Origin of the sequence: Rhizobium jaguaris, from assembly GCF_003627755.1 — a bacterium.
In the GTDB taxonomy this organism is placed as follows: Bacteria; Pseudomonadota; Alphaproteobacteria; order Rhizobiales; family Rhizobiaceae; genus Rhizobium; species Rhizobium jaguaris.
In genome coordinates this window covers 346030-403700 of the sequence record NZ_CP032696.1, presented here as the reverse complement: position 1 = coordinate 403700, position 57671 = coordinate 346030, and the positions used below count along the sequence as shown (strand labels likewise).

At 57.2% G+C, this 57671-nt stretch carries 45 protein-coding genes and 13 pseudogenes (2 of these 58 only partly in view); 23 read left to right on the top strand and 35 right to left on the bottom strand.

Going from position 1 to position 57671, the window contains the following annotated elements:
- On the top strand, positions 1-85 hold the 3' end of the coding sequence (locus tag CCGE525_RS40000) for a hypothetical protein (protein WP_120709067.1). The gene continues 212 nt to the left of window position 1, outside the view; only the last 85 of its 297 coding nucleotides appear in the window; its start codon lies off the left edge, out of view; its stop codon occupies positions 83-85.
- Between the two features lie 70 nt (positions 86-155).
- On the opposite strand, the gene CCGE525_RS36070 is transcribed toward CCGE525_RS40000, so the two are convergent.
- Positions 156-1856 (bottom strand): DNA recombination protein RmuC, encoded by a 1701-nt coding sequence (locus CCGE525_RS36070; RefSeq protein ID WP_425375935.1) that lies wholly within the window; start codon positions 1854-1856, stop codon positions 156-158.
- A 468-nt stretch (positions 1857-2324) separates the two neighbouring features.
- Here CCGE525_RS36070 and CCGE525_RS36065 point away from each other — a divergent pair, with 468 nt between their 5' ends.
- Positions 2325-3062, top strand: a complete 738-nt coding sequence (locus tag CCGE525_RS36065) for a hypothetical protein (RefSeq protein ID WP_120709066.1) — start codon at positions 2325-2327, stop codon at positions 3060-3062.
- A gap of 6 nt (positions 3063-3068) precedes the next feature.
- On the opposite strand, the pseudogene CCGE525_RS36060 reads toward CCGE525_RS36065, so the two are convergent.
- The 3 genes and pseudogenes from CCGE525_RS36060 to CCGE525_RS36050 form a co-directional block, all read right to left on the bottom strand.
- Positions 3069-3479: pseudogene (locus CCGE525_RS36060) on the bottom strand (ISNCY family transposase); the annotation flags it as partial.
- A gap of 65 nt (positions 3480-3544) precedes the next feature.
- Positions 3545-4099 (bottom strand): hypothetical protein, encoded by a 555-nt coding sequence (locus CCGE525_RS36055; protein WP_120709065.1) that lies wholly within the window; start codon positions 4097-4099, stop codon positions 3545-3547.
- A complete protein-coding gene (locus CCGE525_RS36050) occupies positions 4096-4725 on the bottom strand; it encodes a recombinase family protein (protein WP_120709064.1) in 630 nt (209 codons plus the stop codon). The genes CCGE525_RS36055 and CCGE525_RS36050 overlap by 4 nt, the downstream gene beginning before the upstream one ends.
- A gap of 93 nt (positions 4726-4818) precedes the next feature.
- Here CCGE525_RS36050 and CCGE525_RS36045 point away from each other — a divergent pair.
- A pseudogene (locus CCGE525_RS36045) lies at positions 4819-7547 on the top strand (Tn3 family transposase).
- Between the two features lie 473 nt (positions 7548-8020).
- Complete coding sequence (locus CCGE525_RS36035; protein ID WP_120709063.1) at positions 8021-8224, top strand: cold-shock protein; 204 nt, start codon at positions 8021-8023, stop codon at positions 8222-8224.
- 195 nt (positions 8225-8419) lie between these two features.
- On the opposite strand, the gene CCGE525_RS36030 is transcribed toward CCGE525_RS36035, so the two are convergent.
- The 12 genes from CCGE525_RS36030 to CCGE525_RS35975 all read right to left on the bottom strand — a co-directional run bounded on the left by CCGE525_RS36030 (position 8420) and on the right by CCGE525_RS35975 (position 21126).
- Positions 8420-8857: a RidA family protein gene (locus tag CCGE525_RS36030; RefSeq protein ID WP_120709062.1), complete on the bottom strand. Its 438-nt coding sequence runs from the start codon at positions 8855-8857 to the stop codon at positions 8420-8422.
- Between the two features lie 114 nt (positions 8858-8971).
- A complete protein-coding gene (locus CCGE525_RS36025) occupies positions 8972-9907 on the bottom strand; it encodes a bifunctional methylenetetrahydrofolate dehydrogenase/methenyltetrahydrofolate cyclohydrolase (RefSeq protein ID WP_120709061.1) in 936 nt (311 codons plus the stop codon).
- Positions 9904-10788, bottom strand: a complete 885-nt coding sequence (gene purU, locus CCGE525_RS36020) for a formyltetrahydrofolate deformylase (protein WP_120709060.1) — start codon at positions 10786-10788, stop codon at positions 9904-9906. The genes CCGE525_RS36025 and purU overlap by 4 nt, the downstream gene beginning before the upstream one ends.
- 131 nt (positions 10789-10919) lie before the next feature.
- Positions 10920-11885, bottom strand: coding sequence for a threonine/serine dehydratase family protein (locus CCGE525_RS36015; RefSeq protein ID WP_120709059.1), 966 nt, complete (start codon positions 11883-11885; stop codon positions 10920-10922).
- A gap of 58 nt (positions 11886-11943) precedes the next feature.
- Positions 11944-13077 carry a threonine aldolase family protein gene (locus tag CCGE525_RS36010; RefSeq protein ID WP_162950433.1) on the bottom strand — a complete coding sequence of 378 codons (1134 nt, stop codon included), beginning with the start codon at positions 13075-13077 and terminating at the stop codon, positions 11944-11946.
- Positions 13028-13651: an aminomethyltransferase family protein gene (locus tag CCGE525_RS36005; protein ID WP_120709057.1), complete on the bottom strand. Its 624-nt coding sequence runs from the start codon at positions 13649-13651 to the stop codon at positions 13028-13030. Before CCGE525_RS36005 ends, CCGE525_RS36010 begins: the two co-directional genes overlap by 50 nt.
- 2 nt (positions 13652-13653) lie before the next feature.
- Positions 13654-16539, bottom strand: coding sequence for a 2Fe-2S iron-sulfur cluster-binding protein (locus CCGE525_RS36000; protein ID WP_120709056.1), 2886 nt, complete (start codon positions 16537-16539; stop codon positions 13654-13656).
- Complete coding sequence (locus CCGE525_RS35995; protein ID WP_120709055.1) at positions 16536-16811, bottom strand: sarcosine oxidase subunit delta; 276 nt, start codon at positions 16809-16811, stop codon at positions 16536-16538. Before CCGE525_RS35995 ends, CCGE525_RS36000 begins: the two co-directional genes overlap by 4 nt.
- 11 nt (positions 16812-16822) lie before the next feature.
- Positions 16823-18061 (bottom strand): FAD-dependent oxidoreductase, encoded by a 1239-nt coding sequence (locus tag CCGE525_RS35990; protein ID WP_120709054.1) that lies wholly within the window; start codon positions 18059-18061, stop codon positions 16823-16825.
- A 225-nt stretch (positions 18062-18286) separates the two neighbouring features.
- Positions 18287-19648: an amidase gene (locus CCGE525_RS35985; protein WP_245472408.1), complete on the bottom strand. Its 1362-nt coding sequence runs from the start codon at positions 19646-19648 to the stop codon at positions 18287-18289.
- Positions 19649-19685: 37 nt separating this feature from the next.
- Complete coding sequence (locus CCGE525_RS35980) at positions 19686-19904, bottom strand: hypothetical protein (protein ID WP_245472407.1); 219 nt, start codon at positions 19902-19904, stop codon at positions 19686-19688.
- A gap of 64 nt (positions 19905-19968) precedes the next feature.
- Positions 19969-21126, bottom strand: coding sequence for a M24 family metallopeptidase (locus CCGE525_RS35975; protein ID WP_120709052.1), 1158 nt, complete (start codon positions 21124-21126; stop codon positions 19969-19971).
- 223 nt (positions 21127-21349) lie between these two features.
- On the opposite strand from CCGE525_RS35975, the gene ehuB reads away from it, so the two are divergent.
- From ehuB to CCGE525_RS35940, 7 genes are all read left to right on the top strand, one after another.
- Positions 21350-22189, top strand: a complete 840-nt coding sequence (gene ehuB / locus CCGE525_RS35970) for an ectoine/hydroxyectoine ABC transporter substrate-binding protein EhuB (RefSeq protein WP_120709051.1) — start codon at positions 21350-21352, stop codon at positions 22187-22189.
- Positions 22190-22251: 62 nt separating this feature from the next.
- Positions 22252-22917 carry an ectoine/hydroxyectoine ABC transporter permease subunit EhuC gene (gene ehuC / locus CCGE525_RS35965; protein WP_120709050.1) on the top strand — a complete coding sequence of 222 codons (666 nt, stop codon included), beginning with the start codon at positions 22252-22254 and terminating at the stop codon, positions 22915-22917.
- 3 nt (positions 22918-22920) lie between these two features.
- Complete coding sequence (ehuD, locus tag CCGE525_RS35960) at positions 22921-23586, top strand: ectoine/hydroxyectoine ABC transporter permease subunit EhuD (RefSeq protein ID WP_120709049.1); 666 nt, start codon at positions 22921-22923, stop codon at positions 23584-23586.
- Positions 23586-24401: an ectoine/hydroxyectoine ABC transporter ATP-binding protein EhuA gene (gene ehuA, locus CCGE525_RS35955; protein WP_120709048.1), complete on the top strand. Its 816-nt coding sequence runs from the start codon at positions 23586-23588 to the stop codon at positions 24399-24401. Before ehuD ends, ehuA begins: the two co-directional genes overlap by 1 nt.
- Positions 24402-24414: 13 nt before the next feature.
- A complete protein-coding gene (locus CCGE525_RS35950; RefSeq protein ID WP_120709047.1) occupies positions 24415-25218 on the top strand; it encodes an aspartate dehydrogenase in 804 nt (267 codons plus the stop codon).
- Positions 25193-26008, top strand: a complete 816-nt coding sequence (locus tag CCGE525_RS35945) for a GntR family transcriptional regulator (protein ID WP_245472404.1) — start codon at positions 25193-25195, stop codon at positions 26006-26008. Before CCGE525_RS35950 ends, CCGE525_RS35945 begins: the two co-directional genes overlap by 26 nt.
- Before the next feature lie 118 nt (positions 26009-26126).
- Positions 26127-26942, top strand: a complete 816-nt coding sequence (locus CCGE525_RS35940) for an NAD(P)-binding domain-containing protein (RefSeq protein WP_120709045.1) — start codon at positions 26127-26129, stop codon at positions 26940-26942.
- 307 nt (positions 26943-27249) lie between these two features.
- Here the strand turns inward: CCGE525_RS35940 and panD are convergent, their stop codons facing one another.
- From panD to CCGE525_RS35900, 8 genes and pseudogenes are all read right to left on the bottom strand, one after another.
- Positions 27250-27723 (bottom strand): aspartate 1-decarboxylase, encoded by a 474-nt coding sequence (gene panD, locus CCGE525_RS35935; protein ID WP_120709044.1) that lies wholly within the window; start codon positions 27721-27723, stop codon positions 27250-27252.
- A 38-nt stretch (positions 27724-27761) separates the two neighbouring features.
- Positions 27762-28348 (bottom strand): annotated as a pseudogene (gene pmtA, locus CCGE525_RS35930) (phospholipid N-methyltransferase PmtA).
- 178 nt (positions 28349-28526) lie between these two features.
- A complete protein-coding gene (locus tag CCGE525_RS35925) occupies positions 28527-28727 on the bottom strand; it encodes a hypothetical protein (protein WP_120709043.1) in 201 nt (66 codons plus the stop codon).
- A 34-nt stretch (positions 28728-28761) separates the two neighbouring features.
- Positions 28762-30402: an MFS transporter gene (locus tag CCGE525_RS35920; protein ID WP_120709042.1), complete on the bottom strand. Its 1641-nt coding sequence runs from the start codon at positions 30400-30402 to the stop codon at positions 28762-28764.
- Between the two features lie 5 nt (positions 30403-30407).
- A complete protein-coding gene (locus CCGE525_RS35915) occupies positions 30408-30740 on the bottom strand; it encodes a hypothetical protein (RefSeq protein ID WP_162950432.1) in 333 nt (110 codons plus the stop codon).
- A 12-nt stretch (positions 30741-30752) separates the two neighbouring features.
- Entirely contained in the window at positions 30753-32393 is a 1641-nt protein-coding gene (locus tag CCGE525_RS35910) for an MFS transporter (RefSeq protein ID WP_120709040.1), read from the bottom strand.
- A gap of 156 nt (positions 32394-32549) precedes the next feature.
- Positions 32550-33011, bottom strand: a complete 462-nt coding sequence (locus CCGE525_RS35905; RefSeq protein ID WP_342637466.1) for a DUF5615 family PIN-like protein — start codon at positions 33009-33011, stop codon at positions 32550-32552.
- Positions 33008-33661 (bottom strand): DUF433 domain-containing protein, encoded by a 654-nt coding sequence (locus tag CCGE525_RS35900; RefSeq protein WP_120709039.1) that lies wholly within the window; start codon positions 33659-33661, stop codon positions 33008-33010. Before CCGE525_RS35900 ends, CCGE525_RS35905 begins: the two co-directional genes overlap by 4 nt.
- Before the next feature lie 269 nt (positions 33662-33930).
- On the opposite strand from CCGE525_RS35900, the gene CCGE525_RS35895 reads away from it, so the two are divergent.
- The 6 genes and pseudogenes from CCGE525_RS35895 to CCGE525_RS39380 form a co-directional block, all read left to right on the top strand.
- A complete protein-coding gene (locus CCGE525_RS35895) occupies positions 33931-34278 on the top strand; it encodes a helix-turn-helix domain-containing protein (protein WP_120709038.1) in 348 nt (115 codons plus the stop codon).
- Positions 34275-35567, top strand: coding sequence for a type II toxin-antitoxin system HipA family toxin (locus CCGE525_RS35890; RefSeq protein ID WP_245472401.1), 1293 nt, complete (start codon positions 34275-34277; stop codon positions 35565-35567). The genes CCGE525_RS35895 and CCGE525_RS35890 overlap by 4 nt, the downstream gene beginning before the upstream one ends.
- A 72-nt stretch (positions 35568-35639) precedes the next feature.
- Positions 35640-36230, top strand: coding sequence for a DUF433 domain-containing protein (locus CCGE525_RS35885; RefSeq protein ID WP_120709036.1), 591 nt, complete (start codon positions 35640-35642; stop codon positions 36228-36230).
- 2 nt (positions 36231-36232) lie between these two features.
- Positions 36233-36673: a type II toxin-antitoxin system VapC family toxin gene (locus tag CCGE525_RS35880; protein WP_245472399.1), complete on the top strand. Its 441-nt coding sequence runs from the start codon at positions 36233-36235 to the stop codon at positions 36671-36673.
- 115 nt (positions 36674-36788) lie between these two features.
- A pseudogene (locus CCGE525_RS35875) lies at positions 36789-37006 on the top strand (transposase); the annotation flags it as partial.
- A gap of 366 nt (positions 37007-37372) precedes the next feature.
- Positions 37373-37707 (top strand): annotated as a pseudogene (locus tag CCGE525_RS39380) (IS481 family transposase); the annotation flags it as partial.
- A gap of 66 nt (positions 37708-37773) precedes the next feature.
- Here CCGE525_RS39380 and CCGE525_RS35865 read toward each other — a convergent pair.
- The 4 genes and pseudogenes from CCGE525_RS35865 to CCGE525_RS35850 all read right to left on the bottom strand — a co-directional run.
- A complete protein-coding gene (locus CCGE525_RS35865) occupies positions 37774-39459 on the bottom strand; it encodes a GMC family oxidoreductase (protein ID WP_120709199.1) in 1686 nt (561 codons plus the stop codon).
- Between the two features lie 47 nt (positions 39460-39506).
- The gene (locus tag CCGE525_RS35860; protein WP_120709034.1) at positions 39507-39926 is read right to left on the bottom strand and encodes a DUF2267 domain-containing protein; all 420 of its coding nucleotides are present in this window, start codon (positions 39924-39926) and stop codon (positions 39507-39509) included.
- A gap of 466 nt (positions 39927-40392) precedes the next feature.
- Positions 40393-41325 (bottom strand): 2-oxoglutarate and iron-dependent oxygenase domain-containing protein, encoded by a 933-nt coding sequence (locus tag CCGE525_RS35855; protein ID WP_120709033.1) that lies wholly within the window; start codon positions 41323-41325, stop codon positions 40393-40395.
- A gap of 891 nt (positions 41326-42216) precedes the next feature.
- Positions 42217-42737, bottom strand: a pseudogene (locus CCGE525_RS35850) (IS630 family transposase); the annotation flags it as partial.
- 703 nt (positions 42738-43440) lie between these two features.
- Here CCGE525_RS35850 and ectB point away from each other — a divergent pair.
- Positions 43441-44685 (top strand): annotated as a pseudogene (gene ectB / locus CCGE525_RS35845) (diaminobutyrate--2-oxoglutarate transaminase); the annotation flags it as partial.
- A gap of 3 nt (positions 44686-44688) precedes the next feature.
- Positions 44689-45531 (top strand): 2OG-Fe(II)-dependent halogenase WelO5 family protein, encoded by an 843-nt coding sequence (locus CCGE525_RS39995; protein WP_120709198.1) that lies wholly within the window; start codon positions 44689-44691, stop codon positions 45529-45531.
- 206 nt (positions 45532-45737) lie between these two features.
- Here the strand turns inward: CCGE525_RS39995 and CCGE525_RS35835 are convergent, their stop codons facing one another.
- The 3 genes and pseudogenes from CCGE525_RS35835 to CCGE525_RS35820 all read right to left on the bottom strand — a co-directional run bounded on the left by CCGE525_RS35835 (position 45738) and on the right by CCGE525_RS35820 (position 49490).
- Complete coding sequence (locus CCGE525_RS35835) at positions 45738-46523, bottom strand: LuxR family transcriptional regulator (protein WP_245472397.1); 786 nt, start codon at positions 46521-46523, stop codon at positions 45738-45740.
- 741 nt (positions 46524-47264) lie between these two features.
- Positions 47265-48392, bottom strand: a pseudogene (locus CCGE525_RS35825) (IS3 family transposase).
- A 333-nt stretch (positions 48393-48725) separates the two neighbouring features.
- Positions 48726-49490 carry a hypothetical protein gene (locus CCGE525_RS35820; protein WP_205587530.1) on the bottom strand — a complete coding sequence of 255 codons (765 nt, stop codon included), beginning with the start codon at positions 49488-49490 and terminating at the stop codon, positions 48726-48728.
- Positions 49491-49823: 333 nt separating this feature from the next.
- Between CCGE525_RS35820 and CCGE525_RS35815 the strand changes: the two genes are divergently transcribed.
- The gene (locus tag CCGE525_RS35815) at positions 49824-50855 is read left to right on the top strand and encodes an IS110 family RNA-guided transposase (protein ID WP_120709030.1); all 1032 of its coding nucleotides are present in this window, start codon (positions 49824-49826) and stop codon (positions 50853-50855) included.
- A 654-nt stretch (positions 50856-51509) separates the two neighbouring features.
- Here the strand turns inward: CCGE525_RS35815 and CCGE525_RS39375 are convergent.
- The 4 genes and pseudogenes from CCGE525_RS39375 to CCGE525_RS35790 all read right to left on the bottom strand — a co-directional run.
- Positions 51510-51722 (bottom strand): annotated as a pseudogene (locus tag CCGE525_RS39375) (ectoine/hydroxyectoine ABC transporter ATP-binding protein EhuA); the annotation flags it as partial.
- Between the two features lie 56 nt (positions 51723-51778).
- Positions 51779-52734, bottom strand: a pseudogene (locus CCGE525_RS35805) (IS481 family transposase).
- A 196-nt stretch (positions 52735-52930) separates the two neighbouring features.
- On the bottom strand, positions 52931-53929 hold the full coding sequence (locus tag CCGE525_RS35800) for a D-alanine--D-alanine ligase family protein (protein ID WP_120709029.1): 999 nt from the start codon (positions 53927-53929) through the stop codon (positions 52931-52933).
- A gap of 643 nt (positions 53930-54572) precedes the next feature.
- Positions 54573-54746: pseudogene (locus CCGE525_RS35790) on the bottom strand (transposase domain-containing protein); the annotation flags it as partial.
- A gap of 45 nt (positions 54747-54791) precedes the next feature.
- On the opposite strand from CCGE525_RS35790, the pseudogene CCGE525_RS35785 reads away from it, so the two are divergent.
- The 3 genes and pseudogenes from CCGE525_RS35785 to CCGE525_RS35770 all read left to right on the top strand — a co-directional run.
- Positions 54792-55869 (top strand): annotated as a pseudogene (locus CCGE525_RS35785) (IS110 family RNA-guided transposase).
- Between the two features lie 618 nt (positions 55870-56487).
- Positions 56488-56667 carry a hypothetical protein gene (locus tag CCGE525_RS35775; RefSeq protein WP_120709197.1) on the top strand — a complete coding sequence of 60 codons (180 nt, stop codon included), beginning with the start codon at positions 56488-56490 and terminating at the stop codon, positions 56665-56667.
- A pseudogene (locus tag CCGE525_RS35770) lies at positions 56654-57671 on the top strand (recombinase family protein); it runs 742 nt beyond the window's last position. Before CCGE525_RS35775 ends, CCGE525_RS35770 begins: the two are co-directional and overlap by 14 nt.

Genomic DNA, 57671 nt, shown 5'->3' with positions numbered 1-57671 from the left:
CGTCATCCTCGACGAGCTCGGATATGGCACAGGCTTTAGATTGTGCCGCGTCGATCGGCGACAGCTCTCTTTAGCTTTGCGTTGAGCTCATGCTTAATAATGCACCGTGCGACGGCTTGAAGACCGCATTGCTTGGCGCCGCAAGTAGCCGCGCCTCAAGCCGTTGCTACAAATTCGTCAGATGTCTCCTCGTCGTCGAAGCCAAGTTCCTCTTCGAGGCTCCCCAGGGTTGCGGTACCATCATTCGCGGGAAGCGTTTCGACATTCCTAAGTTTTCGCTTGATTGCCCTTTCGCGAACTTCGACCTTGTCGATTTGGTTTGACGCCTCTTGCAACTTCCTTTTTACCTTTTCCAGAACCGGGCGAAATTTGCCAAATTCGTCCTTTACCTCCGCAAGCACTTGCCAAACTTCGCTAGACCTCTTTTGAATCGCCAAAGTCCGGAAGCCCATTTGGAGGCTACTCAGAAGAGCTGTGAGCGTGGTGGGACCGGCGATGACCACCCGATGATTCCGTTGCAGGTCGTCGCTGAGGCCGGGCCGTCTGATGACTTCTGCATAAAGACCTTCGGTCGGAAGGAAGAGAATCGCGAAATCTGTGGTCTTTGGCGGCCGAACGTATTTACTGGAGATGTCTTTCGCAGAATTTTTGATGCGGGTTTCTAATGCTTTGGATGCCTCTTCGACAGATGAGATGTCGCCCACTTCTGACGCAGCCTGCAGCCGCTCATAATCTTCTATGGGGAATTTCGCGTCGATCGGCAACAACACCTCTTCGCCTTCCGCATTACCAGGGAGGCGGATGGCGTATTCAACGCGCTCATTTCCGATTTCCGAAATGGCAGCGTTGGAGATGTATTGCGTCGGAGTGAGGATTTGTTCAAGCAAGGCACCTAGCTGAACCTCGCCCCATGAACCGCGGGATTTTACGTTTGTGAGAACACGCTTCAAATCGCCAACCCCTGTTGCAAGACTTTGCATCTCGCCAAGGCCTTGGTGTACGGCTTCAAGGCGTTCGCTCACCATCTTGAAGGATTCGCCCAGACGCTTATCCAGGGTTCCTTGGAGCTTTTCGTCTACTGTGACGCGCATCTGTTCAAGCTTGTCGCCGTTCTCCTTCCGAAGAACGCCAAGCTGAGTTTCAACGCTGAGCTTCAGTGCTTCCCCCGCCTTGGCTCCAGTTTCGCTGAGCGCTTCGAGTCGTTTTGCAAAATCGTCGTGTTGGCCGCGTTGAATGTCGAAGAGCTGTTGCGTTTGCTCCCGGTATGCCAAAGCGAACCGATCAAGGCTGCCTGTGAGGTTTTCGCTCAGGGCTTTTGTCTGTGCTGCCCCGTCCTCCTTCATCGTCTCAAGATTTTTTCCGACCTGCTCGCGGATTTCCTTGACGGACGTTAGCAGGGCCTCCTGATTCTTCTCCTGCTGTGCAGAGGTATCGCTCGCATTCTGACGCAGGTTCTGTGACACTTGGTCCAAGTGCTCTTTCTGGTGACGCGATGTCTCGATAGATTGATTGCGAAGAGTTTCCGATAAGTTGCTTATATTTTTTGAAACTTCTTCGCGTAGCTCTTTGGCGGATGAGGCTCCTTCTTCACGGGCGCTCCTCAAATCCTCTCTTACGGTACGCTCCAGCCGATCTTGCGCCCCTTCAAAAGCCGTCAGATTCGAGAGCACTGGGTCAATGGCTGCAGTCATTGTCTTCGAGAGCTTGCCAAGTGTAACCATAGTGATGATCATGGCTATCAGCGAAGCCAGTGCCGCTCCTCCTAGTAACGCCCACTGAATGTACTCCTGTTGCAAGCTCATCTCTCCCCCATCGCTGCTTGTTAGCCCAAGGTAACCGCCGCTGCTGCCCATCATCGAATCATCCGCTGATCGTAAAGGTAAAGATGGGCTCGCTTATTCTAGCGCGCAAGTAGAAAATTGCGGACAACATTGCCATATCGATTTAGCAAGAACGACCTCTGAGCCTCGATCGCAAACTTTGTAAAATAGAGGGAAACGCGATTACTCGCATTTATTCAGTAGCAATTATTATGTTGACTACAATGGGAGGCGCAACTTGCTTAGCGATATTGAGTCCACATATTTTCGGAGTCGGATCGATGACGTCCTGCGCGAGGGAGATGCGACGCCGCTGGCCAGTTAGAAAGGCGACACTGGCACTGACGACCAGCCCCGATCTGACCGGCTGATCCGGTTGCAAGATCAGATCGGGGCGGGTGAAACGCACCCCTTCGGCTTTAGCCTTCTCACTAGCAATTGTTCGGTCGCCGGTTGATAGTCGCTTGCACCCGCATGGGGCGGGGTAGGGATCACAGCCACACGATGCTTCCAGAAATCAAACTGCAAGGTGACGTCGACATCGCCGCGCTGTCACCACTTCTTCGCGGCATGTTTCTTTCGGTTGCCTATGCTGACGGTGAGGGTGGCATAGGATTGACCGCGACCGGCGCCATGAACCGCAAGTTCGTGCATTGGGCCGCTGTGCACTTCCTCTGGCCAGGGTTCACAGCAGAAGACCTCTACAGCATGAACAAGGTGCTCAATGAAAGCGACATGCCGCCGCTTTGGGTCGTGCGCGACATGACCCGCCACCTGAAGCTTCTTCGCCGGAAAAAAGATGTGCTGTTGCCAACCAGACGCGGCCGGGAGTTTCTGGTGAACCCGAACGCCTTCTTCGATCTGATCGCCACGGATTATCTTTATTCGTATGTCCACGCCACCGAGCGCGAAGAGGAGGTGCGGGCGCGGTTACGCTGGTGGCGCATGTTCCTCAATCTTCTCAATATCAAGTCCAGAGAAGGTTGCACGCCAATGGACCTTGTGAAGATCCTCTATCCGGACATGGCGCCTCTGTCTGACACCGAAATGACCATAGAAGCCTGGGAGTTGAAATCCGATCTCCAGTACGGCGTCTTCCAACGTTTGTGCTGGCTCGGCTTGCTCTATGAGGCACGAGAGGGGCTGACTCTTCTCCAGGACGGACTCTTCCACAAGACGCCACTTTGGGCAGCCTGCCTGCAGTTGGAATCGGATACGCAAAGCGACATCGGCGTGCATTGACGATCTTTATTCCGCCGCTGGCTGCTTCAATAACGCTTTCTCTCGCCGCGCAATCACCGCAGGATCGTTCATGAAATCCGTCCTCGGCCCCGGCTTGCGTCCACGCTTCTGGTAGCCGTTGGCTGTGCTGCCGTCGCGAATGCCGAACATATGATCCGTCTGTCCGGTGCGTCGGGGGCCGCTCTTGCTGCGCTGCTGTTCTCTGCCGGCCTGCATCTCTGCGACGATCGACAGGATGTCGTCCAATCGCTTGTTCTCAACGACCGCCGAGCGATGCACCGATCGCAGCTTGTCGAAGGTTCTGTAGGGCAGGGAATAACTCTCATGCATGATCTCGAGGCGACCGTCCGGATAGTCACAGACGATGACCTTCTGTCCCGCCAATGGTCTGGAAATCTCTGTCGGATCGAGAATGAAGGGGTCGGTTCCGGTTTGGGGCGAAATGACACTGTAAGCGCGATTACGTTCAGCTTTCATTTGCGCTAGAGATTGGTGAGGTCGTCCGGATATTGACCGCCCCGCTGGACGAATTGGCTCCAGGTTTCCGTTCCTCGTTTCGAGACAACCCGGTGTGCCGGATCATCGGAAGCGTCCTCGATGAGACCAAGGCGAATGAGGGGTGCGATCGTTCTGTCACCGAAAGATTTCTCATAAGTCCGCTCCTGCAAGTCGAGCATCCATCCCGGCGTTCCACGTTCCGTGAGGGCAGGAACAAGACGTCCGCCGGGGGCAGGTCCGTCGCCACGCGACAGGGTGAACAGGCAAATGGTCCAGAACGCGTCCCTCGGCCGCGGCGGTATCAGCGCCCATTCTATCGGTCCGTTGTCCGGTTGCTCGGCTACGGGAACGGCCCCGTGCTCACCGTCATGGAGCCCGTCCCGGTATGCTCTCTCAAGCGCATTGGCGATAGCGCCCGCAGTGTCGACGGATATTCCGTATTTTCGGTTGTAACGGTCTTTCGCGACGATCTCACGTGCAATTTCTCTGAAGCGAGCCTTGCGATATGGATCGGATGAAGGGCGTGATCGCCTGTTCATGGCGAGACCCCTATCTTTGAAGGCGCGGACGATTTGCTGCGCTTTGCTATTTCCGCGACGGTGTTCTTGCTGATGCCAAGATCGCGAGCAATCCAGCGGTAGCTTCGGCCTTCGGCAACTGATGCCATCACTTTCGGCGCAAGCCGATCGGATTTGGGGCGCTCACCTGCCTGACGGCCGAGTTTTTTGCCCCGTGCTTTTGCTGCAGCGAGGCCGGATTTAACCCGTTCGCTGATCAGGTCGCGCTCAAACTCCGCAATCCCGGAGAGAAGCGTTGCCAGCATCCGCCCATGCGGTGATGAAAGATCAAAGGTCATGCCGTTCATGGCGATTACAGAAACCTTCCAGCTTTCCAGTTCACGCAGCGTGTTGAGCAGGTCGATTGTCGATCGTCCCCACTTGGACAATTCCGTCACCAAGATGGAATCGATCTGTCTAGCCTGGGCGAGAGCAAGGACTTTCTTCCGCTCCGCCCGATCGAGTTTCGCTCCGGAGCCCGTTTCCTTGAAAGTCGCCACCACGTCGTAGCCGGCACGGCCGGCAGATGCCGTCAGATCACTTTCTTGCCGCCAACACGACTGATCGGCGGTCGAAACGCGGCAGTAGATGGCGACCCGCTGTCCCAATTGAACCCTCGTGGATTTTGCTGCCGAAAGGCCTTGATTTGCAGGAGCCGATTGTTGTCCAGAACAGACTATACTTCAATAGGGACAATCGGGATGCCGAGGCGACATATTCTCACCGAGCGACAGCGCTCAGCACTGCTTGATCTCCCGACCGATGAATCGTCACTGCTTCGGCATTACACACTGGGCGACGACGATCTTGGACACATCCATGAACGCCGCAGGCCGGAGAATAGACTGGGATTCGCCTTGCAACTTTGCGCATTGCGATATCCAGGGCGCGCGCTGGCTCCAGGCGAGGTGATCCCGCATGAAGTCCTGTCGTTCATCGGGGCTCAGATCGGTGTCTCGGCAGATGCGCTTCTCACTTATGCCGCCCGGCGCCAGACCCGCCAAGAGCATATGGAGGCGTTGCGTGAGATCTACGGTTACAAGACCTTCGCAGGTCGTGGTGCCCGTGATTTGCGGGACTGGCTTTTCGATCAGGCTGAAGATGCCCGTTCGAACGAGGATATCGCTCAGCGCCTGGTCGCCCGTTGTCGTGAAACTCTGACGATCTTGCCAGCGGTATCGACAATCGAGCGACTATGTGCGGACGCGCTGGTTGCTGCGGAACGGCGGATCGATACGCGGATTGCGGAAAGGCTCGATAATGTTGCGCGCGAACGGCTTGATGGGCTGCTGACCGAATTGCTCGATGCCAATATCAGCCGTTTCATCTGGCTTCGCCAGTTCGAGGTCGGCAACAATTCCGCAGCGGCGAACCGGCTGCTCGACAGGCTGGAATTGCTGGGTGGCCTGAATCTCGACGCGCAGGTAGTTGCCGGTATCCCACCGCACCGTGTCGCTCGCCTGCGTCGGCAGGGCGAGCGCTACTTTACTGATGGCTTGCTGGACGTCAGCTCGGATCGGCGCTGGGCGATCATTGCTGTCTGCGCCGTGGAATGGGAGGCGGCGATCGCCGATACTGTGGTCGAGACCCATGACCGGATCGTGGGAAAGACCTGGCTCGAGGCGAAACGGCTGCATGATGAGCGAATAGCTGGTTCCAAGGCAGCGGTCACCGATACTCTGCGCGCCTTCACCGCTCTGGGAGCATCTTTGCTCGAAGCCCGCAATGATGGTGTGCCGTTGGAAATGGCGGTCTCCAAATCGGCAGAATGGGGTCGGCTGGAACAACTGGTCGCGACCGGCGCTCAGCTCAGCAATACGCTGGCCGACGATCCATTGGCTCATGTCGGACAAGGATATCATCGCTTCCGCCGCTACGCACCCCGCATGCTGCGATGCCTGAAACTCAAGGCAGCGTCAGTGGCTCAGCCTTTGATCGCGGCGGCGAAAGCCATCGGGCAAATGCAAGCGTCACCATCGGCAGCCGACAGCTTCTTACGTCCGAATTCGAAATGGCACCGGCATCTTCGAGCACAAGACCAGGGCGACAACCGCCTCCGTGAGGTGGCAGTCCTGTTCCATCTCCGGGATGCTTTCCGATCCGGTGACATCTGGCTCGATCATTCGCGCCGCTATGGCGATCTCAAGCAGGTCCTGGTGCCGTTGACCACAGCACAGACGAACACCAGGCTGGCCGTTCCCCTTGATCCGCAGCTTTGGCTGACAGATAAAAGGGCCCGCCTCAACGATGGTCTGAAGCGGCTCGCTCGGGCAGCGCGCAATGGAACCATCCCTCATGGCAGCATCGAGGATGGCACCTTGCGGATTGATCGGCTCACGGCTGACGTTCCGGACAGCGCCGAGGAACTGATACTCGATCTCTATCGCCGGATGCTGCGCTCGGATTCACCGAAGCCTTTACCCATTTGAGAACCGGGGTTCCATGCGGTGACCAGATCGGCCTGCTCAACGTGTTGCTCGCGGAAGGGCTGAACCTTGGCCTGCGTAAGATGGCGGAGGCCACAAACACGCATGATTACTGGCAGCTCTCGCGCCTTGCCCGGTGGCATGTCGAGAGCGAGGCAATGGATCAGGCGCTGGCGATCGTGGTTGCTGCGCAGGCAAAGCTGCCGATGTCCCGGTTCTGGGGCATGGGCACGACCGCATCGAGCGATGGTCAGTTCTTCCCTTCAGCCCGGCAGGGAGAGGCCATGAACATGGTCAACGCCAAATATGGAAACGAGCCCGGCCTCAAGGCTTACACTCACGTCAATGACCAGTTCGCGCCGTTCGCGTCACAAACTATTCCCGCGACGGTCAGCGAGGCCCCATACATTCTTGATGGTCTTCTGATGAATGAGGCCGGTCGGCAGGTTGGAGAGCAACATGCCGATACGGCCGGCTTTACAGATCACCTGTTCGGGACCAGCGGCATGCTCGGATATCGGCTCGCCCTGCGCATCCGCGATTTGCCCTCCAAGCGCCTCTACGTGTTCAATCCGGCAGGGACGCCGAAGGATTTGCGCAACCGCCAGAACGATCTGGCGGTTGCGCTGCGTGAGGTCGGCCGTGTGGAGCGAACACTCTTTATAATTGAGTGGATCCTCGACACGGACATGCAGCGGCGCGCCCAGATCGGTCTCAACAAGGGCGAGGCTCACCATGCTCTCAAGAATGCGTTGCGCATCGGCCGCCAAGGCGAAATCCGTGACCGCACCACCGAAGGGCAGCATTACCGGATTGCTGGCCTCAACCTGCTCACCGCAATCATCATCTACTGGAACACCGTCCACATCGGCCACGCGGTCGCCGAACGGCGAAGCGAAGGACTCGATGTGCCGCCCGAACTTCTGGCGCACATCTCCCCGCTGGGTTGGGCGCACATATTACTGACAGGCGAATATCTCTGGCCCAAGGCCGCAAGCGCTTAGAGTGTCATTCCGCCCCCAGCCGGAACCGACCCCTTCCCAAGCCTCGTGCGCCTCCCAGTAGTAGCTGTGATTGAAGAGATCTTGGCCCCAGGCGAAACTGTCCGAGTCCGACGGTGCTATCTCTGCCAGGGGCAGGGGACCGACGTGATAGCTGTGTCCGGCGGGATCTCGCACGGGATGCGGCTGGCGACCCGGCAGATAAGCATAATCCGGAAAATCTCTATGCGGTAACAGACGAGGACGTTTCAAAGCGGGAGCCATAGCACAGCAGCACGGCAATGATCATCGTCGCATATGAGGCAGCTGCCAAGCGATTTGAAGCGTCGCGAGGTTTTCGCCGGCCCCTTGGCCAAACGCTGAATTTGCCGCGACAGTGACGAAACTGAAAAGGCCAAACCGATTGCGAAGAAAACTCCGTCGCCTTAAAGCTTTCGGCGGCGGCAATCAGCCGTGATAGCTTCGAGGATTTGTTCATGGCCACTGGTACCGTTAAGTTTTTCAATGGAGACAAAGGGTTTGGCTTCATTACCCCGGATAATGGTGGGGCTGACGTGTTTGTGCACGTGTCTGCCTTGCAGGGTGGTAGCTCTCTCAGTGAGGGACAGAAGGTAAGCTACGAAGTCGGCCAGGATCGCAAGACCGGCAAGTCGAAGGCTGAAAACGTGCGGCTGATTTAATTGAAGCCCACGGAACTTGGGTCGGCTATGTAAGCGGACCGATCCACGTCACGCATGCGGACATGATCGACCTTCGGGCACGGCGCCGCCAACCTTCCTATACCACTCTTTAATCGAAGGCCCGCTTCCGGTTACAATTGTTGCCGGGACGGCCAGACAAAGTACGCAAATCAATTCGCCGTCCGGCAGCAGCTGCTAATTTCCGATAACGGCGGTCATCTGAATTTCGACGACAGCCCCTCCAGGCAACGAGGTCACGCCCACTGCCGCCCTCGTGCCAATCGCACCGGGTCCGATCTCTTCCAACAGGTGGTCCGAAGCAAAATCGGCAATCTGCGAATGTTTCTTGAAACCCGGGTTTGCTGCGATGAAAACAGTCAAGGTCAAGACACCCGCGATCTGTTCCCCTTCGGTGAGGACCGTTCGCGCTGCGGCAAGGGCATTTGAAGCGGCGAGTTCAACCGCATCCTTGTAGTCATCGATCGCATCCTCGCTGTCCACCGTCCCGACATGGACGATCACGCCTTTTGATCGCGGAGTCATGCCCGAGGTGAACACCAAGTCCCGATGCCGCTTTGCGATAAGATAATTGCCATTGGCAATTGGCGTGTTGAAATGGCCCGTTCTTTTCATGCGCCAGCATTCCTGTGGTAATGAAGGTTTTTTCTAGGTGACTCACGGAGCGTTGCCGATGACGCTGCTCGATTGGATGGGCACCTCAATTCAATGCAACATTCGATAGCCCAATTAGGCGCTATCTTGACTGGGCCATAACTCCAGCTTCGGGCTGAGGTTTCTGCCAACCGAACGGTAAGCCGCGATAACCGTGTTTGCCATCAGCATCGCGATTGTCATGGGACCCACGCCGCCTGGCACAGGTGTGATAATTCCGGCGACCTCGGCCACTTCGCTGAAAGCAACGTCTCCGACCAGACGTGTCTTTCCCACGCCGCTTTCTGGCGCGGCGACGCGGTTGATGCCGACATCAATCACGGTGGCGCCCTCCTTCACCCAACTGGCCTTGACCATTTCGGCACGGCCGACGGCCGCCACGAGGATATCGGCTTGGCGGCAGATGTCGGGAAGGTTTTTTGTACGCGAATGAGCCGTCATTACCGTCGCATTGGCATTGAGCAGCAGTTGAGTCATCGGCTTGCCGAACAGATTCGAGCGGCCGATAACGACCGCGGTAAGGCCGGAGAGATCCTCACCATGGATACGCCGAACAAAAACCATCGCACCGGCCGGTGTGCACGAAACGTGCCCGGTCTTGAGGTCTCCGGTTGCAAGCTTGCCGGCGTTGACGACGCTCAAGCCATCAACGTCCTTTTCCGGCTGGATCGCCTGGATGATTGCTTCGCTATCGAGATGCGTGGGCAGCGGCAATTGGACCAATATACCGTGAACGGTGCTGTCCGCATTGAGCGTGTTCACCAAGGTGGCGAGATCGCCCTGGCTCGTATGTGTCGGCAGGGTGTGCTGAACTGATTTGAAGCCGCACTCCTTGGCCATGCGGCTCTTGGAGGTCACATAGGTGTGGCTTGCCGGATCATCGCCGACAATAATGACGGCCAGGCCAATCGTGACGCCGTCCTGCTGCTCCAGGGCCGCAGCCGCGGTCTTCACCACGTCGATTACCGAAGCCGCGACCGCTTTTCCGTCGATGATCGTTGCACGCCTCATCCCATACGCTCCGACGCGTAGCTGCCAGGGCTGGCCGGAAAAACGACTGTTCGATTGCCGTTCAAGAAGACACGATGGTGGATGTGAGCGTGAATGGCGCGCGCAAGCACTTGGCTTTCGACGTCGCGACCTATCGAGACATAGTCTTCGGCGCTTTGCGCATGGTTGATCCGGACAGTATCCTGCTCGATAATCGGCCCCTCGTCGAGATCGGCAGTGACATAGTGTGCCGTCGCGCCGATCAGCTTCACGCCGCGCTCATAGGCCTGCTTGTAGGGGTTGGCACCCTTGAAGCTCGGCAGGAAGGAGTGATGAATATTGATGATCTTGCCGGACATTTTTCGGCACATCGCATCCGACAATACCTGCATATAGCGTGCAAGCACGACGAGCTCGGTGCCGGTCTGCTCCACAAGGTCCAAAAGCTGCGCTTCGGCCTGCGGCTTATTTTCCTTCGTCACCTTGATATGGTGGAAGGGAATATCGTGGTTCACCACGACCTTCTGGTAGTCAAAGTGGTTCGAGACCACCCCGACGATGTCGATCGGCAGTGCCCCGATACGCCAGCGGTAAAGGAGGTCGTTTAGGCAGTGCCCAAACCGGGATACCATCAGGAGGACTTTCATTCTTTGCGTTTGAAGATGTAGCTCCGCCTCCATGCGGAACTTCTCGGCGATTGGCTTGAGACCCTCGGTGAGTGCTTCGGCGCCGATCCCTTCTTCCGAGACGAAAGAGACACGCATGAAAAATCGGCCGGTACTAAGGTCATCGAACTGCGAGCTATCGACGATATTGCAGCCCATTTCGCAGAGAAATCCGGAGATGGCTGCTACAATTCCTCTCGTAGACTGGCAGGTTGCGGTAAGGACATAGGTGGTCATTGGTAGCCTTTACAAGGTTGCAGGAATTCGTCCGCTGTTTGGAAAGCGGGCAACTAAAGCGAAAGCTGGTATCCGAGTTGGCGCGAGCGACTGCAAAAGATGGGGAGCCACACTACAGTGGCGTCAGCCGGTCAAGTCAGATAGCCGCGCCAGGTATCGAGATCGACATTCCCTCCGGATACGATCGCAACAACCGTTTTGCCTCTCCACCTCTTTCGGTCCCGCAAAACGGCGGCAACAGCGGTGGCGCCGCCTGGTTCGGCAACAATTTTCAGATCGTCCGCAAGCGTATGCATCGCAGCGATGACATCGGCCTCTGAAACCGCATACCCCTCGGCAACCAGTTTCTGGTTGATGGGGAAGGTGTTTTCGCCAGGGATTTGCGTCACGATGGAATCGCAGATCGAACTGTGACCGGGCTCGTTTCCGATGCGTTTTCCCGCCACCAGCGAGCGCTTGGTATCGTCGAAGTGTTCTGGTTCGGCAGCATAGATTTTGGTGCCGGGAGAGGCTTGTGCCATCGCGGTCGCTATTCCCGCGATCAGCCCGCCGCCGCCGACCGGGCACACGAGAGCGTCTGCAGACGTTTTCAGCTTCGCCAGCTGGTCTGCAACTTCGAGACCGATTGTGCCTTGCCCCGACATCAAAACATAATCGTCGTATGGAGGGATCAAGGTTGCACCCGTTTCGGCCGCTATGTCTCGTGCAATCTTCGCTCGGTCTCCTGTCACACGATCATAGGTAATGACTTTTGCGCCATACTCCGCAGTATTGCGCAACTTCACTGCAGGTGCGTCCTCCGGCATGACGATTGTCGCGGGCACCCCCATCTCGGTGGCCGCGGCCGCAACGCCTTGTGCATGGTTTCCTGAGGAGAAGGCCACCACGCCGGCGGCGCGTTCTTCGGTGCTCAACGAAGCGATCTTGACGTAGGCGCCGCGGATTTTGAATGACCCCGTGCGCTGCAAGCATTCTGCTTTGACAAGAAGACGGAAGCCGATTTTGCGGTTAAGCAGTTCAGATTCAAGTAAGGGCGTGACCCGGGTGACGCCCGCAAGGACCTGGGAAGCCTTTAGGATCATGGAAAATTCAAGCATGGCACGGCTTTCGTTAGAACTGCATTGTAATTCGCATGGCGCTCGCTGATCAGTTCGATCAAACGTCGGCGTTGTCCGGATCAAGTGGCCGTCGAGAAGTTGGCACTGAGCCGCAAGCTTCCTCGAACAGCCGGATGTCGTCGGCGCTGTCGCAATAGGACATCACCAAGCGATATCCTTGGCCCGCGCCTTTCAGGTTCCACGGCCGCAACTGAATCTCCCTTTGCCGGAGAGCCTCCGTGAGGGTGGGCGGCAGCATGGCGAACACTTCATTGATTTGTACTGGATACGCCACCTGGACATCGGCGCACTGTTTCAAAGCATTCACAACCCGCGCCGCATTCCGGTTCGCCTGCGAAGCATTTCGATGCCATACATCCCCCTCCAGGTAGCTGAGGAGTTGAGCCGACATGTAGCGCATCTTCGAAAACAGGTGGCCAGCACGCTTGTGCATGAATGTCAGCCGGCCGGCGATCTCCGGATCGAAAGTAATGACGGCTTCCGCATTCATTGTTCCATTCTTGGTCGTACCGAAGGTCAGAATATCGACGCCTGATTTCCAGGTTGCCTCCGCAGGGGAGACCCCGAGATGGGCTATCGCATTTGCCAAACGTGCTCCGTCCACATGGACCTTCAGTCCAGCATTATGGGCGACCGCGCTCAATTCCTGCAATTCGGCCGGCTCGTAGACGACACCTGCCTCCGTTGCCTGAGTGAGGCTGATCGCACTGGCGGCCATGTGGTGCACATTGCCGATGCCGTGATTTTGCAGGGCCTGAGCCAACGTTTCGGCCGATATTTTATCATGGTCGCCAGAAAGCAAAGTCATCCGGCCGCCACCACTGTAAAACTCGGGCGCGCCGGCCTCCGTCGTCACGATGTGTGCGCCCTCGTGGCAGAAGATGGTGCCGTAGGGCGGGGTAATGGCACCGAGAGCCAGCCCATTTCCGGCGGTGCCTGTGGGCACTGGAAAAACAAACGCTTCGCGCTCAAAGAAGTCGGAGAAGGCAGGTCCTAGTCGCGCTGTATATTGGTCGGCACCGTAGGCAGTCTCAATACCATGGTTGCAGCTGATCAGAGCCGCCATCACCTGTTCGCAGACCGGAACACCGTTGTCCGAATTGAAGTGAAACGTAACTATTTTACGTCCTCCCGGTTCCGGCAAAGCCACCGCCGAATTCTGCGCAAGCATCTTCCAGCACATCCCAGAGGTAATCGGCCGAGGCGAAATCCGTCAGCATGTGGATCCCGTAGGAACCCTTGTCCATTTGACGGATCAAGACCGCGCCGATCCGTGCCACAACCGTTTGCGCCACCTCTCCTGGTTCGAATTTGCCATCACGCAGATCGACCCCGCAGATCTTCGACATCATCTGTGCGACAGAGTTTCCCTCCAGATAAAGCCAACTGTGGCTGTCAGCGCGAGGGAGCGGGTAGCCGATCCGGGTAGCGCCCTGCGCGCTGTCAGCATTCCAGGCGGCCTCCAGGTCGCTGCAGAATTCGCGTCCTGCAACTTTCTGATCGAGGATGAGATATTCTTCTTTTCCCAAACGCGCGATCAAAGCGCTGTCAGCAGAAGCGACAGCCCTGTTCGGGCGATCTGGGAGGATGCGGACTTTCGTCGTCAGCCATTCCGTCGTGCCCGCACCCTTAAAACCTGTCCGCCCCAACCGGGAAAAATCACGGATGATAACCCCTTTGTCGTTTCTGACCGGCGCCGCTTGGTCGAAGCGGTGGCCGAATGGGCTTTTCGCAACAGCGCCCATGTTCACATCTCCTGCCGCAGATTTTCGGGGTCGTAAAAATGAGAAGAAACGACTTCGGCCTGATGCTCGACGCCGTCGCTCGACCGCAGGGAAATTCGGCTCCCAAGGCTCGCGTCAAGCCTGTCGGCGTATGCCAATCCGATGACCTTTCCCAAAGTTGGAGAATAAGCAATCGACGTTATGAACCCAACGATCGACCCATTTTTCACGACGAGGTTTGATTCCTGGAGCGCAGAGGCGGGCATCCGATCAATCGCAAACCCGACGAGCTTTCTGCTCGACAGCGTCTTGCCACGAAGCTCCAGGCTGCGCTTTCCAATGAAGAAGGGCTTCGAATTGGCCACGGCCCAGCTCATGTCAAGTTCCTCCGGCGTTGTCATGCCGTCAGTGTCCTGGCCAATGATCACATGCCCCTTCTCGAGCCGCATTAGTCTCTGCGCTTCAAGACCGAATGGCCGAATTCCGAGGGCTTGTCCCGCTTCGCCTATTGCACGCCAAAGCTCTGCGCCGAAGCGGGAAGGGACGTGGATCTCGTACCCAAGTTCTCCGATGAAGCCGACGCGGAATACGCGTGCCGGAATGCCGGCCACCATTCCCTCCCGGTAAGCAAGATACGGGAACTCCTGTGACGAGAGGGCAATGTCATCGGTCAGCTTTTCCAGGACCCTGCGTGCATTGGGCCCTGCTAGGTTGACCCCCGCGTAAGCGGCCGTGACGTTCGCGATATCGACGTCGAGGCGCCATTGCGCATTCCACCAGAGCATGTTGCGATAGATCCGATCGACACCCGTCGTGGTCGCCGTGACATAGAAGTACTGTTCTGCGCGACGGCAGGCGACACCGTCATCGATCACGGTGCCCGCTTCATTCGTCATCAGGAGATAGCGCGTTCTGCCAACGGGTAGCTTGACGTAGGCAAACGTGTACATCCGGTTCAGAAACTCTGCCGCATCAGGACCGCGAATATCCAGACCGCCCAAAGTGGACACATCGATCATGCCGACATTGTTTCTGACATTCAGCGCCTCTTCCGCGATGAGCGTCTTGTCGTCTTGTCCGCGGCCGTAAAATGCGGGTCGCATCCAATTGCCGGCCAGGAGCCACGATGCCCCTTGGGCGGCATGCTGTTCATGCATCGGTGTTCGGCGCATCGGCGTGAACTTCCGTCCCGCGAGCGTTGCGATCTTCTCCGTGGTAACGGGAGGACGCGCGGTCGTGACGCCGACGTCGCTGACGGAGCGCTTGGTCTCTTTCGCGACGATCATAGCTGTCGCCAAGGCGGCATGGCGGCCTTGGCTCGGACCCATTCCGACCGTCGAAAAGCGTTTTACCAGTTCGAGTTCACGGTATCCGTCTGCGACCGCATTCTTAATATCCTTGACTTGCAGGTCCTCGTCGAAATCAACAAAATCCTTGCCCTCCGGATGGGGAAAGATCGGCCAGGGATGGTTGGGAGAACCTGGGCGACGCGCTGGCAGAGCGGGCAGATCTTTGATCTCGTACCCACATTTGGTTGCGGCCCGGGCGCCTTGCGCCGTCCCGTGAGCAACGCAATCTTCCGTGTCAAAATAGCCGTCGACCGATCCAGCAAGAAGGATCGCATCGTGCTGGCCGGATATTTTGAACTGCGCGGCCGCGCTGTCGTAAGACAACCTACCGCCTGATTGGAGCGGCAACTGGTAGGCGGGAACGTAGCCGACAGACATGCAGACGAGATCACAATCAATCTTTTGGCGCTTGTTACCGGCGGTACCCTGAGCATCGATCTCTGCAACTTCGACGGCGCGAACGTGAACGTAATCCTTTTCAGGCTGCGCTTCCCAGACGCACCAACCATCAAGGACCTCGACCTGCCGCGCAACGACCTCTGAGCGGTTCGGCCCGCTATGGCCATTCTTCCGCAAATCGCAGATCGCAGCCAGTTTCACGCCCGCGTCCAAGAGGTCGAGCGCGACGCCATAGGCTTCATCATTACTGGCGAGAACGACTGCACGATTGCCAGGCTTGACGCCGTACAGCCGGACCAGCCGCTGAGCGGCCGAGCCCTGCATAATTCCGGGCAGGTCATTGTTACGGAACTGAGATGGCTGCTCGATCAGACCGGTCGCAAAAACAACTTGCTCTGCGCGCAGCTTGTGCAGCCGGTTCCCGCGAATGACCGGAAGCCAGTTATCGGAATACCAGGCATTGCAGGTCGCATCGGTCCAGATTTCGATGTTGCGATGAGCTTCGACTTCGCTGATGAGGTCCCGCTCAATTTTCACGCGTGCGTAATTGAGTGCGCCGCCGATGATCGGGTTCTCATCCACGATAAGCACGGATGCCCCAGCATCAGCCGCGGCGATCGCAGCGGCCAGGCCCGCCGGACCTGCGCCGACAACGATGACGTCGTACCAGCCATAGGCCTTGTCGTAGTAGCCTTCGGTCGGCTTGCTGATATCGAGCTTGCCCAAGCCCGCCTTGGCCCGGATGCGTGGCTCCCAGATTCGTTCCCAAACACCCTTGGGCTTAAAGAAGGTCCGATAGTAGAAGCCGACCGGCATGAACCGCGAGAGCCGGTTCATTGCAAAGCCGCTATCCTTGCGCGCTGATTTGCTGACGTTTTGCGCCCGAACCGCCAAACCGTTCGAGATCGGATGACGATCCGCGAAAACACTCACCTCGTTTCCGATTTGGACGAGCGTGTTGGCATCCTGTGCCGCCATCGTGAGAACGCCACGGGGCCGGTGATACTTGAAGGATCGTGACAGGATCCATTCGCCATTGGCCGCGAGCGCCGAGGCGATCGTATCTCCCGCAACCCCTTCATACTCGCGGCCGTCGAAGGTGAATTTGATCGTCTCTGATGCGTCGATAAGCAGCCCCTGCCGCTGTGTCGATTTATTCATAACACCTCTCCCAGAGGTCCATCTGCCGGTATGGGGAACGTGGCCAAAATTTCATCGGTCATCGTGTTGCGTTCTGCGAGGAACCAAAAATTTGTAGGTGTGTGACACCACCACTCGCGTACGACCCCCGCCGTATTGTTGGACATCCAGATATAGGCTGCCCATTCTTTGTCGCCTGTGGTCGCGGGATCCGGTTGCTGATGGACCTCGCCGTGGCACTGGAATTCTGTGATGTTGCGCGGCCCGTTCAGAGGGCATGTCATGATTTTCATGTATCAGCTCCTCAGTGGCTCGCGGCCGTCGCGCCCATCTCGTTGACCAAATCGAACCGCTCAAAGCGGTCCAACTGGAATGGCTGGATCTCCTCAGGAATGCGATTGTCCGAAATAGCTTTGGCGAGGAAGAACCCGCTGGCGGGCGTTGCCTTGAAGCCCCAGGTGCCCCAACCGGCGTCAAGCCAGTAGTTCGAGAGCGGGCTTCGACCCATGATCGGGCTATAGTCCGGCGTCATGTCGGTGATGCCGGCCCACTGGCGCAACACCTTCAGTTCGCCAATAAATGGGAACATTTCGAGAGCCGATGCTGCTAGGCTCTCTTTGAGTTCGAGCGTCGAACGTGTGTTGTAGAGTTCGTAAGGGTCAGAGCTGCCCCCGATGACGAGCTCGCCTCGCGCGGATTGCGAAATGTAGCAATGAAGCGCGGTGGAGGAGACCATCGGATCAAGAAATGGCTTGATAGGATGGGTGACCATTGCCTGAAGCGGGTAGCTGCGGATCGGCAGCTTCAATCCGACCATCTTCGCGACGACCGATGAATATCCGGCGACACATTGGACCACGATCCCTGCCGAGACGTCGCCACGATTGGTACGAACGCGCGTCACCTTGTCGCCGACGACGTCCATCCCGACAACCTCGGTCCGCTGGTGAAGTTCAACGCCACGCTCACACGCGCGGATAGCATATCCCCAGACCACGGCGTCATGGCGCGCTATGGCCGCATTCGGATGCCAAAGACCGCCAAGGATCGGCATCCCTTTGATGTCGAGGTTCAGTGATGGCACAAGGTCTTTGATCTGCTTGCGATCGACGATCTCGTTTGCCTCGCCGCAGAAGTTGCCGGCGTCTGCGCGAAGTCGGAGCGAACGCGACACTCCGTCGGAGTGAGACAGCGTGAGCTGGCCCCGACGCGAATACATCATGTTATAGTCGAGTTCGTTGGACAGCGCTTCGTAAAGTCTGAGCGACCTCGCGTAGAACCTGATCGAGCGCTGATCGGTGTAATTCGACCGAATGACGGTGGTGTTTCGCGCGGTATTGCCGCCTCCGAGATAGCCTTTCTCGAGAATGGCGATGTTCTTGATGCCATGGTGTTTGGCCAAGTGGTAGGCCAGCGAGGCGCCATGCCCCCCGCCGCCTACAATCACGACATCGTAATGCGACTTTAGATCCGGCGTTCGTGGAATCTCCTCACGTGCCGGATAGGCTTTCGAAAGACCATATTTTAGGAGCGCGAATACCATTTGAACCCTCCCTACGGGCGGTCTGAGAAGGGTTGGCTCTGCTCCATTGCTCGCGCAATGTCCAAAACCAACGCCTCGTTGAAGCGGGGACCCACCAGGCGTAGGGCGGCAGGAAGGCCTTCGCCCGCAGCCAACGACTGAGAGGCCGTCACGCTGCGATTGCCCCTCGATACGCTCGCCGAAAAGAGCCGCGAAAAACCTCGTCTTAGAAAGGCGCTTGGCATATCACCTGTCCACCTTAGGTCGCGGGATTGAGAACCTTTCGCTGCGCTCGATGGCGTGCGCGGTCCGCAAGACCGTCTTTTCGTCGAAGTAGCGGCCCACGAGCTGCAATGCGATCGGGAGGCCTTCCGTGTGCATCCCGCATGGCATCGTCAAAGCTGGGTGCCCGGTCATGTTGAAGAACGTCGTATAGCGGGTTATGGCGTTGCCCACTGCCTCGTCGATACCATTCCTTCTTACCTTGACGGTGCCAACCTTCTGCGCAATCTCCGGCGTTGCTGGAGTAAGAATCAGGTCGACGTCGTCGAAGAGTTTGTTCGTCTGCTGGCGATAAACTTCGACAAATCGCTTCGCCTTCACGTAGTGCTCCGCAAGGATGCATTGCCCTAGCGCCAGGCCGGCCCGGAAATCCGCGCCGTAGAGCTCGCCTCGTTCCTGCAGATAGGCCGAGTGCGCGCTGAGCGCTTCGGGCATTTGCACGGTTAGAGAAACGGTGCGGCTGTGCTCCATGTCCGGGAAGGTCACCGGCACTAGCTTGGCGCCGCATGAGACGAGATACTGTTTCACCCGTTCAAGGGCAGTCAGGATCTCGTCGTCGGCTCGGTCGTAGTAGAAGTTGCGGGGGATGCCGACGCGTACACCAGCTATTTCTTGACTAAGTGCCTCGGTGTAGTTGTCGACCGGACGGTTGACCGACGTGGAGTCGCTCGCATCGTAGCCGGCCACGATACCGAGGAGATCCGCACAGTCAGCGATCGTTCGGGTCATCAATCCGACGTGGTCGAGGGTCCAGCAATAAGGAACGACCCCTGAAGTGGGGACCCGCCCGATCGTTGGCTTGAGCCCAACCAGCCCGTTGAGTGCTGCCGGGGCACGAACTGACCCGCCGGTATCGGTTCCAAGCGCCGCCGGAACGAGGCCGAAAGCGACTGCAGCGGCCGAACCGCTCGACGATCCCCCCGCAAGACGCGTCGCATCGTATGCGTTGACGGCGGTGCCGTAGACCTCGTTTTCACCGGTCGCGCCGTAGGCGAATTCATGCAGGTTGGTTTTGCCCAAACTGATCGCCTGGGCCGAGCGCAGCTTGGCGACTGCATAGGCGTCGGTCTTTGCGACCCGATCATGGAAGACCTTGGACCCCGCAGTCGTCAATACGCCCTGGACGTCAAACAAATCCTTGGAGGCATAAGGTATTCCAGCAAAGGGCGAACGATCCAAGTCGCCGCGCGACACGGTCGCTGCCTCTTCGCGCGCGGCATCGATCGTCGTCGTGATGAACGCTTTTGACAGCCCGTTATGTCGCTCGATGCGTTCCGCGAAGGTGTCCACCAATTCCGATGGCGTTATCTGTCCGCCCTGAAGCATCGACTTCAGGCTCCGTACATCTTGGAATGCGATATTGTCAGTCATGCCTGTCTGCACCTTGAACGCTCATTGCAGGGGGCGTAGTCCCGAGATCGATTTTTCGGAGCTGTTCGAGTTCGCTGAGCAAATCTTGGAACCCTGTGATTATTCCCAATTGAGGATCAACCAGCTCGTTGATTTCAGCTTCAGACCAGCTGTGCGATGCCATCTGCGCGCAGATGCCGGTCAGCGTGTCTTTGGTCAGTTTCTGCATCATGCCCTCCCTTATCGTTGCGAAGAGCGTGCGCTGAGGCGTTTCCTCTAAGCGCACGCCCCAGGTTTCAGCGTACGATCAGAGTCTCGGGCGTTTTGTTCGTCAGGATCTCGCCGCCGTTCTCCGTCACCATGACGGTGTTGGAAATGAAATAGTCGGCGACCTTGGTGTTGGTGAACCAGGAGTGAGCGTGCACGACCATGCCGACTTCAATCTTGCGGGTAGACTTCGGGAACAGGCTGGTGACCATCGAGCCGCCTGTCCAGCTTGGCGGGAAGCCGATCCCGACAAGGTAGCCGCAGTGATGGCGGTGATAATCGACAAGGCCTGCGCTGGCTGCCACTTCATGCCACGCTTCGTAGGCGTCGCCGGCTTCCGCACCGGGCTTGAGCGCGTCGCAAATCGCTTTCATGCCTCGGATGGCTAATTCGGCGGACGCTTCAACGCCCTTCGGCGCACTCCCCACATAGACCAATCGGCCCATCGGCGACTGATATTTGCGATAGGCTGCGCAGGTTTCAAGGAAGACGGCATCGCCGTTCCGGAATATCTCACCGCGCCATGTGGTGTGCTCCTCGCCGAGGCGGCTGGTCGGACGGATAAACGGACCGAAGCCTGGATATTCGCTGCCCTCAAGGATCATCTTGTGGTGATAAGCCGCGGCGACCTCGTAGTCCGACGCGCCGTCCCGAACCGCCTCGACAGCTGCCAACGTTCCCAGGTCGACGGCGTGGGCGGCCTTTCGGGTATATTCCATTTCCAGCGGGGACTTGATGAGACGGATATCGTCGAGGATCCCGGAGGCATCGACCCAGACAACGCCAGTGCCGTCTGCCTGGATACGTTCAGCATGCCGCGCCGTGAGAAAAAGGCTGCGCTTTTCGATACCCACGCGCGCGCCGGCAAGCCCCAGATCCTTCATCGCCTGATGAACGTAGTCGGAGAGTTCTTCATGGTCCTTATGCCCGTAGAACTTCGCGTTCGTTACCTGGTTCTCGACGGTGATCCTTTCCATGGCGCGGCAGCTCAGCGCCATTTCCCCATTCCGGTTCAGCACAAGGACATGCGCTGCGAAGAAGCCCCAATGATCCAATCCGGTCAAATAGTAGATGTTTTCCGGGACGGAAATCACGACGCCATCAAGGTTGTTATCCACCAAAGCCCTTTTCGCTTTGGCGAGGCGGCGATCAAGTTCGTCCTGGGGAAACGGTGATTGGTACGTCATGGGTGTTCCTCGGTTAAATTGTTCCGATGTTGGCTAGAGGTATACCTTTCGTAATCTCGCCGCGAGGAAACTGCAAGCCAATTTTTTGCAGATCCCGCGATTTGGCCCGGATTGCGGGAATATTCGGCCGATCTTAAAGATTCTCTTGCTATACCCGCCCTCTCAGTGGTACACCAATAGAGCAATTCTGCAACAAGCCCGATAAAAGGGGGAACAAATGAGAATGACAAACATCTTCACCGCAATCGCCGCCGCGAGCGCTCTCTTTGTCGGTGTCTCTCACGCCAATGCCGATGATCTTACCGACCGCGCCAAAGCCGGAAAATCGATCCGGATTGGCTTTGCTCACGAAATTCCCTGGGCCTACCCGGGCGACAAAAATGAGCCGTTGGGCTTCGCGAACGCTCTCGCTCTCGGCGTCCTGAAATCCATGGGGTACACCAACATCGAGCCGGTCGTGACCGACTGGGGCGGCTTGATCCCAGGGCTGCAGGCTGGTCGTTTCGATATCATTACCGGCGGCATGTACATCACCGGCAAACGCTGCGCCAACGTGAGCTTTGCTGAGCCGATGGGCAAGTTCGGCGATTCGTTCATCGTCAAGAAGGGTAACCCGAAGCACATCGAAACATACCAGGACATCAAGAAGAACGACTCGGCGATGGCGACCGTCGCGGGCTTCGTAAACGTCGATGCGGCGCTCAAGGAAGGGGTAGCCGAAGACAAGATCATGCAGCTTCCGAGCCTCACGGAAGTTCTTGCCGCTGTCAAAGCAGGTCGTGCCGACGCGGGCGCCGGCAACGACTTCGCGATGAAGGACCTCGTCAAAAGTGCTCCCGATGACATCGAAGTGACAGACTCATCCGCCCTTCCCGAATGGACCTTCAACTGGGTCGCAATCGCGTTCAAGAAGGAAGACAAGGACTTCCTCAAAGCCTACAATGAAGCCCAGGCCAAATATCTCGGCACTCCCGAGATGCTCGAGGCTGTGGGCAAGTTTCAGTACACCAAGGCTCAGCTTCCGGGCGACGCTAAGACCGATTGGGTTTGCTCAAACCGATAACCTCCCAAGGTTAGGCGGGCTGCTTTACGCGCAGCTCGCCTATATTGTTGAAGTGAGCTTCAATGGCATATATCTCGTTCATCTCTGAGTACGGCGGCCGCTTTATTGACGGCGCGCTCGTCACCGGACTGCTGTTTCTATGTTCTTTGGCGCTGGCGACTGTGCTCGCGCACGTTTTCGGCCTTATGCTGTTGTCATCGCAACTCGCTGTGAAGGCGGCGGCCGTAGTCTACGTCGAGTTTTTTCGCGGCACGTCGCTCCTCGTTCAGCTTTTCTGGCTCTTTTTTGTGCTGCCGCTCTTTGGGGTCACGCTGGACCCCTTTCTCACGGGTTTCCTGGCAGTCGGGCTCAATCTCGGCGCCTATGGCGCCCAACTTGTCCGGGGCGCGATCCAGTCGGTACCCCGCGGCCAATGGGAGGCGTCCTATGCATTGTCGATGCCTCCTGCAAGGCGCATGCGGCGGATCATAATTCCCCAAGCGCTGGCCATCATGCTGCCGGCATGGGGCAACCTGGTGATCGAACTGCTGAAAAGTACCGCTCTCGTCGCCCTCATCGCGGTACCGGATCTCATGTTCGAAGCGCGGCAGCTCAATAACTCTACCTATCTATCCACGTGGACTTTCGGAACCGCTCTCGTCATCTATTACATCTTCGCTCGGTTCCTGATCACGCCGTTCATGCGTTTGATGGAACGGGTCATGGCGCGTCGACTGGGAAGGACTTGAGCCATGCAATGGAACTGGGAATTCACAACTGAGATCCTTCCCCGCATGCTTTGGGCCACGCTGAACACATTGATGGCAGCGGGCATCGGCTACGCGATTGCGGCTGTGCTTGGTCTGGTATTGGCGGTCGCCCAACGCACACCGTTTCGCCCCCTGACGCTTACAATACGGGAGATGGTGGAGTTTCTGCGCTCGACCCCTCTCGTGCTGCAAATCTTTTTCGTCTACTTCGTCGGCCCGGAATATGGGATCTCGCTTAGCCCTTGGGTGGCAGGCATGATCGCTATCGGCCTCCACTACGCCGCATACCTTTCCGAGGTTTATAGAGGCGGGATGGAAGCCGTTCCCAAAGGCCAATGGGAAGCCTGCACGGCGATCAATCTGTCAACCGTGCAGACTTACAGGCGCGTGATTCTACCACAAGCGCTCCCGCCGTCCGTAGCCGGAATGGGCAATTATCTGGTCGGGATATTCAAAGATACGCCCATGCTTTCGGTCATCGGCGTTGCTGAGCTCATGCAGACGGCAAACGCGATAGGGGGACAAAACTACCGCTATCTCGAGCCTTACACGATTGTAGGCATCATCTTTCTAGTCATCTCGCTGGTCTCGGCTAGCGCGATCCGTGGCTTCGAAGCCTGGGTCCGTCGCAAATTAGGAATGTACTGATGGAAGACCTCTCCTCCTTTCCGCTTGAACTCACCGGCCCGGACATCCCGATGGTGCGCTTCATGAACGTAAGAAAAACTTACGGCGACTTCGTCGTGCTCGACAATCTCAACCTCGATGTGGCGCCGAGCGAGCTGGTCACGGTAATCGGACCGTCAGGATCGGGCAAAACGACTGTTCTGCGTATGCTGATGACGCTCGAAAAGATCAATGGCGGCGTGATCTACGTTGACGGAAAGCCGCTGACCCATATGCCAAAAAACGGTGTTCTGGTCCCGGCCGACGCCAAGTATCTCCGCAAGGCCCGATCGTCGATCGGCATGTGCTTTCAACACTTCAATTTGTTCCCGCACATGACGGCCCTCCAAAATTGTATGGAGGGACCTGTGCAGGTGCTGGGGCTGTCACGCCAAGATGCACGAGGGCGCGCGGAAGAGCTTCTCTCCTTGGTGGGTATGATCGACAAGAAGGATCAGCATCCCGCTCGTCTTTCCGGCGGCCAGCAACAACGCGTGGCGATAGCCCGTGCCTTGGCGATGAGGCCGAAGGTCATGTTGTTCGATGAGGTGACGTCGGCGCTCGATCCGGAAGTCATCGGCGAGGTTACAAATGTCATCAAGGACCTGGTGCCGAAGCATAAGTTGACGATGTTGATGGTGACCCACCAGATGGGATTTGCACGAGACATATCGGACCGGATCTGCTTTTTCTATGCCGGCAAGATCGAGGAGCAAAATTCGCCCGATGAGCTGTTCACCAATCCTCAAAGCAAACGAACGCAGCAGTTTCTGAGTGCGGTCAAGGCAGCGGATTGACGTTGGAGCAGCGATGAAAGTTGGAATAGCGGGCATCGGGGCCGTCGGCTCAACAGTGGCAAAGGCGCTGGATCGGGGAGACATCGAGGGATGCCGGCTGGGCGCCTTTTCAGCGCGCAATGCGGACCGTGCTGAAAAATTCGTCCGCCACCTGACGGTACGCGTCCCAAATTTGTCGCCGCACGAGTTGGCGAGCGAGTGCGACGTCGTGCTCGAGGCACTGCCTCCACAGATCTTCGAGCTTGTTGCGCTTCCCGTCCTCAATGCAGGCAAGACGCTTATCGCGATGTCCGCGAGCCAACTTCTCACGAGAAATGATCTCGCGGATCTGGCTCGTTCGTCTGGAGCGCGAATTGTCATCCCATCTGGCGCGATGTTGGGGCTTGATGCGATCAAGGCGGTTGCAGTTGGAAAGATCCACGAGGTGAGGATCGTCACCAGGAAGCCTCCGGCAAGCCTATTGGCTGCTCCCTATATTGTACGAAACGGGGTGAACCTGGAGAACCTTCGGGACGCTGTCTGCATCCTACAGGGAACAGTGAGCGAAGTTGCCCGGGAATTTCCTGCAAACGTCAACGTAGCGGCAGCGGTCAGCTTGGCCGGAGTTGGACCGGATCGCACGAAGATGGAAATCTGGGCAGACCCTGGTCTGCAGGTAAACACCCACACGGTCAGCGTTCGATCCGACAGTTCTGATTTTTCGATGTCGATTCAGAACCGGCCGAGTGACGAAAACCCGGCCACTGGTCGGATAACGTCGCAAAGCGTTATAGCGTACTTGCGTCAGCTCAATGCTGTATTACGCATCGGAACGTGACGAAGCACGGCGGACCAAAGGGGGCGCAAGGAAGATCAATATGTCGAGTAGCGAATTCCCACTCTCCAACGGCGTCGGCGTCGTCCCCTTGAACGACGCTCACGATGGGTCCTCGGAAGAAGAGAGGTCCGCCGGCAAAATGAGTAAGCAGGAAATATACCTGGAACTGAGACGGCGGATTTGCCTTCTCGACTATCAGCCGGGTAGCCGGCTCAATGAGAGGGAGCTCGCCTCGGAGTTCGGTGTCAGCCGAACGCCGCTGCGCACCGTTTTGCAACGGCTGGAGTATGACGGTCTGATCGTAAGCCAGCACGGCAACGGAACTGAGGTCACCTCGATCGACCTCAGTTCGATGCGAGACATCTATATCGTGCGCATGCGGCTGATGGACGCGATGGCGGAATCGTCACCGCTTCCGGTAACCGACGACATTCTCGACGAAATTCAAGAGTTGGAACAGTCCTGCCGCCAGCTATTGGATGGCAAAGATAAACGGCAATTCGCCGAAATCATTATCTGCCTGCATAAGATCCTGCACGGCTTGAGCAGCAACGGACCGCTTAGAGACTTCAACGATATCTTGTTCTTTCAATCGGCAAGGTTCTGGTTTTTGCTTCTGGAAAAGATGAATTTTCGTCAGCAGGTCGAAGACCTTCTGGATGAGCTACGAATGATCCGCCGAAGCCTCGAACTGAGAGATGTTCGCTTGGTGGCCACCGTTCACAAATCACATCTGGCGATGGTGTTGTCCCGTCTCGATGCGATGGAGGCAGACAGTCAGCTGGTCTAATCCGGAAGGTCTCTTCCCTTTACGGACATTTCAGCGATAGCTGCGCGGCTCGAGGTTCCAAAGGCACCCGCCTCTCCCGGGGGCGGTGTTTCTGCGAATAGGCATATGGAGTCATGCGATGACGACTATAGGGGTTATTGGCACTGGAGATTTTTCCGCCTACCTGATTGCTGCCCTGCGAAGGGGTGGCCATACCGGGCGGATCCTACTCTCGCCGCACAACCTAAAAAAGGCTCGCGACCTTTCGACCCGTTATGATTGTCCTGTCGCAGTGGACGACGTCAGTTTGACTGAGCAAGCCGACTGGGTCCTACTTGCAGTGCGGCCGGAGCAACTCGCCTTCGCATTGTCTACGCTGACGCTACGGCCGAACCAGACGCTCATTTCAGCCGTCGCCGGTATCACGACCGCGGAACTTCGTGCCGCAAAAGGCGACAGCATCCGGGTCGTGCGCATCATGCCATCAAGCTACATCGAGGCCATTGATGACGGCCTTATTCCCATGTTTCCCGCATGTCCGGACGTCGAAGCCGTTTTGGCTGCGGCCGGCAAAGTCTTAGTTCTCGGCACCGAGGACCAACTCGACCTCGCGATGATCGGAGCCTGTTTGGCGGGCTGGACTTACCGCTTCATCGCTAAGCTGGAAAATTGGTTTGCCGAGCGTGGACTCAGGCCAGACCAGGCCCGGGTGATGGCTGCGGGTAACATCGCCGGAGCGGCCGCCTATGCAGCATTACGGCAGGATGTCTCGCTCGCTGCGATTTCTGACGCTATAGCAACTCCGGGAACTTTCACGAAGACCGGGCTAGACTATCTCGCGCGGACAAACGCGGCAGCCCCTTGGCTTGAAGCGCTGGAAACCGTTCATCGCGACTTGCCAGCATCCCGTGCTCGTCAGTCGGATATGCGGAAGCGCTCCAAGGAAAAACGGTAGGAAGTTTCAACATCCCCACGCGAATTGCCCGTCTTACCGGGCGCATCAGATCAATGATAACCACAGCAAAGCCTGCCTTGCGACCTGCCGCTCGCAAGCGGCACGGCAATGCCGCTGGCTCAATGCCAAGGCGTGTATTCATGGGCGATGTTGTCGGCGTTTGATCGGACGGCAGGACACCAACGCGACGAACACTCGGACGAGGTCTCGCCACCTCAGCCGCACCATCGCGCGGCACTGGTCGCAGTCCAGGTTTCACAACAAATCGACGGCAGAAACTCCGACCGAGAGCCGAAGTGAACAGAGCCTACTGAGAGTTTTCAGGCGGCTGTTGCGTGAGGGAGGCCGGAAATCCGTACTCGTTCTCCACCGTCTCGGTCTTCAAAGCCATATCGAGTGCGCCGTCCGGGCGACGGAAAACCTCGTAGGTAATGCGGTCGATGATCTCGTTTCCGGGACCGAAGACCAGGACGCGAGGCTTATGGTCGATAATGTCGTCGATTTCGCAGAACATGCTCGAAGCAATGATGATCTCGTCGCCTTGTTGGCATGTTCGCGCCGCAGCTCCGTTGAGGATGCAGCATCTGGAGCCCGCCTCGCCATAGAGAACGTAGGTGCTGATCCTCGCCCCCGACATCTTGTTCCAGATGTCGACATATTCCAGCGGCTTGAAGCCAACCGCACGGCAGAAGTCCGCGTCGATCGTGATCGAGCCGTGATAGTTGAGCTTCGCATCGGTGACCCTGATGCCGTGGAGTTTGGCGCTGACATACTTTTCCAAGAGCACTCCTGCTATGCGGCGGCTTCGTCGGGCAAAACCTAAACCATTCGTCGATAGGCCCAGAGCTGCGCCGGGGGAATATTGCGAACAACAAAGTCGTAATGTGAAACTTCGTAGCGATCCGGCATCTTGATCACCGGCGACAGTGGGCCATAGGTTATCTGGATCACCGGTCGCCCGGCTGGTATGCGGGCGAGCAAATCCTCAAGGAGTGCCACGCGGCGCTCCATCGGGAAACTCAACATTGGGACGGCGCTGACGACACAATCGAATTGTTCGTCGCTTCGCTCGGCAAGCACATCATCCAACGCGAAGGCGTCGCCCAATCGGAAATCCACGCCGGGGAACCGCCGCGTCAGACCGTCATAGAAAGGCTTCGAATATTCCACCGATACAAGTTTCTGCGGGTCGATACCTGTCTCCAGGATCGCCCGGGTGATGACGCCGGTTCCCGCACCAAGCTCCAGAACTGCGAGTCCCGACGACGGATCGACCACGCTTGCCATGCGGCGTGCGGCATGAATTGAGGTGGGGATGAGCGCACCGACGCCTTTCTTGTCCCGCTGAAGAACTGCACTTCCTCTTCAAACTTCTTGCCGAACCGCTCCTTCAGTCGGGAGATCATATCAACTCCACTCCTCGTGTTGGCGTGGCCAGCTCGGCCAGCGTCTTTCTGTTCGAGTTCTGCGACATTTTCAAGCCCCTTTGCGACCTCTGCCGTCTGAGCGTTTGTTGCCTCGGAGCCACACGAGAGGCTCGGCGTCCGGTGCCCGCGCGGCAAAGTCCCGGATCTCTGACAGGATCTAGTTGAATGGAGAACGCTGCATTATTCGGGCTGCATCCTCGAGGGTATCTACTCCCAGCACCGCCAGCGTATCGGCAAGGCAGCGCTCGATCACAGCCACGCTTTGGCCCTCGACATGAGCGATTTCCTTGATTGTCTTGCCGCGCGACAGCCACAAGAGGCATGCAGACTGAAGCGGGCAAAGGGTCGGCACGTTCATCGTCCAGGAGTCCAGCGAGTTTCGAAATCGATTGTCACTTCTGCGAAAGGTAAGGCACTGGCGCAGACTTGCGCGCCGCACTGGTGGAACGCTCCAGCAAGATCGTCGTCCGTGGCGGCCTGGTGTACTGGCTCAGTTTCATGAATTCGTCGTCGAGAAGCTTGTCGGCCGCGCTCAGACGATGATGCAGGCGATGGAAATCGATCCAGGTCGGAGTGCGAAAGGTCTCCACCCAACGCGACGAATCCTGAACGTCGCGGGTGAGCGTCCATTGCCGAGCACCAACGCGGCTTTGCACACGTCGACGCTCTCGCATCAGATCGAGGAAGGGTTCGGCATTTTCCTCAGGGATAGAATATTCGGTCGTGACGAGGATCGGGCCGCTTCGTGGTTTCAAGTCCAGAGCGACCGGCGGCGCGCTGAAGCTGCCCAACGGTTCCAGCTCTGACTCGGAGCGGTTGCTGATCGGCAGTTTGAGACCGAGGGCGGCAACCAGCAGCGCCGCACCGGCCGAGGCCGCTAAGGCCGCAGTGAGCGAATAATGTTCCGCGACCAGACCCCAGACCCAGCTGCCGCCGGCTATGCCGCCATAAGTGAAAGCGCTATAGATCGAGATCGTCCGCCCAACGACCCACCGGGGGCTCGCGAGTTGTACATTCGTTCCTAGCCCCGACCACCCGGTCACCCAACCGGCGCCGCCAAATGCCAGGGCGACCGTTGCCGGCGTGAGCGTTGTGGTCAACGCAAGCGAGATCGCGCAGACCGTGCTGGACATGCAGGCCAGCACCACGAGCCATTCCTGGGTGAGCATCCGTCTGAGCCTTGGGTTGATGAGCCCTGCCAACAATGCGCCGGCGCCGAAGCCGCCCATAAGGATGCCGTAACTGACAGGGCCTGCCTGCAGGATATCGCGGGCCACGAGCGGCAGCAGCGCCAAGGTCGAGGTGCTGGCAAAGCCGAAAAGGGTTCCGCGCACGATCGTCGACTTGATTTCGGAGGATATCGCCGTAAAGCGCAGTCCATCATAGATGGCAGTCATCAACGCTTCCCGCGGGAGGGATGACCCCTGCACCTTCCATTTGTTTCGCCATAAGGCGGTGATGGGAGCGACGAATCCCAGGGTGGTGAGCGCAAAAGTGACGAGCGGCCCGAACACCGCAACGATGATGCCGCCGAGAGCCGGGCCGACGCTGCGCACCGTGTTGAACCCGACATTGAGAAGGGTGACGGCCGCAGGCAGATGGCGGCGCTCCAGCATGTCGCCCAGCGAAGCGCGCCAGGCCGGGTCGCTCAGCGCTATGCCGCAACCGTCCAGGAAGCTGAAGGCGAGGATCATCCATGGGTCGGTGATGCCGAAGGCCATCAGGATCGTCAGCATTGCGGAGGCTGCCATCATCAAGCTTCGCCCGACGATCATGACCGCGCGCCGGCTGTAGTTGTCGGCGATCGCTCCAACGAAGATCGCAAGAAAAAAGGCGGGCAGGGTGGACGAAGCCTGGACCAGCGCAACCATCACGTCCGAAGTCGAAACGGTTGCCATCAGCCAACTGAGCGCCACCGTCTGCATCAGCCAACCCAGGCTCGAAAGCTGGGACGCGAGGAAGATGGAACGGAAGGTCGAATTCTTCAGCGGCGCCAACAGGCCTGTGGATGCTCTGTCATCAATCGCGTCCATGTCGATTAGTCTCTTTCATGCTTGTCGTCTGCGGTCGTCGAGACCGAAAGCCGTTCAGCGGTGATGGAACGGAGCGTTCGCTTGCCAGCGCTCGGCGAATAGACAGGGTTGCGTCGGCGCAGCGCGGCAAGACCTGAATCGAACATCGAATAAAAAGCGGCTGTCGTTGAAGCAGGTTCAAGGACAGCCGAATGAGCCTGCGCGGCTGGGGTTGATGCCGTCAGCAGGTCAGGAGCTGTGTAAGGCCGGGCGCTATTGCCTTCGGTCGGCACGACCGTGACTGACGATTTCCGGAGGTAACGCGGATTTGAGTGTTGCTGCTCTTCGGATGGTTTCATCGCGTGCTCACCTCAAGGACGCGACATACGCGTGACCGGCTGGCTCCGGCTCCGGCGTGCGTCTGTTGTGCGCTCAATCACAAGATCTGTTTCCGGAGGCTTGTCACTCATATGCAAAGCGGCGAGATGCTGGATGACGTCCTGATCCGATGGAGAAAGGCGATGATGCAGACGTAGGAAATCCATCCAGGTCGGCATGCGGAACGTTTCCGTCCACCGGGAGGGCTTTCGGAGATTTCGCTGGAGCGTCCAGTCGCGCGCGCCTGCCCGGGCCAAGGCGTATCTGCGAGTGCGCATATGATCGAGGAAGACGTCCAGGTCGCCGTCGTCTATGGCTATTCCGTCCTCGCTGCAATTGGGCCGCTTCGGCTTCAGATCAAGCGCCACCGCTGGCGCCGGATATACCGAGCCCTGCTGGTCTCCCTCTGCCGCCAGATGCACCGCCAGTACGAACCCTGATGCGGCGACGAGTAACAGAGCCGCTGCCGCAAGTTCGAGAGAAGATGCAAGCGAATAGGTCTGGGCGACGGTGCCCCAGAGCCAGCTGCCCGCAGCCATCCCGCCCGACAGGAACGCATAGTAGATCGAGAGCGTACGCCCGACGACCCAGCGTGGGCTGGCCAACTGCACCCAGACGTCGAACCCGGTCCAGGTGATGACCCAGCCGGCACCGCCAAGCGCAAGGCAGAGCGCTGCCACGGTGACCGATGACGTCATCGCGACGGAGATGCAGCAGAGCGCGCGGGCAACCGAGGCGATCGCCATCAACCACTCCTGAGGAACCAGCTTCCTCAAACGCTGATTGTTCATGCCGGCGAAGCATGCGCCGGTTCCGAAACCGGCGAACAGAACGCCGTAGACGATCGGCCCGCCGGCCAGTTGATCGCGGGCTATGAGCGGCAGAAGGGCAAGGAGGGCAATGGCCGAAAGGCCAAAGAGCGTTGCACGTATGATTGCCGCCCGGATACCGGAGGAAAGCGCCGTAAAGCGCATGCCGTCATGAATGGCAGTCGAAATCCGCTCCGGAGGCAGAGGAGACGAGCGGACGTACCACTTGTTGCGTAACACCGCGCCTAGGGGCGCAAGATTGCTGCACGCGGCAAAAAGGAAGGCCGTCAATGGACCGAGGAAAGCGAGGAGCGCTCCGCCGAGCGCCGGACCGATGCTGCGGGTCATGTTGTAACCGACCGACATGAGCGTCACCGCGGCCGGGATATCGCGCTTGTCCAGGATATCGCCGACGGAGGCGTGCCAGGCTGGATCGTTCAGCGCAAATCCGCAACCCGCCATAAAGCCCAGTCCAAGGATGAGCCAGGGGCTGACGAAGCCGAAGGCAGCGGCGAGCGCCAGGACAATCGACGCCAGCGCAATCAATGACAAGCCGGTGATCATTACCGACCGGCGGCTGAAGGTATCGGCTATCGCTCCGGCAGGAATGGAAAGGATGAAGGCCGGCAACGTCGTTGAGGCCTGAACAAGCGCGACCATCAGATCCGAAGCGGAGATCGTCGCCATGAGCCAACTGATGGCGACGGTTTGCACCAACCATCCGAGGTTCGCCACCTGCGTGGAGCTCCAGATCGAGCGGAAGGCCACGTTGCGCAGCGAATCGAGTGTTGTGGGCCCGCGAACGGAAACGTCTTCGATCTGCATTCTTGGTGGCTCTGAGCTTTGCATCGAGTAAGGTGACGCAGCAGATTAGCCGCAACTCCGTTACGAATTTCGGCGTTGTCGGGGGCTTAAGCGCAGGAACCCTGCGTTGAACGGGACTGTATCTGGCCGTCCACATCCGCCGATCATTCCGCTGGCTTACCATGAAGCTTGTAGGCGGTCCTTCCTCACCGACTGTGAATGATTATGCCTTTGGAAGCGCGTACCGCAGCACGCGCAGCTCTTCCTCGCCATCGAGGGAAATTCCAGGACCTGATTGACGAGATCATCGTCACGGTCGAGTTCGGCCAGAGCTTGTTCGAACAATTCGATCTGCATATCGAGGTCCATACCGGGTGGGCCGCTGAGGCAGATCAGCCCGACATGGATGGCGACGTCGGCATATTGGCCCTTCGTTCCCGGCCTGTCTTTCGGCCCGCGGAAATCGACCGAGTTCTTGGTGACGAACGTCCAGTCGCCCTCGAGAATAATTGGTTTGAGCTCCCAGTCTTTCAAGCCGCCGAGTTTCATCCAGACGACATGGCTCGTTTCACCATAACCTTTTTCCAGCGCTATCTTGGCCAGTTCAGGACTGAGGCACTCATCAATCAGAAACTTCATCCCGCCTTCCTGCGACGGGGGACGCAACGATCTGTGAGGATGACCGATCCTTCGGGAAGGTCGCCCAGGACGCGGGGCCGCCCACGCAAGGGATTAGCTTCCGCATAGATTGTCGCGAGCCTGATCTTCTCTGCGTCTAGGCTCGGCCAGGTTTCGAGAATGCGCTCCGTTGAATGGCCCGCGGATACAGACGCGGCAACATCATGGACAGGAACGCGGGTGCCCCGAATGACGGCCGTCCCGCCAAGGATCTCGGGCGATGATGTCACGGCTTCCCGCGCCGCGGTGAGGTCGTCCAGCCGCTCGCTCGCGCCCCTCATAAAGGGCATGAGATCGATCGTCAGAAACTCGTGGTGCACGGTCCAGTCTTCACGCAATAGAGCGGACCACGGGAGGCTGCGGGCGCTTGCGAGCCGGGCTTCTGCCGTCCGGATGGTAAACAGGCGTTCTTCCGAGGTAAGGCGGCGGGCGCTTTCGAAGTAAAACGTGATAAGCGAGCAGGCTCCGGCGAGGACATGACGACCGTTGTCGAGCGATACGAACGCTTCTGGCAAGATGTGCTCGTCGATGACGCGATTGACGTCGCGCAGGCTCACGCGCGAGACAACGGCAGCCTCGCTCGCCTTCAGCATCTCGGCAACTGCGGGCATGGTTGAGCCTCCGTATTAATTCTTCCGATGGGCCGGAATATATAATTTGCGGGGACGATATCAAGGCTTGGGACGGATCGGTGGTCGCCGGTTGGACTCGAAGCACTGGGTTGATAAGGACGAGCCAAGATCGAATCGCCGCTGGGCCACCGTTAAATCGTTGCGCTATTTCGCTCGAAATGACCTCCTGTTGCGGAATTCCGCATTCTCGTTTATCTTAAGGTCGTACGCAATTCCGGACACTCGGCAATAGATGGGCGACATTCCGCATGAGCACCACGATTTTCAACACCCTCGGCGAGCAACTGCTGGCTGCCCGTAAACAACGCGGTCTCAGTCAGCCTGCACTTGCGACAAGACTCGGTCGGGACCGGGCGCGAATATCGGAACTCGAACGGGACCTTGCGACCGATCGGCGGGGTAGGGACCGACTGACGCTGTTTGCGGAAATCTGCGATGCCCTTGACCTTGTGCCTGTCCTGCTGCCGAAGTCCCGGATCGCGGAAGTGAGACAGCTGATTAGCGATGCTGGGGAACAGCAGAGCAAAGGTGCGGCGGCCAGCGCATTTGAGGAACTTTTCGTCGATCTCGATGAAGACGACAATGGGGAACCATGATGGCGAAATCATCGGCGATCCTCGGCGTCCATCTTCTGGATCAGAACCTCGGGAAGATTAGAGTAGGGACCCTGACGCGCGACAGCGACGGCGCGGTCGCGTTTGTAGTTGCCGAGACGTTCCTGCGAGATCCAAGGCGGCCAATCCTAAGCCTGGGTTGGTCCGATCCTGACGATGACGAGGGCACACGCAATCGTCTGGCGCGGCGTGGCGACAAAATTGGCCTTCACGGCACATTGCCACCGTGGTTTTCAGGATTGCTTCCGGAGGGCGCCCTTAGGGATCTGGTATTGAACGAAATGGGGCCGGGCGATCACGACGAATTCGACGTCTTGACCCGCCTCGGTGGCGATCTTCCCGGCGCAATCCTCGTCGTACCGGAAACAGCAATACCAGCGTCAGCCGGGCCAATCACTATCGAAAAGGTACATGGCGTGGATGTTCCGCTGCCTGACGGCGCGGTTAAATTCTCGCTCGCAGGCGTCCAGCTCAAGTTCACCGCCAACGTCGAGGGCGACAGATTGACGGTTCCGGGTCGCGGTAACACCGGCCGATGCATCATCAAGGTCGCAAGCGAGCGATACCCAGGGCTGCCGGAGGCTGAACACGCGGCCATGCAGATGGCAAGGATGATCGGCGTGCGAACAGCAAACTGCCGGCTTGTCTCCAGCACCGCTATCAGCGGCGTCCCTGCGGAACTGTTGGCTCATGGTGAGCGCGTTCTCGTCGTCGATCGCTTCGACCGTGCCGACGATGATCGTCGCATTCACATCGAAGACGCGGCCCAAATTCTGGGAGCGATAGGCGATCGAAAATATACGATGGCGACGACCGAGACCATCATCAACATGGTGCGCCGCTTCAGCACCGACCATCGCGATGATATATTGGAAGCCATCCGCAGGGTTGTTGCAGACGTGCTTTTAGGCAATGGCGACAACCATCTCAAAAACTGGTCTTTCCGCTTCCCGGCGCCCGGCGAAATCCGATTGTCGCCGGCCTACGATATCGTCCCGACCGTTCTGTACATGCCGTCCGACACTATGGCGTTGAGGTTCGTCAAAACCCACAGCTTCGAAAGTGTGAACCTACATCGCTTTGAGAGGGTCGCAAGTTTTCTGCGCCTGGACGACAAGCTGATCACACGGGAGGTCGTGGCCACAGTCAGGCGGGCGCTGGAGCATTGGCCGACATCGGCGCCTGAACTGCTCGGAGAATCGAAAGCCAAGCAGCTTCTCGATCGCCTCGAGACTCTGACCCTAGTGGACGAAGTGCGGCGTCAATCGTAGTCTTTGGCTCACGTCGGTCCGGGCCTTGCACTCTCTCTAATATGTTTGGGGTGTATTAGAAAGGGTAATAGGATGGAACATCTGACAACGGCACAAGCGGCTTTTGTGGTTGGTGCGCCTCTAGACATTTTCAAAAAGGTTGTCGAGCGGGCGCCGATCAAGCCGCAACTCGTGAAGCGAGGCGGTCGGAATATTAGGCAGTTCGGTCAAGCCGAGCTGGTGTTTCTCCATGCCTATGACGAACTCAAACAGGCGCTGACCCCCAAGAGCCAGTCCGAATTCTACGAGGCGTTGCGAAGCTCTCTTAAACGCGGTCTCGCGAAAGAGGTCGTGTTCGGTAAACAGCGCTACGACATTGGTCAGCACCTGGTCTTCGTCGAGCGCAAGTTGAAGGAACTCGACAAGCTCACTGCTCAAATCGACCTATCCGGCAAGGAACCGCTAATCCGGGGAACGCAAATCGAGGCGCATCGGATTGCCGCTCTCCTCGACGCCGGCGCGACCGTCGAAGATGTCATGCGCGACTATCCCTCTCTAAAGGAACAACAGATCGTTGCAGCGCGAGTCTATGCGGAGGCGCATCCGAAGGCAGGCAGGCCGTATCCGAAGCAAACGGCAAAGGCCGCCATGCGCGGCGCCGATCTTAGTGCGCTGGATGATTGAGCTTGAAATATCTGCTCGATACCAATGTTCTGAAAGAGATAGGTCGACCCGTGCCGCACGAAAATGTGGCGGCTTGGCTCGATACGGTTGACGATACCGATCTCGCGATCAGCGTGATCTCGGTCCGAGAGATCTCGAAAGGCATTGAGAAAAAGCGGAAAACCGACGACGCTGTGGCTAACGAGATCGCCAAGGCGGCCGATGCCATCTTCGCCGCCTATGAAGGCCGCATCCTTCCTGTAGACGAAAAGGTCGCGCGCCACTGGGGACAAATGCTCGGACAATCCGACAAGAACACCGACCACACCGGACTAGCTGCGACGGCGCAGGTGAATGGCCTGGTCATCGTCACCCGAAACGTCGCTGACTTTCAGGGGCGCAGCGTCACAATCCTGGATCCGTTTAAGAAGGCGACTAAAGGCTCCCGAAATATCACACGATGAATTTCGCCCCTATATATCCAGCAATTTCAGCTATTTAGGCGTTTGTGGCGTAATCGGCATTATGGAACTTTGTAGCAACGCGCCGAAATATCGGATAGTCCTAGCGAACATAAACCACCACAAGCACCTCAGACCACGAACAGCTCGAGCGCCTCAACGAGGAAATCCGCCGCCGGATCTACGTCGTGCGCATCTTCCGCAGCGCTGAGAGCTGGCAGCGCCTAGCGCGCGCTCGCCGTCGAAACCTATCAGAACTGGATGGAGGCCAACCGCTGCATCAACATGGACGATCTCAGAGAGCACAAGAAACTCGCTCTCCACCAAGCCGCATGACCAACTTCATGGCCGCCCAAATTTGCTGAACTTGACGCACAAAACGCGACCATATGGAAGGTTCTAGTTCCAGAACTAGGCGCAGACATAGAAGCTCATAGTAGCTCATCGTGTCCGCTACCGATATCCGACCGCTGACCCCTCCGCTTGCCGCTTGCGAAGAATCGGAGCTGAGGAACATTAGATGTAAATTGGCTGTCACGTGAATATGCAATCGCGCCGGTCGCAGATAACCAAATGATGAGCTGCATTGCTGGATGATGCTAACGCTCAGGGTGCGGTCTCAAACAATTCAAGCTTATCCGCGGATGCTTGATCGCAGGCTTTGATGGAGGCATTCTTGTCTTCCGAATAAAGGAAGGGGCTATGGGCCAGGTTCTTCATGCAAGCGCCGCGACGACAGAGGCGTCCCTCGAGCGATGCAGCATCAACGGAGCCTAAGGACGCTTTCGAGGTGCGACCAGATCAATCAGAGGACGGTGGCCATATGGCGCAAGCGGAGTTCAGTCGCGGACCTTGCTAGCGGCCTCAGGAGGCGAGATCGATGATCCTCATTGTCGAAGAGGAGGCGATCATCGTTGCATCCCGCCGGTACACGCCGCTACCTCTCAATGATTGCCTTTATGCGGTTGCAACCGACAATCCCGCACCTCGCTCTTTCATCGGGGCACCGCTGTCTGCAGCGGCACGGCATCAGTAAGGGTCTCGACCGCTGCTGCGATACAAACTCCGGCACTCGCTGTCTGGGATATACGAATTACCGCTCGCTAGCTATTTCGGTCCTCTCTCAAGATCGCGTCAGCCATCTTCTCAGCTACCATGATGGTCGGAATATTTGTGTTGGCGCGGGGGCAGAATGGCATCACTGAAGCGTCGGCGATTCTCAACCCCTCAACGCCCCGAATACGCCCCGATGGGTCGGTCACAGCGGCAGGATCCGAGATTGCCCCCATCCTGCAGCTCGACGTCGGATGCCAATTGCCGGTCACGTTTTGGCGGACAAACCGATCCAGAAGCTCCTCGTTGCTAATCAGATCTGAAATGCAATGACCATCGGTTATGACGTGCCTAATAAGACCGCGGCGCACGTGCGGAGAGCTGTCCATGAGCAGCGCGAGCACCGAGGTTAGCCCGTAATTGATGCAATTGACCTTACTGACTTGCTTCGCTCGCGTGTTCCAAGCTGACGGGAACGGATCGTGTGCCACGGCCGACAGTGAATCTTGCTTCAGCAGGCGGGCCATGAAACGGAACCCCTGCTTCAATCGCTCGGCGTCTCGCTGGTCGCTCAACCAGTTGAAATCCACCTCCGGTTCTATGGTGTGACAGCGATCCCTGAGCACGATGGTTCCTGTCGAATAACTGCGATTGACCCACAAATAAAGGGAGCCGAGGCGCTTACCGAGCGGGTGCCAAGCCGACTTGGCAACGGCCGATATTGCCATATCCGTAGAAGGGCACCCATCATAGCCAGACGAGTAACGAGCATGCATCTGGATGTGACCACTCACCTTGGGCTCCATGCGGTCGCTCAGCTTCAAATATGCCGAAACGGCGATCCCCGGATGTTCCTGGAGGTTCTGCCCCACACCGTTCACCTCTGCAACAACTGGAATGTGGAGCTTTGTCATTTGCTCGGCCGGGCCAACCCCGGAGCGCATCAATATGGCGGGCGAATGGATGGCCCCGGCGCAGAGGATCACGGTCGAAGCGCGATATGACTGCCGCCCGGAATTGCTTTCCGTCTCAATGCCGGTTATGGCGCGTCCTGAAAAGTTTAGTCGCACAACCGTCGTTTCCGACAATATTCTCAAATTCGGTCGAGAGCGGACGCTCTCGGACAAGTAAGCCATCGCGGCAGAAACACGGTGGCCGTTGCGGTTGGTCAACGGAACAACGGAGTACCCGTCACCAAATGGGCCGTTGAAGTCCGGCCTGAAATGGATACCTACATCTTCATATGCCTTCGCTACCGCTCGGATAAAGCCGGACCAATCCCGTTGTCGAACACGACTTATCGTCAGGGGGCCATGCTTGCCATGAAATTCGTCGTCGAAATCCAAATCGCGTTCGAGCCGACGGAAATAAGGTAGAACGTCCTCCCAGCCCCACCCGGTTGCACCGCTTGATGCCCATCCATCGTAGTCTTCGGGACCGCCTCGATTGGCCACTTGGGCATTGATGCTGGAGCCGCCGCCCATCACTCGGGCTTGCTCATAGTGAATGGGCTTGCGTCCATCCCGTACCGCCACAGCGTCGAGTGACGGCCACTGATAATTAGGATTGAAGTAGGCACGTGTTGGATTGCCGTCGAGGATGTCATCAGGGATGGCGTTCGGGGGCGTATCAGGGCCGGCTTCGATGAGTAGAACGCGATTTGCTTTGCCGGAGAGCCTGTTCGCCATGACGCATCCAGCGGAACCACCACCGACGACGATATAGTCAAAGACCAAAGGCAACCCTCCCTCCGTATACCGCGACAAGGACAACATCGGCTGTTTCAGTTTGGCCAAAGGCTATACAGCACTCTTGGAGTGGCGGCCTTGGCATCCTCGAGCTCTGCTGTAGGCAAACGGTCCGCCAATTGAGCTAGGACCGAGCGAGCAACCTCTTCCGGATCCACCGCCGGATCTCGCTGGACCCCGTCGTGCACCCGGTCGAGAAACGATTTCCGGTTTCTGGCTATGGTACGGCGACCGTGATGCCAGCCCTCGTAGTAAAACCCGCGCAGTAAGGGCGGCAACTGGGCGCCTATGTAAACAGGCTCGTCGCCATCCAGGCAGTCGCGCAGAGCGTGCAACGTCGCGATAAGGGCTTGGTAGACTCGCTCGCGATCGTCCCAGCGAAGTCTCCACATCAGATCGCTGATCCAATTCTGGGTTGTCTGCAATGCATAGTTGAGGTCATGGCTCAGGCACATGAGCATTCTCCTGCGTTGAAGGCTGTCACGGTCCTGTCTACGCGGCCATACAATCGAGATGCTCTTGACGGTCCGGAGAAAAGGTTTTGTTGGGTATGCGCGCGGATTTGCGAACATGGCCGCAGGGTCCGCGTGTACTCGTGCGAAAGCGCCGCAGCCAAAAACACTCCCTTGGGGCCGATCATCTCGTTCCATCAAAGCCAATCGCTCCTCTTCGCACACCCGAAATTCATTGCTTCAGCACAGGAGGACAACGAAAGTCGTCGCGCTGCAGCTTCTTGAAAACGTACGACGTGGACAATTAGCGATGTGACGGCACTAGCGCGCCGCATTATGGCGCGCGCGTTGCACACTGTCGTGGCATAAGCGCGACGGCGGCACGATTTAGGTTCTACACTTGCGGCGCCCGACGCGGAGGTGCACCGCGCCGCCGCTTAGTTTCCACACATTTGAGGGATTCGAACGCTCACTGCAACTCCAGTGCGCGTCCAGCGCCAGTCCCGCGTTCCCAGATTGACTCGTAGTTCCGCAGCATCATTTCTGCAACACTGAAGGTGTGCTGCCTTTTCTGCGAAGTCAGGCGAGCGTCGATGTCAGGATAGATAAAGAAGGGGAGCGAAATTCGGTCAGTCGGACCACTGTGCACGACTTGATGCGGCGTACTCTGAAAGCGATTGTCGCTCAGGGCCTGAAGCATGTCACCCAGATTAACTACGAAACCGTCGGGCAGGCTCGGCACTGGGACCCAGCGCCCGCCGAACCACACCTGCAAGGAGCGCGTGGGCAGTTCCTCCTGCGGCAGTAGCGTGAAGAAGCCATTGTCGGTGTGTTTGGCGCAAGCGCCGCCGCTAGATGGATACCGGATCACGCGTTGCAGGACCGTCGGAGGGCTGAAATGGCGCCGGAACCAGCCCTGTTCCAAATTGAGCAGGTCGGCAAGCGCATTCCCAAGTTGCGGCACAACCGCGGTGAGCATGGTCGCCTGCAAAGTAAGCAGACTTTGCGCGAAACCAGGAGCCACAGCATCATCTGGAAAGTGCGTGCGCCCCGCAAATGGACGTCGGTCGCCTGCGTTTTCAATTCCGAGGTCGAACAGTTCCTTTGAATCGGCGCCCGCCTCGGGATGTAGCATTTCGCCGTGCAACGGACTGTATCCACGCGCGGTAGTGGGATAAACCTCTTGGGAGGCGTGACCGTAGCGTTCTTTGATCGACTGTGGCAACGCGAAGAACCGCCGGGAAGCCTCGATGGCTTGTGCAATCTGTTCCCTAGGGGTGCCGTGCTCGATAAGGTAGAAGAACCCATACTCCTCGCAAGCCATCTGCAAGCGCTGTCGCTCTTCACGTCGCGTTGCATCGGCTGTCAGTTTCGCCAGTGAGATTTGCGGTAGCGTACTCATAGTAGCTCCTCCGTTGGTGCTTTGGTATTGTGACGTTCCTGAACGACTTGGCGGTCGGCACCCTGTTCCGTGATGTATCCGCTCTCGTCCGGACAATATGCCCGCACATCGGCATGCCCGCACATCGGCGCCCGCGTCCTGTAGGCGCCGCATTTCCCCCTCAAAGGATGTGGCTTCCAGGTAGTTCTTGCGAGTGTTTGCGATGACAAGTCCGCTATACATGATGCGAGCCAGCCGCGCAGCCGATCCGACCAGAGGTGGCCGAAAGTGGAGGCGCCGTAACGGACGTTGGTGTCATAGTTCACTGTGGGGTGTCTGGATAGTGGCCAATTAAGGTCGACATTGCCTTCGATAGGGCGGTAAACGCGGGATGGTCGAACCTTCTTGGCCATCTCCCGTCCTGCGTTTGCCACAGTTTTTGAAGTGGACATGGCTCTTCCTTCACGCGCAAATCCGCTGTCGGACCGGATAGCAATCCTTGAACTACTTAAGTAAATATCAAACAAATTCTCCGCAGTGACAACGCCAAATATATAAAGAATAATCGTTCATTTTATTACCATGTTATTAACATCATTCAGCGTTTCTTTGATATTATGTTTACGTTTGTCACACTTGAAGAAGGTAACGTCATAAAATGTTCCTCAGTGTTTGATGAAGGCGGTTGTGGACGACATGCCGAAAATAGGCCGCGACTCGCTCGAATTTCGCTCGTGCGATTTGAACCTCGCCAACTGACCCATTGCTTAGGTTTTCCGGACCGTTTAGCAGGAAGCTGGGCCTTTCAGATGGCCCCAATGCGCTGATCGTTATACCGGCCTAGGCCTGTGACGCCCTGCTCCAGCAAGCCCTCACAGAAGATCGCACTCGATTAGTACGGCCTCTCATTGATTAAAACCCATTTGCCCATTCTGCGCCCGATGGACATGATGCGCCAAGGCTGGCTTTCGATCTTTCGCCATGCGTCGCAGCAATGGGCGGCGATGTCGTCATAGGATTTGAAGACACGGTTGGAGAGCCAGTTCTCTCGCATGAAGAGCCAGAGGTTTTCGACCGGGTTCAGCTCTGGCGATTTCGGCGGGAGCGGTAGGATCGTTATGTTTTCGGGCACGACGAGGTTGTTGGACATGTGCCAGCCCGCCTGATCCATGATGAGGATGGCGTGGGCGTCTTCGGCAACATGGCGGGCGATTTCGGCCAGATGCTGGGTCATGGCGTGTGTGTCGCACCACGGCATGACGAGAGCGGCTGCCTTGCCATGCTTCGGGGCAGATCGCTCCGAAGATGTAGGCCGATCTCGTGCGCTGATCGTGCGGCGCTGAAGGTCGCGTTCCGCGTCTGGCCCAGCGGCGCGTGATCTTGTTCTTCTGGCCGATGCGAGCCTCGTCCTGGAACCAGATCTCTATTCTTTTGCTTTTGGCGGTTCCGGCGGCAATTTCCGCCACTGCGGCAGGGATTGCCGCCTGATACGGCCGCGGAGTGCAAAGGTTGGTGAGGTGCTGATGGTGTGATGACGGACGGTCGAGCCGGGATCGGACAAACTCGCTCAGTGGGTGTCGCTTAAAAAGCGCGTTGACCTGTCTGGGATCCGATCAGCGGACTTCATCAGGGCCAGCGGCATGAATAGGCCGCGACGAAAGGCCGAATACATGCCTGCACCCGACCAATCCGCCGGAAACACTAAATTGTCCCTTGCCAAGCGGGGCCGTCCACCCCTTCAATTCAAGGGCGGTTAATCTGCCAAAGTAGTGCTTCCCAGAATGCCAACCCCTTTCGCGGGCGTGGCGGATGCGTCAACTATCAGATCTCGTAGTATCTGTGCTTGCCCGGGAACTATAGAAATTAGGTTGTTCGAGCGTACCAACTAGAAGGTGTGGACATGCAGAGTAGCCTGCATATCTGTTCGGCAGACGAGTGGCGTGGCAATTGGCAGTCGCGCTTCCGCGTTACGATGGCCGACCACCCTGAAAGTACCGGCAGACGTCGAGAAAGTCACCGCCACTCGTGTTCCGGTTCGAATAGTTCTCATCTTCACTGACATCTCTAGCGAATCGAGTTCGTTACTCGCTCGCTTACTTTGTCGGTGCGACGCCCGCGTGTAGAGAGGATCCCAAAATGAACACCGACGCTTTCGCGGCTCATGAGTCTAACGTTTGCCGCTATGGAAGGTCGTTTCCCACAGTCTTCACGAAAGCTACTGGCGCGACAATATGGGATGAGACCGGCAAGCCCTATATCGATTTCCTCGTAGGATCTGGCGCACTTAACTACGGACATAACAACCCGGATATTCTTGGCCCAGCAGTCGAATATATTGCTGGCAAAAATATCCTTTTGTCGCTTGATATGTATACAGCGGCAAAGCGCGACTTCATTGAAGTGTTTGTCAATTCAATCCTGAAGCCACGAGGCTTGTCTTATAAGATACAATTTCCGGGCCCTACGGGCACTAGTGCCAATGAAGCGGCGTTGGCGCTTGCGCGCAAATATACCGGCCGTTCGAGTGTCATGGCGTTCACGAACGCGTTCCATGGCATGTCGCTCGGCGCCTTGGCAGTGTCGGGTTCGGCCTCGACTAAGGAGCTTGGCGGCGTGGCGCGTCATGACGTAATCCGCGTCCCGTACGACAGCTACCCTAACCAAACTTACGATTCCGTCGGTTACATCGAATCCGTTTTGGGTGATCCAGGCAGCGGTGTAGAGAAGCCCGCCGCAATCATTCTAGAGACCATTCAGGCAGAAGGCGGCATGAATACCGCATCCGCTGAGTGGCTATCAGAAATTCAGCGAATTTGCCGTAAACACGACGTTGTTTTCATTGTCGACGACATTCAGGCAGGTGCGGGACGAACCGGCGATTTCTTTTCATTTGAGTTCGCGAAAATTGAACCCGATATCGTGTGCCTTTCGAAATCCCTAAGTGGTTCAGGAAATCCGTTCTCAATTGTGCTGATTCGCCCCGAGATAGACGTATGGAAGCCCGGCGAACATAGCGGGACTTTCAGAGGCAACAACCTCGCCTTCGTGACTGCGGGCGCCATGTGTAAAATGTGGTCCGACGGGCAGTTTACTGCAGGCGTCGAGCGGACAGCCGTTAAACTGCAAGGACACCTTGATCGACTCGTTGAGAAATTCCCAAAGTGCATCGAACAGAAGCGCGGCCGCGGTCTGATGGCAGGTCTCAAATGCCGATCACAGGCCATTGTTACCCGTGTGCATGACGTCGCTTTCGAAAATGGCCTGTTGATCGAAGCGTCAGGCCCGAACCGTGACGTTATCAAAGTCCTTCCACCGATAACCATTGCCGATGACGAACTCGATCATGGCATCAGAATCCTCGATCACGCACTACAGGAGCAGCCTATGACGATTAACCATGTGTCTCACGCCTCGGCCATCTCCCCCCTTACGATCAGAGAACGCGTAGGCTTAATCAACACGTCGGACATCATCTCAGTCCTCAAAGGCGAGATCACCGGTCTGCATGTCAAGAACGCGTTTAGTGACGAAGTAGCCGAGGAGATCACTCAGAACTTCAGTCGCAGTCCCGGTCTGAAGGACCGCAGAGATGGAGTTCCCGGACAGTATGTTGGCGCATCTCATTACAAAAAGGCTGCGGTCAACTATTTCGCAGACTCGGAAGATGCGCGACCGTTCATTGACCTGCTTTTTGGCGATCTCGTCGATCCAGTTCGCGGAATATTCGACGCATTGAAGCGCGACCTTCAGCATCAAGGCATTGAGCTGCGGCTCGCCCAGTCGGAGCAAGGCCAGGCTAATATTTGTCGCGCTATCAGCTGGTGTGGTAGTGGCCCGTATGCTTTGGCGCCTCACGATGATGTTGCTCAAGTCCTATGTGCAGGAGGCGATTTCGAGCCTTCGGCGGTGGCGGCGAACACAGTTGTGGCGCTCAACTTCTACCCCAGCATGGCAAAGGAAGGTGGCGATTTGCGTATGTGGGGCCACAAGCCGACGGCGGCCGATCGAAAGCAACAGGGTGTGGAGACCACGGGTTATCCCTATTCGGCAACCTACCTCGAAACCGTTCCCTGCCAAGATTTGGAGCTCAGGGCCGGGGATATCGCGCTGATCGACGGCGGCTTCATTCACGGCGTCACGCGTAAATCAGACGGTGAAGAATCTCGACTCGTGCTGAACAGCTTTTTCGGCTTTGCGCGACCCGATCTAGTTTTATGGTGGACCTGAGTTTGACTGTCACAGCGACTAATCGGCTTGCGCTAGGTTGAGGGTCGGGAGAGTGGTGTAGCCGAGTAAGGATTGTCATCAGTGTTTTCCGATAGGCGGCCCGTTAAGGAACAACCCTATGGCAAGAACGGCCACGACCCCAGCGAAATGACGAACCTGACCGATCGCTCGTGACACATGCACTACTTTTTTCTGGTCGCCGCTTTCTACAAATCGATAATTCCGAAGTTCACGGCTTTTATCGCAGCGGCTGTTCTACTGGTGACATCCAATTTGCGCATTGCGTTTTTTATGTGAAAATTGGCAGTGTTTAGGGATATGCCCAGAATCCTTCCTATTTCCCACGACGACTTCCCTCTTGCCGTCCACAAGATGCACTCTTTCTCTCTTGGAGAAAGGTCAGCAATCTCCTCCATACCACTGGAATTCACCAACCTCGCCGCCCTAAGATGAAAATGAAGCGCGGCAAGTTGCAAATAAGTGACTGTTCTATTTTGGAATTCGCCGCCCTGTGCAAAGCTCGTGACTGCAAAGCTGCCTTTGGGACCGTGCAATGGAATGCTAATGCCTGACCTTAAACCGAATGTCGCGGCTTCATCAAAAACGCGCCGTTCATCTTCGGTCGTGAGCCCGTCGTTATAGACCTCACTCCATCGAAAGGCATCTGCGCGCTTTCGACACGTCCTGTTGATCGGGTCTATTTTGTCATAACCCATTTTGAAATAATGCGCCTGCCATTGATCAGGATAGTTGAGCATGGCGGCTCGCTCGCGTCGGACCGGCGTCAGAACTCTTTGATCGGATGTAAGATGTTCATACGCCACCCATGGGCAGTCAAAATTCAGAGCAAATGCACACAACGCATCGAACAACTGCTCGGTTTGCGCAACGTCAACAGTCTGGTCGAGAAATCGGCCGAACTCGACTGCGAACGCCTGCGCGGCAGCCGGCGTGAAATGCATCGACGGGACAAAGCAAAACTTGTCTGACACTATCGTTGCCAGCCTCCAAGTTGACAGAGAGCAGTCATCATCGGGAGTTGCGGAGCCTCTCTGCTCCGCAGCGGTTTGCACTGGCAAACAGAGATGCCGACTGCAAAAGCTACGCTCGCCATCCCCGGCAGACCGGCATCGTTAATGCTCTACCATATCATGGTAACCGCTGGTATTAATTTTGACTTAAATTTATGCTTCGCCATCGTTATAGAGGTTTCTGCCGGAAGAAACTAAAGCTTAGATTCTGAATTGTTATTGTAGCTTGCATTCAATAAATAGGTCGATATATGAAAATTGCATCAAAGTCCCGCAATCGACGCAACTGTACTTCGAGAAAGAGTCAAACAAGGAGCCCCCGCATCCGCGTGCATCTAACGCGCTTTTGGCAGGTTGCCGCGTATTCCAATGCAAGGTGCGTCCTACCGGAAGCTGCTGAAATGGCTTTAGCGGTTTCTATCACCGGGTAATCCGGTCGGTTGTGAAAAACGCGCGGTGTAGCCGCCGTACCAGCAGCTAAGATGCACGGGATATGGCATATCTAACGCAAATAGGCCGAAACGCTGCGGTACTCAAAATTCCGCGATACCCATAGCTGGCCGATTGGCGCCAAGCTAGACTAGAGCATTTCATGTTTTGTTTGAAGCGTATCCAGCATTGACGAGGTAGTTGGTGCACTCTGAGTTGGCTCGGTTTGTCTGAACAGTTCCGGGCGTTTCGCTAAGTGGATTTCCGCCTCGATTATGCTGCTACCATCATCGGTGTCAGCGCGTTGAAGTAAGCCTGATCCGGCGTCTGCCGGTCAAGCGATGAATGTGGGCGTCGTTGGTTGTAAAAGCTTATATAACGACCAATTCCGGCACGAGCCTCCGGCACGCTTTTGTAGGCATGGAGATAGATCTCCTCATATTTGATCGACCGCCAGAGCCGCTCGACGAAGACGTTGTCGCGCCATGCGCCCTTGCCATCCATCGAGATTTCAATCCCGGCCTTCTTAAAAGTCAACGGAGGTGAACTGCGATCCCTGGTCGGTATTGAAGATCTCTGGCCTGCCATATCGGCAAAGAGCTTCCTCGACCGCCTCGATACAAAAAGCCGTCTCCATCGTGATCGACAGCCGCCATGAAAGCACTCGGCGACTGAACCAATCGACGACGGCGCAGAGATAGACAAAGCCCCGCGCCATGGGGACGTAGGTCAGGTCCATTGCCCATACCTGGTTGGGTCTGGTGACCGCCAGCTTCCTGAGCAGATATGGATAGACCTTGTGACCAAGTGCTGGTTTCGACGTATTCGGACGACGGTAGATCGCCTCAATGCCCATCTTCTTCATCAGCGTCGCGACGTGAAGCCGCCCCGCGACAAGCCCGTCGGCCTTCAAAAGCCCTTGCAACATGCGACTTCCGGCGAAGGGATAATCGAGATGCAGTTCGTCAATCCGCCGCATCAGAGCCAGATCGCCGTCTGACGCAGGACGCGGCGAATAATAGACGCTGCCACGGCTGAAGCCGAGAAGCTTCGCCTGGCGAACGACGGACAGTTTGTGCTCGCGATTGATCATTTCTTTCCGCTCAGCAATCCGGCTTTGCCGAGCGCACTGGATAAAAAATCATTCTCTAACGTCAGTTCCCCAATCTTGGCGTGCAGGGTTTTGACATCGACGGTCGGAGCCGCCGGTTCCGCTTTGGCGTCATCGCCGAAAACGCCCGTCGCCCCCTCAAGGAGCTGGTCTTTCCACTGCTTGATCTGATTGGCATGCACGTCGAACTGCTGGGATAATTCCACCAGCGTCTGTTCGCCCCTAATGGCGGCAAGCGCCACTTTCGCCTTGAAAGCCGGGCTATGGTTCCGGCGCGGTCGTCTTGTCATGGTATCTCCTGTTCCCGGCATCTAAGCCGAAGTCAGGCAGAAATTCCACTTATCCTTGCTGTCCAAATTTCCCGAGCCAGCTCTGAAAAAGTGCACTTCGCGGTCTGCAGCATAACGCATACGGTGCACCGATAATCGACCTCCGAGCTAGCGCGCCACTGATCTCGCGTGGAAGTCGCCGCCTTATATTAGAGACATTAATGTCGCGGGTAATTGAATTTCCATCTTTCGATCGTCGCTGAGGCTTACGCATGGGCAGGCAGTCGGTTACCAAGTTTACAGACCAAGCCATTCACCAAGACGACGCGATCTCATGTTGATCTGGTGCTTGCATTAAGTGAGCGTCGTGCGGCGCTGTCCCTTCTTGGGCGAGTCCGCTGCCGCCAAAGTACTCTCGTCCAGCGCCTGCCATACCGACGTGCACGAAAGTGTGGTCAACAGTTCGTCTCGCGTTAGCCAAACGAGCCAATCGGCGTCGTCTATTCCATGAGCAGGCAAGTGTAGTATTGATCCGTGCGGCTCTCGATGCAGATAGCCGTAGCGATCGACAATTCCTTTTTCGATGTGCCAGCCGGCGACCAGCGCATAAATGAAATCCGGCGACCATTTAGCCCATGCCAGTCCAAATGCAATGCGACCGATAAAGGTAGAGAGACCGCGGCCTCTAAAGTCCTTCCGCAGCCAGATGTCACCCTGATACGCAACCCGCCCGGTTATGCTACGCGCACTCGGTGCATTGCACTGAGACGAGGTATCGGGTCCGGCACTGAGGTTAGCATCCGCAAACCAGGCTCTGAGCGATCCGAGGTGCTCTGCAAGGTCCGTGTCGCACAGATCGTCTAAACGCAGTGCCTGGACATGCGCTACTCTCCCTTCTCGATCCCGCCCGATAATCCAAAAAGCCTTCCCAGGCGGAAGATCTGAACAGTCAGGGCGGAAGCTTGGATACGTCGGTGACTTTCCAGGAAGTTTGCTCGTAATCTGCACATACTCCTCGAAATCGTCGCCCATCGCGATATGGAGACCGGATGTGCGCCCCAGCTCGTCTGCAGCACAGATGTATTTGGAAACCTTCAGCGTCGTCACATTACTCTGCATGCCAATGCATCCTATTTATTGCGATGAATGTACACGGTTTGTAGACTTACCGGGGAAGCACCGATACTACGGCATATGGTAGTTGACCAACCTGCTCATGCCCGCAAAGTCGGCCTGCCCGTGAACCGCGACTGTGCCGCAGGTAGCAAAGAATCAGTGGACACCATCAGGGCCAGCGGTCAGTGTGCCGCTGCAACAAGCCGTAGACCTGACCGCACCAACGATCTTTCCATCGCTGAAAACAAACTCTTGATCCGCGGGCGCCAATGGTATGGACCCCGCTCTCCCGGGGAGCTGGAATCTCGAACGTTAACTGTGGTGAAGGAGGATATCATGCAGGTCGTTCGAATAGGTCTGGATCTGGCGAAGTACGTCTTCGAGGTTCACGGCGTCGACAGTCATGGGAAAGTCGTCACGCGTAAAACGCTGCGACGCGATGCGGTAACTCAATTCTTTGCCAATTTGCCGCGATGTCTGGTTGGAATGGAAGCGTCGAACGGCGCACATTACTGGGCAAGAGTGCTCTCCGGTCTCGGCCATGAAGTTCGGCTGATCAGCCCGCAGTTCGTGACGCCATATGTGAAATCGAACAAGAATGATCGAAACGATGCGGAGGTTATCTGCGAAGCGGTTGGCAGGCCTTCGATGCGTTTCGTACCGCCGAAATCAGTCGATCAGCTGGCTGTCCAGGCTGTTCATCGCATTCGCCGACGTCTGGTTGCTGACCGGGTCAGGTTCGTCAATCAGGTTCGCGGGCTTCTGTCCGAGCATGGGATTGTTATTGCTCGTGACATCACGCAGCAGCGGCGCGGTCTCGCCGTCATCGTCGGGAACGAGGCTGACGGCCTCAGCGACATGGTACGATCGCTTATGAGAGACTTGCAGACGGAGTTGACTGAACTCGATCGGCGCATCCGAACGTATGACCGTCGGATACGGGAAATCTTCCGCACTAACGAGCAGTGCCAGCGGCTTGGGAGAATAGAAGGCATCGGGCCAGTGACGGCGACCGCCTTGATCGCCGCTGTGGGCGATAGAACCTGCTTCAAGAATGGACGACAATTCGCGGCTTGGCTCGGCCTGGTGCCGAAACAGCGATCCAGTGGAGGGCGAGCCCGCTTGTTTGGCATTAGCAAACGCGGCGACCGTTATCTGCGCACCTTGATGATCCATGGGGCTCGCGCCGCGCTTGGAAAAGCAGCTGGCAAGCAGGATCCGAGAAGCCTCTGGCTGACTAAGCTGCGAGCGCGGCGTCATCCCAACGTCGCCGCCGTTGCATTGGCCAACAAGAATGCGCGGGTCGTGTGGGCCATGCTCTCGACCGGCACATTCTACGAGCCCGCGTTGGCGTTGGAAACGGCCTAAGGCGAAGCGGTAAACGAAGGAATAGATAAGGAGGTCTCACCCCAGCAATTGCAACAAATGGCAGGAGATGGCGAAACGGTCATTCCGTCGCTTCCCAAACCTGATGTGTGGACCGGCTTGGCTTTGACCAATGTCTAGGGGCCGATGAGGTGGAAGCGCGCCAAAATCCATCGGGGCTCGCGGCGACGATTTATCGAGCCGCATTATGAAGCCGGATATACGTCAGCAGTTCTGACCGTCGATCCTGATCTTGGTCAACCGTTGCAATCGGGCGGGGTCCATATACGTCCACACATGACTATGTTGTATCGCCAGATGGACTGCCTCTGTCGTCGTGGCACTCCCATGAAGAACCGACCTATGGCGCATCAATTGATTCGGAAGACAACGATGCACCGTCAAAGCCTGGGATCAGCTAGTACTTACAGTCTCCAGCCCATCTCAACAAGACTGCTCTGACCGTCAGAATACGATCAAAACCGGAAAATTCCAGCTCCCGCTTGCCCAGATTCAAGGAGCACTTCAAACCTGAACAGAGCTAACTTATCGACGCGGACGGCCGGGAGAGCAGGTCAAGTTTCTGCGCCAGATTGACATAACACTGGATATCGTATTCGGACGGGAGGAATTGAGGATGTCGCCCGTATCGGAAACCTACCTTGCCTCCAGTACGGCATTAAGAAACTGCCGTGTCCGCGCATTCTGTGGGTTACCAAAGAGCTGTTCGGGTGGGGCTTGTTCGGCAATCTTTCCGCCATAGAAGAAGCAGACGCGGTCGGAAAATTCCTTGGCGAAGCGCATCTGGTGCGTCACCATGAGCATGGTAAGATCGTGCGCGGCACCGAGTGTGCGGATGACATTGAGAACAATGTCGCAACTATTTCAGAGCCGCAGGCTATGGGTTCGATTAAAAGTACGATGCTCTAGGTGTGGAGCGTCAACATGTTGTCACTGGATCGATTGAGGCGACTGATGGGTGTCTTTGAGTTTAGGCTGCCACGAGGGCGGTGCCAATTGTAGAGATGCGTCCAGTTGGGTAGGTGCGCTTTTCGATGCTCTGAGGAGGGATAGGAGCGTGCATAGGCCCATTCGCGCAGGGCGGTCTGAATGAAGCGTTCGGCCTTGCCATTGGTCTTTGGCGTATAGGGTTTGGTGCGGATGTGCTTGAGGCCGAGCACCTTGCAGGCTTTTGCGAAATCCTTGGCCTTGTAGCAGGAACCGTTGTCGGTCATCACCCGGGTGACGGTGATGCCCAAGCCCTTGTAATAGGCGATCGCGGCCTTGAGGAAGGCAATGGCACTGACGGCCTTTTCGTCGGGAAAGATGTCGGTAAAGGCGATGCGGGAGGCGTCGTCGATGCAGACGTGGACGTATTCCCAGCCGACCCACGGGAGTTGCTCTGGCCTGTCCTGTCGCCGGTGATACGGTGTCCGACGCGATCGAAGCGGCCAAGACGCTTGATGTCGAGATGGATGAGGCCGCCCGGTTCGGCATACTCATAGCGCACGACCGGTTCGGCAGGGGCTACATCCTTTGTCCGCGACAGGCCTGCACGCTTGAGAACACGGCTGACAGTGGCGGGCGACACGCCGGTTTCCATGGCGATATGCTTGCCGGTCCAACGCTTTCGGCGAAGAGCGATGATCCGCCCGGCCAGACCGTCATCCGTCTGTCGTGGACTGGTTTTGGGGCGCGATGAGCGATCCGTCATCCCGTCGCGCCCGTCGACCTCATAACGCTCGACCCAGCGCGAAACGATCTTCGCCGAGACCCCGTAGACCCGACCAGCTTGCGCTTGGCACAGATGACCCTCGATGACAGCCACGGCCATTTCCTCTCGACGCAACGGCGTCAGTCGGGCATTCTTATGAATATTCATTCGGAGCGATCCTGGAAAACTGAGGTGTGGTAACTCCAGTCTCCTAAATCCGCTCCGAGTGGACAACCTCCCGAAAGCTCACATCTAGGTCAATCACCTCAACCGAAATACCTTCTTCGGCGAGCGCGTCGGCAACTACCATCGTCGGCCGAAATGGTGCCTACAGGTGCGCGTCGGCTCGATGTGTGCGTTCGGCCTAGGGAATGCCGATTCCGAAATACCTCATATGGGCGATATCGATAATGCGGTTGACGAGAGTTGAGAAGCTATTTCCGGCGTTCGTCGCGGCCAGAACATACGCGCTGTGCAATCCGATAGCCGGCATGGAGTTGATTTCTAGCACGAAGGGCCTACCGGTGAGATCGATTCGGAGATCGACGCGAGCATAATCCCGGCACTCGCAGGCACCGAAGGCCGCAATCGAAATATTGCCCAGAGTCATCGCGAGCTCGCTTGCGATTTGCGCCGGACAAATCTCCTGCGGCGCCGCGACCGCAATATTCTCTTTGTCTTCCCAAGTATAGAGACGCGTTGTGCGGTCGCCGAAATCTCGTTCCACCAGAGACAATACCTCTGGCTCTCCGTTTCCCAGCAGTGCGACGTAGATTTCCCGCCCCTCGATGTATTCTTCCACGAGGGCATCCTGCGCATACTGCGTGACGATCACTTCCACAGCCTGCCTCAACTGAGCAGGCTCACGGACGAGCTGCAATCCGACGCTATTGTATTCATGACGGGGCTTCACTACAACCGGGAATCGGAGGTTGTGGGTACTCTCGGTGCCGCGACGCATCACGCGAAAGTTTGGCGTTGGCACGCCGGCATCGCGGATGAGCCTCTTGGTAATGACCTTGTCGAGCGCCAGTCCATGCCCGAGAGGGCTCGACCCGGTGTACGGAATGCCGGCCATCTCTAGCATGGCGGGAACGTGGGTGAGACGACACTCGCCCTGAATTCCGTACGCCATGTTGAAGACGAACCCCGAGGGACCAGTTTGCGGATCGGGCGGCATGAACCGCTCCAGCGTAGCGAGCATTTCTTTGTCGCCTTCGCACAGCAGCGTCTCATGGCCGCCCTCTTGCAGTGCCGACGCGACGCTTTCGACCATCTCGCGTTCGTGGTACTGTGAACGAAGCTGCCCAAACCGGTTGATCACACCCGTGCGATTATTGTTCCACACGACAGCTATTCGCATAAGTCTACTCCTTAGATGCTTGGCTTGTTATTGCGTTCATGCGCCCGGATTTGTTTGATCGAACAGATCAGCTCGGCCGAACGCCGTCTACGCTTCAATGGCGCAGTATTTCCCTGAGCATCGTATCGTTGCCGCGTCAGAATTGCCGCGCTCAATGGCGGGTCGACGATCCGCTCGAATGGCTCGCCGCCTTCCACCCGAAGTTAGTGCGAATACCATCATAACGCGCCCTATTCCGTGGAAGACGGACTGCAGGCAGCCTTATCCGGCTCGCCGCGAAGCCGTAGTCCAATCTGCTTGGGACAGTCCTCGCTGCCGCCCGCCAGACGCGAACGTAACCAACGCCGCTACTGGGGAATGACAGGGGCATCCGCCACGGGCGCTGCAAGCTTCTGTGGCCGGACTGCGCGTGAAGCGTCCATCGCATTGATTTGGATTGTTCGAGCAAGTTTCATGTTGAGCCTTCGGCCGGAGACCGCTTCAATCGGAACGGACTTTCACAATGTCCCGTGCAATCGGCGTGCCACCGAAACGGCGTGCGAGCATTTGAGAATCCACTTGTTTCGTGCCGCAACGACGAAATGGGTGCGACCCAGTGTGTCAGATCCCGAACATAGACGTGTTCTACGGGACACAGCTCGGGGCGCTGCGGCAGTTCGGTGAGGACGTGCTTCAACCATGCGAATGGCTCGACGCCACATGCCCGGCAGGTCAGCATCAAGCTGTAGATGACGGCACTGGCTTTGGCCCCCTGGACTGTATCGCTAAAGAGCCAGATGCTATGACCATTTCTCCTTGCGAAGTGGCGCTCAGAGCGCAGCGTAGCCGGCGGCCATTTCGGCCGGGAGAAGGAGCTTTCATCATGCCTGATTACGATGCATATATTGGGTTGGACGTCCACAAGGAGGCGATCTCCGTCGCCGTTGCCGACGCCGGGAGATTGGGTGAGGTTCGTCTCATCGGCACAATTCCTAACGAACCGGACGCGATTTCTAAACTTGTAAGCTGGCCCGTGTGGATACAACGTATTTCGACAGATTGAAGCACTCGGGTTTGACTGCAGGGTTGTTGCGCCAAGCCATACCCCTGTTCGGCCAGGCAATCGGCAAAAGAACGATACTCGCGATGCTATGTTGCTCGCACGACTGTTGCGTGCTGGCGAACTGACCTTCGTTTGGGTACCTGACGAAGTGCATGAGGCGATGCGGGACCTGGTGCGGGCTCGATCTGTTGCTTCTCACGATGCGCGGAAAGCACGCACATTGATACAACTCTTTTTGTTGAAGCATGACCTGCGATATTCGTCGAAGTGCTGGACTTCAAGGCATAGGACATGGCTACGCAATCGACATTTCCAACACCAAGCGCAGCAAATCGCATTTCAAAGTTATCTAAATCGGCTGGAACAGGCCGAGGCCCGCAAGAAGGAGTTGGAGGAACAGATCGCACTCCTTTCGCAAACTTGGTTCCTGGCGCGAACTGTAGTTAATCTGCAGGCGTTCAAGGGTGTGGGTTTGGTCATTGCCGCGACGTTAGTAGCCGAAGTCGGTATATTCTCGCGTTTCGACAGCCCGCGGAAGCTCATGGCATACCTCGGCTTGGTGCCAGGGGAACACTCGAGCGGTGGATCCGTCCGGCCACGAGGAATAACCAAGACGGGCAATTCTGCCCTACGCGCCTTGCTCTTCGAAGCCGCTTGGTCTTATCGCGGACATGCCAAGGTTGGAAACTGGATGCATAAACGTCGCCCCGACGTTTCGCAGGCCATCAAAGACATTGCATGGAAAGCTCAGGTGCGGTTGACCGCTAGCTATCGAAAGCTGATCGGGTCAGGCAAAAAGACTACCGTGGCGATCACTGCAATTGCGCGTGAACTCGTTGGATTTCTCCGGGATGTTGCTCGTAGATCTGAAGACGCAACAGTCTCCCTTACGATTTGAAATGCTACCTGACATCAACAATCGGGAATGGTTAGGGCGTTGGGAGCGGAGAAGGAATCCTCGGGAAAAAAGTTTGGACAGGTTATTCCTATGTCCGCAGCCAGATCGAGGCAGCCTTCCGACGCATCGTCACCATTGGGTAGCCAACCCCAGGACAAGAGTTTGAGCAACCGCCGAGTATTTCCGGCGCTCTGACCCATCCCGATCGTGACGTGACGCTGTACGCTGCCTGCTTAGCGAGCGGTGCTTTAAAGTGTGCCTCCACCCTTGATAATGGTCATAAGAACTCTTTCTTCCAGTTGCAATGCCCCGTTCATTCTGCCGATGTCGGCGATGAAGTCGAGGTTCATTATCGCTGGCATCCGTATTTCGGCCAGAGGGTCTCCATTCGCCGTGCCGAAGAACGAGCGACAGGACGGTTTCTAAAGGTCTTGGGGCCGACAGGTGTCGTGGTCTCGATTTCGGGATGGATGATTGATCCTGCGGTGTGCAGCGGCATGATCATGGGAACGCCACGCGTCGAACTTGCGGCGCTGATCGAACTGAACAGGCTGGTCACCGGCGGCGACAAGCCTGCACACTTCCGAAGTGGACGTAGAATCACTCAGGAGGACCATGATAAGATCCCGCAATACGCTCGCGCCGGCGTCGGGCCGGCAACTCGACCTGATATTCAAAGCCCGGACGCTCGACGGACTGAGCGACAAGGATCGCAAGACGGCGATATTAACTCTGGCCTGCCTGCTGATGCAGGCGGCCGGTCTGGTCGTCGAGGAGTTCAACGATGACCAGCACTGATTTGATGCCGGCAGCGCTACTCGCGCGCAAGGCTGTCGTCTACGTGCGGCAATCCACACAGTCGCAGGTCATGACCAATCTGGAAAGCCAGCGACGGCAGTACGATCTATCAGCGAGTTCGAATTGGGCGTGCTGAGAGCCCGCATGCTTGATGCCGCCAGATCGAAAGCGCGGCGTGGCGAATTACGCCTTTCCGTTCCGTTCGGCTACATTTGGCATCGGGAGGCGGGGCTTGGACTTGATCCCGATCTGCGTCTGCAAGATGTGATCCGATCCATCTTCGTCCGCTTCCATGAGCTCGGAAGCGCCCGTCAGGTGCTATTGTCGATGACGAAAGATCAGATCCACTTTCCACGACCGTCGGATGAAGGTCGCATGACCAACTTCGTCTGGAAGCCAGTCCGTTATCGCAATGTGATCGGCATCCTCAAAAACCCTTTCTACGCCGGCGTCTACGTCTATGGAAAGAGCGAGAAGCGCACTGCCATCGTTGATGGACGAGCACGCCGCAGTTACGGGCACGGCAAGCCGGCTGGAACCTGGGAGGTGATGATAAGGGACCACCACGAGGGTTATATCAGCTGGGACGAGTACGAGCGCAACCAACAGCAACTGGCGCTCAATAATTATGGCCGCTCGGGCGGGACTAAATCGGGCCGCGGCGGCAAAGCGCTATTATCGGGTCTCCTAACCTGCGGACGGTGTGGGCGGCGACTGAGTGTTGCCTATAGGGGCAATCCACAAAGTCCTGTCTATCGCTGCTACAAACAGAATTTGATGATGGGCTTGCCCCGTTGCATGACGTTCGGCGGCCCGAAGGTCGATGCGGCGGTTGCGCGCGAGTTGTTGCGCGCGGTAGAACCGTTAGCGATCGAAGCGACCTTTGAAGCAGAGCGGATGCACCGGGAGCGGCAAGAAGACCAGCGCCACCTTCACGACCAGGCTCGCTACGAGGCCAGCCTGGCTGAACGTCGCTATGCGGCATGCGATCCCGATAACCGTCT

Bases quoted from the DNA above. Each gene is read 5' to 3' on its own strand.
- CCGE525_RS36030 (WP_120709062.1), bottom strand. From the start codon at position 8,857: ATGAAAAGAACGGGCCATTTCAACACGCCAATTGCCAATGGCAATTAT.
- CCGE525_RS36005 (WP_120709057.1), bottom strand. From the start codon at position 13,651: ATGGGCGCTGTTGCGAAAAGCCCATTCGGCCACCGCTTCGACCAAGCG.
- CCGE525_RS36010 (WP_162950433.1), bottom strand. From the start codon at position 13,077: ATGCTTGCGCAGAATTCGGCGGTGGCTTTGCCGGAACCGGGAGGACGT.
- CCGE525_RS36070 (WP_425375935.1), bottom strand. From the start codon at position 1,856: ATGATGGGCAGCAGCGGCGGTTACCTTGGGCTAACAAGCAGCGATGGG.
- CCGE525_RS35905 (WP_342637466.1), bottom strand. From the start codon at position 33,011: ATGAAGTTTCTGATTGATGAGTGCCTCAGTCCTGAACTGGCCAAGATA.
- CCGE525_RS35820 (WP_205587530.1), bottom strand. From the start codon at position 49,490: ATGCAGAGTAATGTGACGACGCTGAAGGTTTCCAAATACATCTGTGCT.
- CCGE525_RS35860 (WP_120709034.1), bottom strand. From the start codon at position 39,926: ATGTGCCTGAGCCATGACCTCAACTATGCATTGCAGACAACCCAGAAT.
- CCGE525_RS36065 (WP_120709066.1), top strand. From the start codon at position 2,325: ATGCTTCCAGAAATCAAACTGCAAGGTGACGTCGACATCGCCGCGCTG.
- ehuA (WP_120709048.1), top strand. From the start codon at position 23,586: ATGGAAGACCTCTCCTCCTTTCCGCTTGAACTCACCGGCCCGGACATC.
- CCGE525_RS35980 (WP_245472407.1), bottom strand. From the start codon at position 19,904: ATGATGCAGAAACTGACCAAAGACACGCTGACCGGCATCTGCGCGCAG.
- CCGE525_RS35985 (WP_245472408.1), bottom strand. From the start codon at position 19,648: ATGCTTCAGGGCGGACAGATAACGCCATCGGAATTGGTGGACACCTTC.
- ehuB (WP_120709051.1), top strand. From the start codon at position 21,350: ATGACAAACATCTTCACCGCAATCGCCGCCGCGAGCGCTCTCTTTGTC.
- CCGE525_RS36000 (WP_120709056.1), bottom strand. From the start codon at position 16,539: ATGAATAAATCGACACAGCGGCAGGGGCTGCTTATCGACGCATCAGAG.
- purU (WP_120709060.1), bottom strand. From the start codon at position 10,788: ATGACCACCTATGTCCTTACCGCAACCTGCCAGTCTACGAGAGGAATT.
- CCGE525_RS35950 (WP_120709047.1), top strand. From the start codon at position 24,415: ATGAAAGTTGGAATAGCGGGCATCGGGGCCGTCGGCTCAACAGTGGCA.
- CCGE525_RS35800 (WP_120709029.1), bottom strand. From the start codon at position 53,929: ATGCGAATAGCTGTCGTGTGGAACAATAATCGCACGGGTGTGATCAAC.
- CCGE525_RS35890 (WP_245472401.1), top strand. From the start codon at position 34,275: ATGATGGCGAAATCATCGGCGATCCTCGGCGTCCATCTTCTGGATCAG.
- CCGE525_RS35895 (WP_120709038.1), top strand. From the start codon at position 33,931: ATGAGCACCACGATTTTCAACACCCTCGGCGAGCAACTGCTGGCTGCC.
- CCGE525_RS35920 (WP_120709042.1), bottom strand. From the start codon at position 30,402: ATGGACGCGATTGATGACAGAGCATCCACAGGCCTGTTGGCGCCGCTG.
- CCGE525_RS35925 (WP_120709043.1), bottom strand. From the start codon at position 28,727: ATGAACGTGCCGACCCTTTGCCCGCTTCAGTCTGCATGCCTCTTGTGG.
- CCGE525_RS35975 (WP_120709052.1), bottom strand. From the start codon at position 21,126: ATGACGTACCAATCACCGTTTCCCCAGGACGAACTTGATCGCCGCCTC.
- CCGE525_RS35885 (WP_120709036.1), top strand. From the start codon at position 35,640: ATGGAACATCTGACAACGGCACAAGCGGCTTTTGTGGTTGGTGCGCCT.
- CCGE525_RS35990 (WP_120709054.1), bottom strand. From the start codon at position 18,061: ATGGTATTCGCGCTCCTAAAATATGGTCTTTCGAAAGCCTATCCGGCA.
- CCGE525_RS35855 (WP_120709033.1), bottom strand. From the start codon at position 41,325: ATGAGTACGCTACCGCAAATCTCACTGGCGAAACTGACAGCCGATGCA.
- CCGE525_RS39995 (WP_120709198.1), top strand. From the start codon at position 44,689: ATGACGATTAACCATGTGTCTCACGCCTCGGCCATCTCCCCCCTTACG.
- ehuD (WP_120709049.1), top strand. From the start codon at position 22,921: ATGCAATGGAACTGGGAATTCACAACTGAGATCCTTCCCCGCATGCTT.
- CCGE525_RS35995 (WP_120709055.1), bottom strand. From the start codon at position 16,811: ATGAAAATCATGACATGCCCTCTGAACGGGCCGCGCAACATCACAGAA.
- CCGE525_RS35900 (WP_120709039.1), bottom strand. From the start codon at position 33,661: ATGCCCGCAGTTGCCGAGATGCTGAAGGCGAGCGAGGCTGCCGTTGTC.
- ehuC (WP_120709050.1), top strand. From the start codon at position 22,252: ATGGCATATATCTCGTTCATCTCTGAGTACGGCGGCCGCTTTATTGAC.
- CCGE525_RS35815 (WP_120709030.1), top strand. From the start codon at position 49,824: ATGCAGGTCGTTCGAATAGGTCTGGATCTGGCGAAGTACGTCTTCGAG.
- CCGE525_RS36025 (WP_120709061.1), bottom strand. From the start codon at position 9,907: ATGAGGCGTGCAACGATCATCGACGGAAAAGCGGTCGCGGCTTCGGTA.
- CCGE525_RS35940 (WP_120709045.1), top strand. From the start codon at position 26,127: ATGACGACTATAGGGGTTATTGGCACTGGAGATTTTTCCGCCTACCTG.
- CCGE525_RS35915 (WP_162950432.1), bottom strand. From the start codon at position 30,740: ATGAAACCATCCGAAGAGCAGCAACACTCAAATCCGCGTTACCTCCGG.
- CCGE525_RS36035 (WP_120709063.1), top strand. From the start codon at position 8,021: ATGGCCACTGGTACCGTTAAGTTTTTCAATGGAGACAAAGGGTTTGGC.
- CCGE525_RS36055 (WP_120709065.1), bottom strand. From the start codon at position 4,099: ATGAACAGGCGATCACGCCCTTCATCCGATCCATATCGCAAGGCTCGC.
- CCGE525_RS35910 (WP_120709040.1), bottom strand. From the start codon at position 32,393: ATGCAGATCGAAGACGTTTCCGTTCGCGGGCCCACAACACTCGATTCG.
- CCGE525_RS36015 (WP_120709059.1), bottom strand. From the start codon at position 11,885: ATGCTTGAATTTTCCATGATCCTAAAGGCTTCCCAGGTCCTTGCGGGC.
- CCGE525_RS35945 (WP_245472404.1), top strand. From the start codon at position 25,193: ATGCTGTATTACGCATCGGAACGTGACGAAGCACGGCGGACCAAAGGG.